We start from the raw sequence: 45,820 nt of genomic DNA, 5'->3' as shown, positions 1-45,820 counted from the left end.
AGCGGGTCTGCGATTCGGGTCAGATGCTTCCCGCGGCCCGCGCATCAGGCAAGGACGGCCTTCGTCAGACTATTACGTTGATTAACGGAGCAGCAGCAATGGATTTACGAGCTTGGTTCGATGCGCTGACGGACAGCAAGATACGCGCTATGAAGGGTGACCCCGAGTCTCAAGTCCTGGACTGCAAAGGCATCGGCTCGGAAGGAGACATGAAACGCAACCTTGCCACTGTTATTTCAGGTTTTGCCAATGGTCAAGGTGGTATTTGCATTTGGGGTGTTGATGCACGAAAAATTCAAGGAATCGATTGCATCGACTCGTTTCCGGGTGTCCTAAACGCGCGGCAGCAAGCAACTCGTTTTGACGAGCTGACGCCGACGGCAGTCTCGCCCGGTGTATCAGGGGTCGTGCACCGTGCGATCACACGGCGCGGGGAAGCTCATGGGTTCGTCGCCACTTTCGTACCTGCTAGCGATGCCGGGCCACACATGGCTAGATACGGAGAAGATCGCTTCTACCAGCGGATTGGACTCAGCTTTTCGCGAATGGAGCAATTCCAGATCGCGGACATGTTTGGTCGCAGAGCCCGCCCTGTGCTGGAAGTTGAGCCCTTAAAGATTGCCCCATACGAAATATTGGTGAAGATCACCAATAGCGGGAGAGGAGCAGCCCGCGGCCTATTTATCGAACTCGGAGTCGATGGCCCATTCCATCGCAACGTTATGGGAATTGACGGAAATCGGAATGAAGGACTCCCTTACGTCGGCCGCAATCTTGATGGATCTTGGCTGCATGCTGGCGATGCAAACATGCTGCTTCACCCAACTATGCATGCAACAGTAGGAGGGATCTGGCTGGGCTTTGAACCTGGCCGCGTGATCGGCCTAGGCGCTCCGCCGAATTTCGTGCAAATCCGCTATAAAGTGGGCGCGCTAGAACTCGCTCCGAGATCGGGATTTCTCGAAGTCACACTCTAAGCCGCTCAGCGTAGTATGACCGCCCGTCACAAGATGAGGAGAAGCAATGGCAGCGACGGCAGGTAGTCTGTTTGGGATCTGGGCGATCGTCCTCCTCCTAGTCGCGATCCTCGAAACGAAGCCATTGCTCCGGCAGTTGCTGGCCGAACAGAAGCGTACGATTGATCTTTTGCAGACCCGGACGGATCGGGTGAAGGAAATTCGCGAAGGGGCTTGGAGGTCACACCAATGACGACTGGCCACCTGTCATTGACCCTTCCACCGCTACGCTTCCAACAGGTGACGCGCCCGATGGCGCACCTTGTTGCCGCTCGTGAGTTCATCGATGGCATAAAGGCAATTGAGATCTCAGGGCGTTGCCCTCATCGGGCGCTCGCATTGCTGGCTGGACAAGCTGTTGAATCACTCCTGGAGGGGTATGTACTGGCGTGCCTGTCGCCTAACGAACCTCCACGCGACGGAGGCCACGATCTGGAAAAACTGTGGAGCGCGGCCGTATCACGCGGTCTTAGCCTGCCATCAGATCCGCCGCCTTGGCTCAAGATTCTGGCCCAAGGACATCGCTCCCCATTTGCCGTTCGATACCAGGCCGTTAAGGACAAATCCACCAAGGCCTTCGCGCATGCGTCAAGCTACGCGCCAGAAAGCGACCTATTCAATGAGCTTCCGAAGCTCGAAGCTCTCGTGGCTCCGAGTATCGAGGCGTACCAAAGAGATCACGGTTAGATGTGCCCACAGGCGCTGCAAGTCAACCAAGGTACTGAACCATTGCGTTGAGTCCTCCTCGATCGACCGTCACATTCCACTCACGCAAGCGTCCATCCGTATCTCTGACTGCAAGCCGCAGCGGCAGCGGCAGCGGCAGCGGCAGCGGCAGCGGCAGCGGCAGCGGCAGCGATTCTGCGCTCGGCGCTCGGCGCTCGGCGCTCGGCGCTCGGCGCTCGGCGCTCGGCGCTCGGCGCTCGGCGCTCGGCGCCAGTTTGCGACTCGACATGCACCATGGCCAGTGCTCGGCGACGACACGGCGGCTCCCGCTGCGCCGATGGAGTGAGGGTCATGGTGTCGGCTCGAAAATACCATGACTGACGCCATGTTTGGTAGCTGACTAGGGGTGGCCTGTCGCAGATCGCGCCAGACTCAAAAAGACGCATTCCCCAAAGAAAAAGTCCCGTCGCAGGGACTGCGCGGGACTCTCAAAAACGGCCAGAGATTGATTCTGGCGGAGAGTGTGAGATTCGAACTCACGGACGCTTTCACGTCGGCAGTTTTCAAGACTGCTGGTTTAAACCACTCACCCAACTCTCCGGAACCGTCGATTTTAAGCTGACGGCGCAGCCTTACTCGTCGTCGGGCAGGAACAGCGTCTGCAGGTCGCTCAGGAAGTCGAGCCCGCGCTCGGTGGGCCACACGCGGAACAGGTCGCGCGCGACGAGCCCCTTGCGCTCGGCCTCCTCCAGGCCGCGCTGGATCGACGTCATTGCCAGGCCCGTGCGTTCGCTGAACTGGGGCAGCGTGAAGCCCTGCTTCAACCGCAGCGCGTTGAGCATGAACTCGAACGGCAGGTCGGCCAGCGCCACTTCGTCGCTCTGCGACACAGCCATGCCGGCGCGCGCGTTCTCCATGTACAGGCGCGGTTCGCGATAACGCACCTGCCGCACGATGCGGTGCGCGAAGCTGAGCTTGCTGTGCGCGCCGGCGCCGATGCCGAGGTAGTCGCCGAACTGCCAGTAGTTGAGGTTGTGCGCGCATTGGTGCCCGTCGCGCGCATAGGCCGAGACTTCGTAGCGCGACATGCCGCTCGCGCCCGTGCGCTCGGTGATGCGGTCGAGCATGGCGTAGGCGATGTCGTCCTCGGGCAGCGTGGGCGGGAACTTGGCGAACCAGGTGTTGGGCTCGATGGTGAGGTGGTAGATCGAGATGTGCGGCGGCGCCAGAGCCAAGGCCTGGGTCAGGTCGGCGTCGAGGCCTTCCATGGTCTGGCCCGGCAGGGCGTACATCAGGTCCAGATTGAAGGTGTCGAAGGCGCTCGCGGCCTCTTCCACCGCGGCGATGGCCTGGGCACGGTCGTGCACGCGGCCCAGCGCCGTCAGGTGCTCGTCGTTGAAGCTCTGCACGCCCACCGACAGGCGCGTGACGCCGGCCGCACGGTAGGCGCGGAAGCGGTTGCGCTCGAAGGTGCCGGGGTTGGCCTCGAGCGTGATCTCGCATTCGGGCGCGAGCTTCAGGCGCGCGCGCACGTCGCCCAGCAGCCGGTCGATGGCCTGTGGCGAGAACAGGCTGGGCGTGCCGCCACCGATGAAGATGGTGTGGACGGTGCGGCCCCAGATCAACGGCAGCGCGGCGTCGAGGTCGGCGATCAACGCGTCGATGTAGGCGGCTTCGGGAAGGCCGTCGATGTCGGCCTCACTGGTGGCGCGCCACTCGTGCGAGTTGAAGTCGCAGTAAGGGCACTTGCGCAGGCACCACGGCAGGTGGATGTACAGCGACAGCGGCGGCAGCGCGGCGAGTTGCAGCGGACCGGGGCGCATCCAGTGCAGCACGTCATTGGCCTGGGGGGCGCCGCCGGCTTGGGCGGGCTGGATCGGGAAGACGGTGGCCATGGGTCAGAACCAGCGCTCGCGCATCAGGGCGAGCATCGCCTGCGCGGCGCGGCCTCGGTGGCTGTTGGCGTTCTTCACGTCGGGCGGTAGCTGGGCGAAGGTCTTGCCGAAAGTCGGCAGGTACATGACGGGGTCGAAGCCGAAGCCGTTGTCGCCGATGGGCGCGGGCGCGATCTCGCCGACCACGCGGCCGACGGCAATGAGCGGCTCGGGGTCGTCGTGGCGACGCAGCGCGACCAGCGTGCTGACGAGCGCGGCGCGGCGGTTGACCACGCCGTCGAGCTGTTCGAGCAGCGCCTTCACGTTGTTGGCGTCGCCCTTGGCGTAGCCGAACTGCGTGGCGTAGTAGGCGGTGTCGACCCCCGGCAGGCCGCCGAAGGCGTCGACGCACAGGCCGGCGTCGTCGGCAATGGCCGGCAGGCCGGTGGCGGCGCTGGCGTGGCGCGCTTTGGTGAGCGCGTTCTCGACGAAGGTGCGGAAGGGTTCTTCAGCCTCGCCCACGCCGAGTGCCGACTGCGGCACCAGGGTGACGGACAGCTCGGCAAACAGCTGCTGGAGTTCGGCGAGCTTGCCCGCGTTGTTGGAAGCCAGAACCAGTTTCATGGAAAGTCAAAGATGGCTGTGGCGCACGATGAATGAACGGGCGCCAGTAGCTAGTGGTTGTGGTCGTCGGTCGTTCAGTTCGAAAGCAGGGCCTGCTGCTGCAGGCTCACGAGCTCGCCGATGCCCTTCTCGGCCAGGCCGAGCAGCAGGTTCATCTCTTCGCGCGTGAAGGCCACGCCTTCGGCCGTGCCCTGCACTTCGACGAAGTGGCCGGCGCCGGTCATGACGACGTTCATGTCGGTGTCGCAGGCCGAGTCTTCGGTGTACTCGAGGTCGAGCAGCGGCGTGCCTTCGACGATGCCCACCGAGATGGCGGCCACGTGGCCCTTGATGGGCGAGGCCTTGAGCGCGCCGGAGGCCAGCAGCTTGTCGACGGCGTCCTGTGCGGCCACGAAGGCGCCGGTGATGGCCGCGGTGCGCGTGCCGCCGTCGGCCTGCAGCACGTCGCAATCGAGGTGGATGGTGCGTTCACCCAGGGCGGCGAGGTCGAACACGGCGCGCATCGAGCGGCCGATGAGGCGCTGGATTTCCTGCGTGCGGCCGGTCTGCTTGCCCTTGGCGGCTTCACGGCTGCTGCGGGTGTGGGTGGCGCGCGGCAGCATGCCGTATTCGGCCGTCACCCAACCTTCGCCACTGCCCTTCTTGTGCGGCGGGACTTTTTCTTCGACCGAGGCGGTGCACAGCACGCGGGTCTGGCCGAACTCGATGAGCACGGAGCCCTCGGCATGGATGGTGAAGCCGCGGGTGATGCGCACGGGGCGCAGCTGGTCGGCGGCGCGGCCGCCGCTTCGTGTGAAAGCAGTCATGTGTCTGGAGGAAACCGAAAAAGAAAAAGAAAAACCGCGAGACCCGATCAGGAGATCAGGTCTTGCGGGCGGCGGAGCGGCGGATGGCTTCGTTGATCTCGGCGATGGAGCGCTCGATGGCGTCTTCGTCGAGGTCGTCGATCTCGCTGTCGGACGGCATGCCGGCCTGGATGGTCGAGGCGAACACGCCGTCGTCGATGGTTTCGGTGGACACGCCGCGGTCGTCGCCGGGCGTCTCGGGCATTTCCCACTCAAGCGCAATGAGCGTCACGTTGTCGCTGTGGGCGCCGCCCTTGCGCAGCGCCATCTCGGCGAGGTCGGGCGCGGCGTCGGACACGGGCTTGCCGGACGAAAGGGTGTGCACGATGACGGCGTCGTCGAGCACGCCCCAGACGCCGTCGGAGCACAGCATGAGGCGGTCGCCGCGCTGCAGCGGCAGCGGCGCCGACACGTCGAACAGCGGCGTGGTGGGCGAGCCCAGGCAGGTCAGCAGCAGGTTGCGGTTGACCGGTGCGTCGGTGGCGCCGTGGGGCTTGGGGCGCTCGGCATGCGAGTGGTCGCGCGTACGGGTCAGCAGGCGGCCGTCACGCACGACGTACAGGCGCGAGTCGCCGCAATGCAGCCAGGTGGCGGTGGCGTTCTGCAGCACGGCCGCGACCACCGTGGTGCGGGGCGTGTCGAGCATCGCCTTGTGGCTCGCGTACCGCATGATCTGCTGGTGCGCCGACATGGCCGATTCGGCCAGGAAGGCCTTCACGTCCTTCACGGTGGGGCGGGCCTCGCGCTGGTACAGCGCGGCGATGGTCTGCAGCGCCAGCTGGGCCGCCACTTCGCCTTCAGGATGGCCGCCCATGCCGTCGGCGAGCACGAACAGACCCGACTCCCGCGTGTAGCAGTAGCCCATGCGGTCTTCGTTCTTGAGACGGCCACCCTTGCGGCTGACCTGGAACACGGAGAACTTCATGTCGCTCAGACCGGTCGGGTGGTGGGCGCGGCAGCGCGCGGCAGGCTCTTCTTGTCGAAGGAGCGGATGTTGTCGATCGACAAGCGCACCTTTTCGCCGACCGTGAGCTTGGTGTAGCGGCGCTCGCCTTCGCGGCTGAGTTCCTTTTGCAGCGCAAACACCGACTGCGGGCGCGAGAGCGGGTCGAGCGACATGCACCACTCGACCACCTCGATGAGGTTGTCGGAGTACACACCGCGCAGGCGCGAGAGCGACAGGCTCAGGCGGTCTTTCTCAATGCGCCGGGGTGCGTCGTTGGGCGGGTAGCCCTGCATGCAGGCGTAGATACAGGCACCGATGGCGTAGATGTCGGTCCAGGGGCCCATCGACGAATCGCGCCGGTACATCTCGGGCGCGGCGAAGCCGGGCGTGTACATGGGGCGGATGAAGATGCCCTCTTTGCTGAGCACTTCGCGGGCGGCGCCGAAGTCGATCAGCACGGCGCGGTCGTCGTCGGTGACGAAGATGTTGGCGGGCTTGATGTCCAGGTGCAGCATCTTGTACTGGTGGACGATGCGCAGGCCGCGCAGGATTTCGTCGAACAGCGAACGGATGGTCGATTCGCGGAACACCTTCTGCCGCTTCAAGTCGCGTGCCGTGACCACGAAATCCTGCAGGGTCGCGCCCTCCAGGTAGTTCATGACCATGTAGACGGTCTCGTTTTCGCGAAAGAAATTGAGCACGCTGACCACCGACGCATGCGAAATCTGCGCGAGCGAGCGGCCTTCTTCGAAAAAGCTCTTGAGCCCCAGGCGGTACAGCGACAGCTTCTCGGGCGGCACCTGCGGCGCCAGTTCGCCGGGGCCCCGCGTGGCGAGCGACGAAGGCAGGTATTCCTTGACGGCGACTTGCTGGCCGTTCGGGTCGATCGCGAGGTAGACCACGCCGAAACCGCCCGCGGAAAGCCGGCGAACAACGCGATATCCGCCAATGACCGTATCGGGCAACAGGGGCGTAGGCTTGACCTTTGACATAATCCGGGAGTTTCGCCCGAAGGCGATGGTGCGGCAAGCGAACGCTGTACCGACGCCTCGGTGCTTGCAAGCAAAACCACAGTGAGGCGCAATGCCAGTTTACAGCATGACCGGCTACGCCAGCGGCCAGAACGGCCCCGCAGGCAGCCACTCCGAAGCCGATGCACGGCCCTCCGCCGCGGGCCGGCTCGGGGTCGAAATCCGCTCGGTCAACAGCCGCTTTCTCGACCTCACCTTCAAGCTCCCCGAGGAGCTGCGCCAGCATGAGACCGCGCTGCGCGAGCTGCTCACGGGCAAGCTCAAGCGCGGCAAGGTCGAGGTGCGCGCGGCCATCGAGAACACGTCCCAGGCGGGCGTAGTCGAGCCCTCCGTCAAGCTGCTTCAGCGGCTGAACGGCGTGCAGGACGGCATCCGTGCCTGGCTGCCCGGCGCCCGCGAGCTGAGCGTGGCCGACGTGCTGCGCCTGGCCGGCAGCGACGGCGCCACGCGCGGCGACTGGGGCCCCGACCTGCTCGACGTGGCAGGCAAGGCCCTGGAAGCCCTGATCTCCGCCCGCCAGCGCGAAGGCGCCCGGCTGGCCAAGATGCTCGAAGCGCACCTGGCGCAGCTGCGCACTCTGGTGCAGCAGGCCGGTCCGCTGGTGCCGCAGCTGGTCGAACAGCAGCGCACCCGCTTCCTGGAGCGCTGGCAGGAGGCCATGGGCCTGACCGCCGGCACGGGCGGCACGCTGCCCGAAGCCGCCCAGGACCGCGCCCTGACCGAAGCGACCGCCTTCGCGATCCGCATCGACGTGGCGGAAGAGCTCACCCGGCTGAATTCACACCTCGACGAGATCGAGCGGCTGCTCAAGAAGGGCGGCGAGATCGGCAAGCGGCTGGATTTCCTGATCCAGGAACTGCACCGCGAAGCCAACACCCTGGGCTCCAAGTCGGCGGCCCTGGAACTCACGCGCATCGGCGTGGACATGAAGGTCCTCATCGAGCAGATGCGCGAGCAGGTGCAGAACATCGAATGACGACGAGCCTTCCCATGGACTACCCCGGCAATATCTTCGTGGTCGCTGCACCCAGCGGCGCTGGCAAATCGAGCCTGGTCAAGGCGCTCATGGAGCTCGACTCGGCCGTCCAGCCCTCGGTCTCCCACACCACGCGCCCCCCGCGCGGGCAGGAAAAGCACGGCCGGGAGTACTTTTTCGCTTCCCCGAGCGAGTTCGACGCCCTGATCGCGGCCGACGGCTTCGTCGAATGGGCCCACGTGCACGGCCACCGCTACGGCACGTCGAAGAAGGCGGTCGAGGAGCGGGTGGCCCTGGGCACCGACGTGATCCTCGAAATCGACTTCCAGGGCGCGCTGCAGATCCGCAAGACCTTTGCCAACGCGGTCATGATCTTCATCCTCCCGCCCAGCTGGGAAGAGCTGCGCTCCCGCCTGGAACGGCGCGGCGAAGACAGCGCGGCGGTGATCGAACTGCGCCTGAAGAACGCGGCCGAAGAGATGGCCCAGGCCGGAAAATTCGATTTCGTTATAATCAACGAGTTATTTGAGCGCGCACTTTTCGATCTCAAGGCGATCGTCCACGCGCAGCGGCTTCGGTATTCCGCACAGCGCAGAGCCCGTGCCGATACGTTCGCCGCATTGAACATCCCTTGAAATCCCCGCTCACCGACCGAAAGAATTCATCATGGCCCGCATCACCGTCGAAGATTGTCTCGTTCAGATCCCGAACCGTTTCCAGCTCGTTCTCGCCGCCACCTACCGCGCGCGCATGCTGAGCCAAGGCCACGCGCCCAAGATCGAGAGCAAGAACAAGCCCGCCGTCACGGCCCTGCGCGAAATCGCCGAAGGCAAGATCGGCATCGAGATGCTCAAGAAAGTGCCGGGCTGATCTGACGCAGCCCTGCAACGAAAAGGCACCGCATTGCGGTGCTTTTTTTACGTCTGGACGCGTCCACAGAGCGGTCACGCTAAAGTGGTAGCCATGAGCGCGGTCGCCAAACCTCCGTCCCCCACGCCGAAACCGAGTCCGGCGGCGCTGAACGCGGCCGCCGCGAGTTTTGCTGCGCTGACGGCCCGCCTCGACTACCTGAGCCCCGAAGACACCGAGCTGGTTCGCCGGGCCTACCGCTTTGCCGACGAAGCCCACCTCGGGCAGCTGCGCAACAGCGGCGAGCCGTACATCACCCACCCCATCGCCGTGGCGGCGCAGTGCGCCGAGTGGAAGCTCGACGCCCAGGCGCTCATGGCCGCGCTGCTGCACGACGCCATCGAGGACTGCGGGGTCACCAAGCCGGAACTCATCGAGCGCTTCGGCGCACCGGTTGCCGAGCTGGTCGACGGGCTCACCAAGCTCGACAAGCTGCAGTTCAACACGCGCGAAGAGAACCAGGCCGAGTCCTTCCGCAAGATGCTGCTGGCCATGGCGCGCGATGTGCGCGTCATCCTGGTCAAGCTGGCCGACCGCACGCACAACATGCGCACGCTGGCCGATGCGCCGCGCGAAAAGTGGGCCCGCATCTCGCGTGAAACGCTCGAGATCTACGCGCCCATCGCGCACCGGCTGGGCCTGAACCAGACCTACCGCGAGCTGCAGGACCTGTCGTTCCGGCACCTCAAGCCCTGGCGCTACGCCACGCTGGCCAAGGCCGTCGCCAAGGCGCGTGGACGACGACGCGACCTGATCCAGAAGGTGCAGAAAGAGGTCGAGACGGCCTTCTCCGCCGCCGGCATGACGCTGCGCATCGCGGGCCGCGAGAAAACGCTCTATTCCATCTACCGCAAGATGGAAGAAAAACACCTGAGCTTCGCGCAGGTCACCGACATCTACGGCTTCCGGCTCATCGTGCCGAACGTGATCGCCTGCTACACCGGCCTGGGCATCCTGCACCAGATGTACAAGCCGCTGCCGGGCAAGTTCAAGGACCACATCGCGATCGCCAAGCTCAACGGCTACCAGTCGCTGCACACCACGCTGGTGGGACCGGCCGGCGTGAGCGTGGAGTTCCAGCTGCGCACCGAGGCCATGCACGTCGTGGCCGAATCGGGCGTGGCGGCGCACTGGCTCTACAAGGCTGCCGAGCCCAATGCCGCGAGCAACGACCGGCTGGGCACCAAGTGGCTGCAGTCGCTGCTCGACATCCAGGACGAGACGCGCGACGCCGCCGAGTTCTGGGACCACGTCAAGGTCGACCTGTTCCCCGACGCCGTCTACGTCTTCACGCCCAAGAGCCAGATCATGGCGCTGCCACGTGGCGCCACCGTGGTCGACTTCGCGTACGCCATCCACAGCAACATCGGCGACCACACCTCGGCCGCGCGCATCAACGGCGACCAGGTCCCGCTGCGCACCGAGCTGAAGAATGGCGACGTGGTCGAAGTGATCACGGCGCCGGTGTCGACGCCCAACCCCGCGTGGCTGGGCTTCGTGCGCACCGGCCGGGCACGCTCCAAGATCCGCCACTACCTGAAGACGCTGGCGCATGCCGAGTCCGAAGGCCTGGGCGAGAAGCTGCTGGCGCAGGCGCTGCGCGCCGAAGGCCTGGGCAAGCTGCCCGAGGAAGACGACGAACACCAGGCGCTGTGGGAGAAGCTGCTGCGCTTCACCGGCAACCGCACCCGCGCCGAGCTGCTGACCGACATCGGCTTGGGCAAGCGCATCGCGAGCATCGTCGCCAAGCGGCTCATGGCGCTGCTGGCCGAGATCGGCGAGCGCCCCGACGCCCTGCTGCTCAGCCGCGAGCGCTTCACCTCGCACGAGGCCGTATCGCAAGGCGCCGTGACGCTCGACGGCAGCGAGAACTCCTCCGTGCGCTTCGCCCAGTGCTGCCGGCCCATCCCCGGCGACCAGATCGTCGGCTACCTCGGGCACGGCGAAGGGCTGGTGGTGCACACCGACGACTGCGGCGTCGGCCAGCGCCTGCGCAACAAGGACAGCGAGCGCTTCTTCGCGGTCGAATGGGCCGACGAGCCCACGCGGGCCTTCGAGACGGGCGTGGTCATCACCGTGCGCAACGACAAGGGCGTGCTGGCCCGCGTGGCGGCCACCCTGGCCGACGCCGAGGCCGACATCACGCACGTGGAGATGGCCGACGAGACCCCGCAGGATTCGACCGACCTGCGCTTCGTGATCGCGGTGCGCGACCGCACGCACCTCGATGCCGTGCTGCGCGCCGCGCGCCGGACCGCGTCGGTGCTGACCGCGGCGCGGACGATTCCGGCGCCCTGAGTTCGCTCGCGCGTCAGTTCGCCGGCGTGCGCGGCGCCGGATAGCTCACCGACAGGATCTCCACCTCGTGCGCCCCGCCGGGCGTCACGAGCTTCACCACGTCGCCTTCGCGCGCCTTGAGCAGCGCACGCGCGATCGGCGAGATCCAGCTGACCTCCGACTTGGCGCTCTCGGCCTCGTCGATGCCGAGGATCGTGACGCTGCGCTCCTCGCCGGTCTCGTCGACATAGCGGACGGTGGCGCCGAAGAAGACCTGGTCGCGCCCGTGGTGCACCGACGGGTCGGTGATCTCCGCGATCTCGAGCCGCTTGCCGAGGAAGCGGATGCGCCGGTCGATCTCGCGCAGGCGCTTCTTGCCGTAGAGGTAGTCGCCGTTCTCGGAGCGGTCGCCGTTCTTCGCGGCCCAGTGCACGGCCTCGACGACCTTGGGGCGCTCCTCGTCCATCAGCTGCAGCAGCTCGTCGCGCAGGCGCGCGTAGCCCTCGGGCGTGATGTAGTTCTTGCTGCCCGCCGGCAGCGCGGGTGCGGCGCCGCCTGCGCCGTCATCGTCGTCGTCCGCATCGGCGTCCGACTCCTTGGTGAATGCCTTGTTCAATGCAGAGCCCTTCAAATCGGAAATACTGAGCGCCCTTGCCGCGCCCTACAAGCCGGTGAGTTTGCCGCAACCGCCATGCCCAGGAGACAGGAGCCCCCGTGATCGCCACCGGACATTTCCCATGCCGTCGCCATGCCTCGGCGGGGCTTCATTTGTACGCTCTCGTGGTCCTTGCTGCCGTCCTGGGCTTTCTTCCCTTCGACACCCACGCCAGGACGCAGACCTGCTTCGTCGTGAGCATCCACAGCGGCGACACCCTCACCGCCCGCTGCGGCGACGCAGCCAGCGCCAGTGCGTGGCGCCGCGTGCGCCTGCAAGGCATCGAGGCGCCGAAGCCCGGGCAGCCCTTTGCCGAGCAGGCCCGGCAGAAGATGCACGACATGGTTCGCCTGAAGCCGGCAGACGTCGACTGCGACGATCCCACATCCCACGCTCGCGAACGCGTCTGCCGCGTGACGGTGACGCCGGATTCAGCCCCCAATGGCCCGAGGACGCTCGACGCAGGCCTGGCACTGCTGACCGTCGGATTGGCACACTGGCAGCCCGCGCAGGCGCAGCGCCTGTCGCCCCAGGAGCGCGGGCAGTACGAATTTGCGGAGGAAGAAGCGAAGGCCAAGCGGGCCGGCCTCTGGAAGGACGCACGACCGCCGCGTCCCTGATGCGGGCACGGTGCAATGACCGGCCAAAGAAAAAGGGTTAGCTCGAAAAACGAGCTAACCCTTGAAGAGTGGTGCGGCTGGCAGGAATTGAACCCACGACCCCTTGGTTCGTAGCCAAGTACTCTATCCAACTGAGCTACAGCCGCACAGCTTTCGATTATAGCGTGTTTTTTCGCCCGCCCCAACCTTTGTGATCGAAAGCTGAAAATACGGACGACGGCAGTCTGCAATGGGGCTTGTTGCAACGCATCCGGCCCGTGCCGTTCCAAAGAGGCCCTTCCGACCCGGTACACTCCGCCCCGCCCGGAATAAGCCTGGGCCGCCGTAGGCAACACGGCGCCATACCATCCAAGGAATACTGAATGAACCGCATCGAACTGGTCGAGAAGATCGCCACCACCCACAACCTGAGCAAGGCCGAGGCCGCACGCGTCCTCGAAACGATCACCAGCAGCGTCGTCGCTGCCGTGAAGAAGGGCGATTCGGTCCAGCTGGTCGGCTTCGGTACTTTCAAGCAAGTCGCACGCGCTGCACGCTCGGGCTTCAACCCCCAGGCCGGCACCAAGATCAAGATCGCCGCCACCAAGGTGCCGAAGTTCGTCGCCGGCGCTGCCTTCAAGGCCGCCATCGACCCCAAGGCCGCCAAGCGCAAGGCTGAAAAGGCCGCTGCTGCACCTGCTGCCAAGAAGGCCGCCGCTCCGAAGAAGGCAGCTGTCACCAAGGCTGCTGTCACGAAGGCCGTCGTCGCCAAGGCTCCCGCCAAGAAGGCCGTCGCCAAGAAGAAGTAAGACGCATGGTGCGACGCTGCACAGGCCCGACCTGGCAGTTGTTCGTATCGACGTCAAAAAGCCGCCCTCGGGCGGCTTTTTTGTGGGCGCCTGCCGCGCAGCGAATGCGGGCAGCGAAACCCTCTGTGCGAGGGGCCCCAAACGAAAATAGCCTGGAAGAGAAACTCTTCCAGGCTATTCGAGAGATGGTGCGGCTGGCAGGAATTGAACCCACGACCCCTTGGTTCGTAGCCAAGTACTCTATCCAACTGAGCTACAGCCGCGCAGCCTTGAATTCTACCCCGCCGAAAGCGCTGTTCCGGCGAGGCCTTCAAAAAAGCTTCACGGCATTGCGATGCGACGGCCTCAGGCCACCTGTTCGCTGCCCGCCTTGCGCCCCATCAGCCGTGCGGCCACGCGCTTCACCAGCAGGTAGAACAGCGGCACGAAGAAAATGCCCAGTGCCGTCGCCGCGAGCACGCCGCCGAACACACCGGTGCCGATCGCGACCTGGCTGCCCGAGCCCGCACCCGTGGCCACCGCCAGCGGGATCACGCCCGCCAGGAAGGCCAGCGAGGTCATCAGGATCGGCCGCAACCGCAGGCGCGCGCCTTCGGCCACCGCTTCGAGCAGCGGCACGCCACGGCGCAGCGCGGCCTCTGCGAACTCGATGATCAGGATCGCGTTCTTGGCCGACAGGCCGATGGTCGCGAGCAGGCCGACCTGGAAGTAGATGTCGTTCGACAGCCCGCGCAGCGCCGCAGCGATCACCGCGCCGAGCACGCCCAGCGGAATCACCAGCATCACCGACACCGGCACCGACCAGCTCTCGTACAGCGCCGCCAGGCACAGGAACACCACGAGGATCGACAGCGCGAACAGCAGCGGCGCCTGCCCACCCGACAGCCGCTCCTGGTACGACAGGCCGCTCCAGGCTTGGCCCGTGCCGCTCTGCTTCTTCGCGAGGGTCTCGATGGCCGCCATGGCCGTGCCCGAGCTGGTGCCCTGCGCGGCCGCGCCCTGGATCTGCACCGCGGGCAGGCCGTTGTAGCGCTCCAGCTGCGACGCGCCCTGCGACCAGCGCGTGGTGGCAAAAGCCGAGAACGGCGTCATCGCCCCCGTGCTGCCGCGCACGAACCACTGGCCGATGTCGTCCGGCGCCGAGCGGTACGGCGCATCGGCCTGCACGTACACGCGCTTCACGCGGCCGCGGTCGATGAAGTCGTTGACGTAGCTGCCGCCCCAGGCAATGCCCAGCGTGGTGTTCACGTCGTCCAGCGACAGCCGCAGCGCCGAGGCCTTCATCTGGTCGATGTCGACCTGCAGCTGCGGCGTGCCGGCCACGCTGTTGGCACGCACCGACTGCAGGCGCTTGTCCTTGTTGGCCTCGCGCACCAGCTTCTCGCGCGCCTGCAACAGCCGCTCAGCGCCCATGCCCGAGGTGTCCTGCAACCAGAACTCGAAGCCGTTCGATTCGCCCAGCCCTTCGATGGGCGGCGGCACCATGCCGAAGACCTCGGCGTCGCGCTGCTGCTTGGCCAGCGCCTTGCCAGCACGCTCGACGATGGCGTGGGCGCGCTTGTCGGCACTGGCGCGTTCGGACCAGTCCTTCAGCGAGACAAACGCCATGCCCATGTTCTGCCCGGAGCCGCTGTAGCTCCAGCCGGTGAGCGTGAAGATGGTGTCGGTCGTGTCCTTCTCGGTCTCGAGAAAGTGCTTTTCGATGGCGCGGTTCACTTCGTCGGTGCGGCCCGAGGTGGCGCCGGCCGGCAGCGTCGCGATCACCATCACGCTGCCCTGGTCCTCTTCCGGCAGGAAGCCGCCGGGCAGGCTCAGGTACAGCAGGCCCATGCCGGCCACGATGGCGACATACACCGCCGTGAAGCGCAGCGGCTTGCGCAGGATGCGGCCCAGCACGCCCACGTAGCGACCCTGCGCGGCGTCGAAGCGGCGGTTGAAGGCGCCCAGGAAGCCGCGCGTGCGCGGCGGCACGCCGGCCTTCAGGAACCGCGCGCACAGCGCCGGGATGAGCACGATGGCCACCACCACCGACAGCACCATCGACGCGATGATGGTCACCGAGAACTGCCGGTAGATCACGCCCACCGAGCCGCCGAAGAAGGCCATGGGCAGGAACACCGCCGACACCACCACCGCGATGCCGACCAGCGCGCCGGTGATTTCCTTCATCGATTTGATCGTGGCCGCCTTCGCATCGAGCCCCTCTTCGTGCATGACGCGCTCGACGTTCTCCACCACCACGATCGCGTCGTCCACCAGCAGGCCGATGGCCAGCACCATGCCGAACAACGTGAGCACGTTGATCGAATAGCCGAAGGCCGCCAGCACGCCGAAGGTGCCCAGCAGCACCACCGGCACGGTGATCGCGGGGATCACCGTGGCGCGCCAGTTCTGCAGGAAGAGGAACATCACGACCACCACCAGCGCGATGGCCTCCAGCAGCGTGCGGATGACCGACTGGATCGAGATCTTGACGAAGCGCGTGGTGTCTTCCGCGTAGGCCACGCGCAGGCCCGCAGGCAGCGAGCGCTCGAGCTCGGCGATGCGCGCCTTCACCGCGCGGGCGGTGGTCAGCGCGTTGGCGCCGGGCGCCAGCATCACGGCCGAGCCCGCGGCCGGGTGGCCGTTCAGGCGCGTGGTCTCGGCATACGACTCGCTGCCGATCTCCACGCGCGCCACATCGCCCAGCCGCACCACGGCGCCGTCGGCCTGCGTCTTGAGCACGATGGCCTTGAACTGGTCGGGCGTCTGCAGCCGCGACATCGCGGTGACGGTGGCGTTCAGGTGCTGCGTCGGCGCCGACGGCCGCGCGCCGATCTCGCCCACCGACACCTGCGTGTTCTGCGCGGTGATGGCGGCCGTGACGTCGGACGGCATCAGCTGGTAGCTGGCCAGCCGGTGCGGGTCGAGCCAGATGCGCATGGCGTACGCCGCGCCGAAGGCCTGCACCGAGCCCACGCCGTCCACGCGGCTGATCGGGTCGCGCAGGTTGCTGGCCATCCAGTCGGCGATGTCGGTGTCGGTGCGCTGGCCGGTCTCGTCGTAGAGCGCCACGATCAGCAGGAAGTTGTTCTGCGACTTGGCGACCGTCACGCCCTGCTGCTGCACCGCCTGCGGCAGCCGGCTGGCGGCCTGGCTGACCTTGTTCTGCACCTGCACTTGCGCGGTGTCGGGGTCGATGCCCTGGCGGAAGGTGACGTTGATCTCGGCCCAGCCGGCGGCGCTGCTGGTCGACTTGAAATACATCAGGCCGTCGATGCCCTTGAGCTGCTGCTCGAGCACCTGCGTGACGCTGTTTTCCACCGCCTGCGCCGAGGCGCCGGGGTAGTTGGCCGACACGACCACGGTCGGCGGCGCGATGTCCGGGTACTGCGACACCGGCAGCGTGCGAATGGCCACGCCGCCGGCCAGCATGATGAGGATGGCAATGACCCAGGCGAAGACGGGCCGCTGGATGAAGAAATGAGCGATCACGGGAGGTTGTCGCTTCTGATCAATCGGCCGGGGAAGGCGCCGCAGCGGACGATGCGCCCGCCGTGGAAACCGGCACCGGCTTCACTTTTTCACCCGGGCGTGCGCGCTGCAGGCCATCGACCACCAGGCGATCGCCCTCGCGCAGGCCCCGGGTCACGACCCAGTGCTCGCCCTCGGTGCTGCGCACTTCGAGCGCGCGCAGCTCGACCTTGTTGTCGGCCGCCACCACCAGCGCGGTCGGCTCGCCCTTCTCGTTGCGGGCCACGCCGCGCTGCGGCGCCAGGATGGCCTGGCGCTCCACGCCGGACTCGACCTGCGCGCGCACGTACATGCCCGGCAGCAGCAGACCTTGCGGGTTCGGGAACTCCGCGCGCAACGTGACCGAGCCGGTGGCCTCGTCGACAGCCACTTCGGAGAACTTCAGCGTGCCGGCATGCGGGTAAGGCAGGCCGTCCTCCATGCGCAGGCGGACCTGGGTGCTGGCCGGCGCCATGTCGCCCGAGATGAAACGGCGCTTGAGCTTCGTCAGTTCCAGGCTCGACTGCACCACGTCGACGTAGATCGGATCGAGCCGCTGGATCGTGGCCAGCGCCATCGCCTGGCCCGGCGCCACGAGCGCGCCCTCGGTCACGGCGGAGCGGCCGATGCGTCCCGCGATGGGCGCGGTGATGCGCGTGAAGTCGAGGTTGATGCGCGCCGCCTTCACAGCCGCCTGCGCGGCCTTCACGCCGGCTTGCGCCTGCACCAGCGCGGCCTGCGCCTCTTCGTGCTCCTGCCTGCTCACGGCATTGGCCTTGACCAGTTCGCCGAAGCGATCGGCCTTGCCGCGCAGGCTGGCGATGGTGGCCTGCGACGTGGCCAATGCGGCTTGCGCCTGCTCGTGCGCGGCCTCGAACGGGCCGGGCTCGATCTCGTACAGCACTTGGCCCGCGCGGACCATGCCGCCCTCTTCGAACAGCCGCTTGCGCACGATGCCGTTGACCTGGGGCCGCACCTCGGAGACGCGGTAGGCGGCCGTGCGGCCCGCGAGCTCGGTGTGCACAGCCACGTCACTGGCGTGCAGCGCCACCACGCCGACTTCGGGCGGCGCGTCATCGGTGGTGGAAGCCTGCTTGGCGCCGCATGCAGCGAGCGCGAGCAGGGACATCGGAAGCAGGAGCTTGAAAAGCGGGGTCATGGCCATCGGGAATCGCAGTGCGGCGTGCGCAGGGATCACCCGGCTCGTTACATTTGCACTCAAATGGTGCATTCTGCCTTCGATGTTGCATTGCAACCTGAAGGAATCCTGTGTTTGCCGTAGGTGAAATCGGCGGCGGCCGCAGGCCTCGCTCGCGCCTCTGGCACCAAAGAAAAAGGCCGCGCAATGCGGCCTTCATCGGAGTGTCTACAGAGGGGGAATGTGTGGTGGTAGGCCGTGAGTGGCTTGAACACTCGACCAACGGATTATGAGTCCGCTGCTCTAACCAACTGAGCTAACGGCCCACGCGGGCCCGATTCTATGCGCCGCGCGCAGCCGCTTACTTGCGGTGGCTCAGCGCGTTGCTCACCAGCCGCGACGTGATATCGACGATCTGGATCATGCGGTCGTACGGCATGCGGGTCGGGCCGATCACGCCCAGCGTACCGACCACCTGGCCGTCGACCTCGTAGTTGGCGCTGACGATGGACAGCTCCTCGAACGGCACGACCTGGCTTTCGCCGCCGATGAAGATGCGCACGCCCTCGGCCTTGCTCGACACGTCGAGCAGCCGCATCAGCTGCGCCTTCTCTTCAAAAAGATCGAAGGCACGCCGCAGCTGCCCCATGTCACTGGAAAAATCGGTCACCGACAGCAGGTTGCGCTCGCCGGAAATCACGACGTCGTCGGCCTGCGCATCGGTGAGCACTTCGGAGCTGACCTGCACCGCGGCCTGCATCAGCGCGGCGATTTCACCGCGCAGCTTCTCGACCTCGGACTGCAGGCGGTCGCGCACCTGCTCGATCGTCAGGCCCGCGAAGTGCGCGTTGATGTAGTTCGAGGCTTCCACCAGCTGCGACTGCGAGTAGTCGGATTCCGGGAAGATCACGCGGTTCTGCACGTCGCCGTCGGGCGAGACGATGATCACCAGCAGCCGCCGCTCGGACAACCGCAAGAATTCGATCTGCTTGAACACCGAGACGCGCCGCGGCGCCATCACGACGCCCACGAACTGCGACAGGTTCGACAGCAGGTGCGCGGCGTTGGCGATCACCTTCTGCGGCTGGTCGGCCGCCAGGCTCGGCGTGCTCATCTGCTCGCGCTGCGCGGTCAGCATGGTGTCGACGAAGAGCCGGTAGCCGCGCGTGGTCGGCACGCGTCCGGCCGAGGTGTGCGGGCTGGCGATGAGCCCCAGCGCCTCGAGGTCGGACATGACGTTGCGGATGGTCGCGGGCGAGAGATCCAGCCCCGCCGAACGCGAGAGCGTGCGTGATCCGACGGGTTGCCCATCGGCGATGTAACGCTCGACCAGCGTCTTCAACAGCAACTTGGCACGGTCGTCCAGCATTGCAAGATTTTAGTGTTGTAATTTGTGAGCTATGACCTCACGCTTTCGTCACGTCGCCCTGATCGGCAAATACCAGGCTTCCGGCGCCCGGGCGCAAGCCGATGCGCGCGACGGCGTGATGGAGGGCATCGGCGCCTTCCTCGAATCGCAGGGTTGCACGGTGTTCGTGGAGCGTTCGTCCTGCGAGGACACCGACGCACCGCCCCACCCGCGCTACCAGGCGCTGTCGGTCGAAGAAATCGGCCAGCGCTGCGACCTCGGCCTCGTGGTCGGCGGTGACGGCACCATGCTCGGCATCGGCCGGCAGCTCGCGTGCTACGGCATCCCGCTCATCGGCATCAACCGCGGGCGGCTCGGCTTCATCACCGACATCCCGCTGGACAACTACCAGGCCACGCTGATCCCGATGCTGGCCGGCGAATACGAAGAAGACCACCGCAGCCTGATGCACGCGCAGGTGATCCGCGATGAGGCCCTGGTGTTCGACGCGCTCGCGATGAACGACGTGGTGGTCAACCGCGGCGCCACCTCGGGCATGGTCGAGATGCGCGTGTCGGTGGGCCGTCATTTCGTGGCCAACCAGCGCGCCGACGGGCTGATCATCGCGTCGCCCACGGGCTCGACGGCCTACGCGCTGTCGGCCGGCGGGCCGCTGCTGCATCCGGCGGTGCCGGGCTGGGTGATGGTGCCGATCGCGCCGCACACGCTGTCGAACCGCCCCGTATTGCTGCCCGACGCCGACGAGATCGTGATCGAGTTGGTGAGCGGGCGCGACGCCAGCGCCAATTTCGACATGCAGTCGCTCGCCTCGCTCGCCATCGGCGACCGCGTGGTGGTGCGCCGCTCCGACTTCCGGGTGCGCTTCCTGCACCCGCGCGGCTGGAGCTATTTCGACACGCTGCGCAAGAAACTCCATTGGAACGAAGGGGGCTCCTGAATGAAGGACCACGCCTCCAGCTTGAGGACGAACTGAGATGGCTTTGCGACGCATCGCACTGCGCGACTTCGTGATCGTGCGGTCCCTTGAACTCGATCTGTCGGCCGGCTTCACGGTGCTGACCGGGGAAACCGGCGCCGGCAAGTCCATCCTGATCGACGCACTGCAGCTGGCGCTGGGCAACCGCGCCGACGCCGGCGCCGTGCGCGAAGGCGCCGAGCGGCTCGACGTGAGCGCCGAGTTCGACGCCGACCCGGCGCTGGCCGGCTGGCTCGACGAAGGCGGCTTCGAGGCTGGCGACGGCCTGCTGCTGCGCCGCACGGTCGACCTGCAGGGACGCAGCCGCGGCTGGATCAACGGCAGCCCCGCCACCGCCACGCAACTGCGCGAACTCGGCGACCGCCTGCTCGACATCCACGGCCAGCACGCCTGGCAGAGCCTGACCCGCCCCGAGGCCGTGCGCGGCCTGCTCGACGCCTACGCCGGCGCGCGCACCGACGCGCTCGACGCCGCCTGGCAGAGCTGGCGCCAGGCGCTCTCGGCGCTCGACCACGCACGCTCGGCGCAAGACTCGCTGCAGCGCGAGCGCGAGCGGCTGCAGTGGCAGATTTCCGAAGTCGCCAAGCTCGCGCCGGGCGCCGACGAGTGGGACGAGCTCTCGGCCCACCATTCGCGCATCTCGAACGCGCAGGCCCTCATCGACGCCGCCCAGGGCGCAAGCCAGGCACTCGAAGACGACGACAACGGCGCCCTCGCCGCCCTCACGCGTGCCGCGACGCTGCTGCAGAACTGCGAGCACATCGAGCCCGAATTCCGCACGCTGGGCGAGGTGCTGGCCTCCTGCGTGGCGCAGGCCTCGGACGCGGCCCACTCGCTGCACGGCTACCTGCGCGACACCGACACCGATCCCAAGACCCTCGCCGAACTCGACGAGCGCATGGGCCTGTGGATGTCGCTTGCGCGCCGCTACAAGCGCACGCCGGCCGAGCTGCCCGCGCTGCTGGCCGGCTGGCAGGCGGAGCTGCAGGCGCTCGACGCGCAAAGCGACCTCGAAGGCCTGGAACGCGCCGAACAGAACACCCAGCAGGCCTACATGAAGGAAGCCAAGGCCCTCGGCAAGATCCGCAAGCAGGCGGCGCCGCGCCTGGCCCAGGCCGTCACGCAGGCGATGCAGGGCCTGGGCATGCAGGGCGGGCGCTTCGACGTCGAACTGCAGCCGCTGGCACAGCCCGGCCGCGCCGGCCTCGAAGAAATCTCGTTCCTGGTGGCCGGCCATGCCGGCAGCACGCCGCGCGCCATCGGCAAGGTGGCCTCGGGCGGCGAGCTCTCGCGCATCGCGCTGGCCATTGCCGTGACGACCAGCGAACTGGGCGCCGCGCAGACGCTGATCTTCGACGAGGTCGATGCAGGCGTGGGCGGCGCCGTCGCCGAGACCGTGGGCCGCCTCATGAAACAGCTCGGCCGGGACCGCCAGGTGCTCGCCGTGACCCACCTGCCCCAAGTGGCGGCCTGCGCCGACCACCACCTCGTGGTCGCCAAGCGCCAGACGACGGCGGCCGGCACGGACGGCCCGCGCACCGAAAGCGGCGTGTCGCGCCTGGCAGCCGACGACCGCGCGCGCGAAATCGCCCGCATGCTGGGCGGCGAAAAGGTGTCGGCCACCTCGCTGGCCCACGCGCGCGAAATGCTCGGCCACAAAACGCCGGCGACCGCCCCATGAACATGAACCTCGACCTCGTCCTCATCACCGGCATGTCGGGCTCCGGCAAGTCGGTGGCGCTGCACGCGCTGGAAGACGCCGGCTACTACTGCGTCGACAACCTGCCGCCCGAGTTGCTCACGGCCTTCATCGCGCTGCAGCACGAACAGCAGGCCACGCGCGTGGCGATCGCGATGGACGTGCGCAGCGGCGTGTCGCTGCCGATCGTGCCGCAGCAGCTCGAAGCACTGCGCGCCGACGGCGTCTCGCTGCGCTCGCTGTTCCTCGACGCGACGACCGACGCGCTGCTGCGCCGCTATTCGGAAACACGCCGGCGCCATCCGCTCTCGCGCCAGGAAAGCCGCACCGACGTACCCGAACAGCATCGCGTGCTGGTGCAAGCCATCGAACTCGAACGCGAACTGCTGGCCGACCTGCGCGACGGCGCCGACGTGATCGACACCAGCCTCATCCGCCCCGCGCAGCTGCAGAGCTACATCAAGGGGCTGATCTCGGCGCCGCAGAACGCGCTGACGCTGGTGTTCGAGTCGTTCGCCTTCAAGCGCGGCGTGCCGCTCGATGCGGACTACGTGTTCGACGTGCGCATGCTGCCCAACCCGCACTACGTGCCGGCGCTGCGCGCGCTGACGGGCCGCGACGAGCCGGTGATCGAATGGCTGCGCGAGCACGATGACGTGGCGCGCATGTTCGACGACATCGAGCAGTTCCTGACGCACTGGCTCGACGCACTGGCGCGCGACCACCGCAGCTACGTGACGGTGGCCATCGGCTGCACGGGCGGGCAGCACCGGTCGGTGTTCCTGGTCGAGCAGCTGGCACGCGCCTTCGGTGCCCGCTGGGGCGCGCTCAAGCGCCACCGCGAACTCGACGCCTGAGGGCGGAGGCCGTTCAGGCCTCGGCGGTTTCCAGCAGCTTGCGCATCGGGGCGGGCAGCCCCAGCCGACTCCACTCCTGCGCCTCGACCCAGCGTGCGCCCTCGCATTGCGGCTGGACGCCCTGCAGCAGCACGGGGTGCAGGTGCAGGTCCTTGTGGGTCAGCACGTGCACGAAGGGCGGCAGTTCCTGCGTGTCGTGCGCCGCGCCCGACGGCAGGGCCGCGAGCAGGTCGTCGTGGCTGTCGAACACCGGCAGGCAATGCAGCCCCGCCCAGATGCCCTTGGCGGGCCGCTTCTCCAGCCACACGCGCCCTTGCGCGTCGCGCGCCAGCAGCACCCACAGCGACTGGGCGCTGCGCTTGAGCTTGCGCGTCTTCACCGGGTAGCGCTCGGGCGCGCCCTGGCGCAGGCCCACGCAGCTCGCGTTCACCGGGCAGATCATGCAGCTGGGCTTGCGCGGCAGGCAGACCGTGGCGCCCAGGTCCATCAGACCCTGCGTGTAGCTCGCCACCGCCTCGCGCTGGCCTTCTGGCGGCAGCAGTTGCGTGGCGAGGTCCCACAGCGCGCGCTCCTGCGCCGACGACGACATGTCGCCGTCGAAGCCGAGCACGCGCGTCAGCACGCGCTTCACGTTGCCGTCGAGGATCGCCACGCGCTCGCCGAAACAGAAGGCCGCAATCGCGGCCGCCGTCGAACGACCGATGCCGGGCAGGGTCACGAGTTCGGCGGCGGTGTGTGGAAAGGCGCCGCCGAAGCGCGCGACCACCTCCTGCGCGCAGCGGTGCATATTGCGCGCGCGGCTGTAGTAGCCCAACCCGCTCCACAGGCCGAACACCTCGTCCTCGGTGCCGGCGGCCAGCGCCGCCACGTCGGGAAAACGTTCGAGAAAGCGTGCGAAGTAGCCCAACACGGTCGTGACCTGGGTCTGCTGGAGCATCACTTCCGAGAGCCAGACGCGGTACGGATCGCGCGTGTTCTGCCACGGAAGCTCACTGCGCCCGTGGCTGCGCTGCCAGCGCACGATCTGTGCGGCGAATTCCGGAGGCAGCGGCGGAGGTGGGGAGACGGCCGCCCGCGCGGCGGTGCGCTCAGGCCGCACGCAGTTGCTCGCCCGCGATGGCGGGGGCCGCGACAGGCGGCTGGCTGCCGTGCTGCGCGATCAGCGAGGTGAACTCGTGCAGCCGCTCCTGCAGCGCGGCCAGGTGGCTTTCTTGCGCGGCGATCTCGGCCAACCGGTCGTCAAGGCTGCCTGCGGCATTCTGGATGCGTTCGATCGCCTCGATGCGCTTGCTGAAATTGCGGCGGCGCTCCTTGAGCTGCGCATCGATCTGCGCGCTGGCGCCCTTGCTCCAGCGCTCGACCTCGGTCATGGCGGCCTCGTTGACGAGCCGCAGCCGGCTGGCCAGCGCGCGCACCAGCTTGTCGCAGAAGTCGGCCTGCGCGAGCTTGATCAGGTTGCCCACGCCCAGGTAGTGGATGTGGCTGCGCTCGATCTGGCCCAGCTCCTGCTCGAAGCCGCTCAGGTCGGGCTCGGCCGGCGCCTGCAGCGTGAAGCCCTGCTCGGCGTTGAGCTGGCGGAAGGTGGCGTGCAGCATCGACTGGATCTCGGCCGTGGTCGCCTGCACTTCGCGCAAGTTGTTGCGCAGCGCATCGAAGGTTTCGCCGTACACCTTGCGCACGTTGAACTTGACGCCGGGGCGCTTGAGCGCCGCGGCCAGCTTGACCATGTCGGCCTTGAGCGCCGTGCGCCCGAGCACCGCGTACACCTCGCGCAGCAGCTTGCCCTGTACCGAGCGCAGCGCCAGGATGCGGGTGTTGCTGCCCTCGAATTCGGCATGTTCCTGGTCGATGCGCGCACGCATGTGGCGGATCACCGACACGTTCTTGCCGCGCAGGCCCTGCAGTTCGAGCGCCTGCTCCGACAGGTCGCGCTGGCGCACCTTCAGCAGGCGCTCGGCCTCGGTGCGCAGCGCGGTCATGCCGGCGTCGACCGCGAGCCGCAGCATGGTTTCGCGCTTGCCGAGCACGCCTTCGCCGAGCAGCGCCTCGAGCGCCGGCAGCCGGCTGGCGTCTAGCAGGGCCGCGTCGTGACCGATCTTGGCCTGCAGGCCCTTCTGCGCCGACACCGGCAGCACCTGCGCCAGCGGCACCTCGAGCAGCCGGGCCGCGCCTTCGCGCTGGCGCTCGATCTGCTGCGCGATCTGCGTCGGGGTGCTCAGCGTGTCCCACAGCGTGTCGATCTTGTTGAGCACCACGAAGCGCGTGTCGTGGCTGTCGTCGCCGGTGATCAGGTGCTCGCGCCAGATCGACAGGTCAGAGCGGGTCACGCCGGTTTCGGCGCCCAGGATGAAGACCACGGCATGCGCCTGCGGGATCAGGCTCACGGTGAGTTCGGGCTCGGCACCGATCGCATTCAGGCCGGGCGTGTCGAGGATCACGAGGCCCTGCTCGAGCAGCGGATGCGGCATGTTCAGCACCGCATGGCGCCAGCGGGGAATCTCGACGCGGCCTTCGGCGTCCTGCACCGGGTTGTCGTCGGGCGTCTCGGGGTTCCAGAAGCCGAGCGCGCGGGCTTCGTCCTTGCTCACCCAGCGGACTTCGGCCACCTTGCCCATGGCGCGGGCCAGTTGCTCGGCGTCGCCCACCTCGATGGGCAACTCGGTCCAGCGCGTGGGCCGCTCGCGCCAGTGGGCGAGCGAGTGCGGCTCCAGGCGGGTTTCGATGGGCAGCAGGCGCAGCTTGGGCGCCAGTGCGGCGTCGTAGCCCAGCTCGGTCGGGCACATCGTGGTGCGCCCGGCGCTGGCCGGCATGATCCGCCGGCCGTAGCCGGCAAAGAAGATCGCGTTGATCAGTTCCGACTTGCCGCGCGAGAACTCGGCCACGAAGGCCACCATGACCTTGCTGGTGCGGATCTGGTCTTCGAGGGCGCGCAGCCGTTCGGCCACGGCCTGGTCGAGCAGCTCGTTGTCGGTCAGCCAACGGGACAGCCACTGAAGGCGGCGGGCGAAGTTGCTCCGCCAGGCGCCGTGCTGATCGAGCTGTTGGTTGAAAGAGCGGCTCAAGGGAAAGATGTAAGTAAGAATTTACAAATATAACATCGCCGCATGGCGAACGGGGTACCGGCAGGAGTTTGCCCCGAAGCAGCCGCCACGGGGCCCGCCTTCCCTAGGATTTCTGGCAATGGGGGCAGTAATAAGTAGAGCGCTGCCCCTGTTTCAGTTGCCGGATCGGCGTGCCGCACACCCGGCACGGCTCGCCCGCGCGGCCGTAGACGGTCGCTTCGAGCTGGAAGTAGCCACTTTGCCCGTCCACGTTCGAGAAGTCGCGCAAGGTGCTGCCGCCCTTCTCCACCGCCCGCGCCAGGATGTCCCGCACCGCCGCATGCAGCTTCGCCGCGCGCGGCCGGCTGATGCGCGCGGCCGACAGGGTCGGGCGGATGCCGGCGATGAACAGCGCCTCCGACGCGTAGATGTTGCCCACGCCCACCACCACGTCGCCCGCGAGCAGCACCTGCTTGATGGCCGTGCGGCGTTTCTTCAGCCCGGCATGGAAGGCGTCGAGGTCGAAGGCATCGCCCAGCGGCTCCATGCCCAGTCCGCCGAGCAGCTTGAGGGCCCAGGGCGCCTCTTCATCGTCCACGTAGACCACGGCGCCGAAGCGGCGCGGGTCGTTCAGCCGCAGGGTCCCGAGTTCGGTGACCAGATCGAAGTGGTCGTGCACGCCGGGCTCCGGCAGGTGGATGTCGAAGCGCAGGCTGCCCGACATGCCCAGGTGCAGCAGCAGCAGCCCGCGGTCCAGGTCGATGAGCAGGTACTTGCCGCGACGGCGCACCTCGCGCACGCGGCGCCCGACCAGCGCCTGCGGCACCACCATCAGCGCCCAGCGCAGCGGCTTGCCGATGCGCACGGACTCGATGCGCGCGCCGGCGATGCGATCGGCAAAGCCGCGCCGGGTGACCTCGACTTCGGGTAGTTCAGGCATGAAAAGTAAAACTCCGGCAGCGACGAAGCCCCATGCGGCGCTCGTTCAAATGGCTGGATTATTATGGTCAGATGAACCCATCGCCCCGCCGTCACCGCCTTGCGGCGGCCGCGTCTCTCGTGCTGCTTGCCTACACAACGCACGCACAGTCTCTTGAACCCACCGCCGCCGGCAACCCGCCTCCCGTCATCGAGCGCACGGCACCGCCGAAGCCGCCGGTGCGCCCCCGGACGACCCCTGCGGCAGCCAAGCCGGCCGCCGAAGCCGCGCAGCCGTCGGCGCTGACGGCCGACCTGTTCTATGAAATTCTCATGGGCGAGATCACCGCCCGCTCCGGCGACCCCGGCTCCGGCTATTCGCTCGTGCTCGACGCGGCCCGACGCCTGCGCGACGGCAAGCTGTTCCAGCGCGCGGTCGAAATCGCGCTGCAGTCGCGCTCCGGCGACGCCGCCATTTCCGCGGCGCGCGCCTGGCAGGAAGCACTGCCCAATTCGCGCGATGCCCGGCGCATCGAGTTGCAGATCCTGATCGCACTGAACCGCATCAGCGAAACCGTCGAACCGCTGCGCGCCGAAGTGGCCGCCACCTCGCAGATCGAACGCCCCCTGCTGATGGCGGTGATCGCGCGCACCTACGGCCGCGCCGCCGACAAGAAGCTGGCCGCCTCGGTGGTCGAGCAGGCGCTGGTCGATGAACTCAAGAGCCCGACCACCGGCGGACTGGCCTGGGCCACCGTGGGCCGGCTGCGCCTGAACGCCGGCGACCCCTCGGGGGCGCTGGATGCCGCGCGCAAGGGGCAGGCCATCGATCCGTCGTCCGAGGCGCCCTCGGCGCTGGCGCTCGAGCTCATCGACCCGGGCCAGCCGCTGGCCGAGCCGATCGTCACGCGCTACCTCGCCAACAACCCCAAGGCCTCGCCCGACCTGCGCATCGCGTACGCACGCACGCTGGTCGAGAACCGCCGCTTCAGCGACGCCACCACGCAGTTGCAGACCCTGACCGCCGCGCGCCCCGAGCTCGCGGAGCCCTGGCTGCTGCTCGGCAGCCTGCAGATGCAGGCCCGCCAGGAAGCGGCGGCCGAAACCTCGCTCAAGCGCTACGTCGACCTGATGACAGCGCCGGGCCAGAGCCAGGACGCCGGTGACGTCGCGGACCGCAAGCGCGGGCTGACGCAGGCGTATCTCGTGCTCTCGCAGCTGGCCGAGCGGCGCAAGGATTTCCAGGCGGCCGACCGCTGGATCACGCGCATCGACAGCACTGACAACCAGAGCGCCATCCAGGGTCGCCGCGCCAGCCTGCTCGCGAAGCAGGGCAAGCTGCCCCAAGCCCGCGAGCTGCTGCGCGCGCTGCCCGAGCGTACGGCGGAGGAACGCAAGCAGAAACTGCTGGCCGAAACCCAGCTGCTGCGCGAAGCCAAGCAATACCAGGCCGCCTACGACCTGCTGGCCCAGGCCTCGGCCGCCGCGCCGGACGACGGCGACCTCGTCTACGACCAGGCCATGATGGCCGAGAAGCTCAATCGCCTGGACGACATGGAGCGGCTGCTGCGCCGCCTGATGACGCTCAAGCCCGAGAGCCAGAATGCCTACAACGCGCTGGGCTACTCCTTTGCCGATCGCAAGATCCGGCTCGACGAGGCCCGCACGCTCATCCAGAAGGCCGTGCAGCTCGCGCCCGAAGACCCGTTCATTGCCGACAGCCTGGGCTGGGTCGAGTTCCGGCTCGGCAACACGGCGGAGGCGATCCGCATCCTCGAGGCGGCCTACAAGACGCGGCCCGACCCCGAGATCGGCGCGCACTTCGGCGAAGTCCTGTGGTCGGTCGGCCAGAAGGACCGCGCCGTCGCGATCTGGAAAGAATCGCTGCTGACCGACGCCGAGAACGAGACGCTGCAGGAAACCCTCAAGCGCCTGCGCGTCAAACCCTGAATGGCATCGATCACGCACACGGCTCCCGCGCGGGGCGATGGGTCCTTCACCCGCCGCGCGGCGCTGGGCACGGGCGGCGGTGCACTGCTGCTGTGGCTCGCGGGCTGCGCCCAGCTCTCGGGCGGCCCGACAGCCGCGCCCGGGCGATCGGCCAGCTGGAGCGGGCGCATGTCGCTGCGCATCGACAGCGAACCGGTCCAGACCTTTGCCGCCCTGTTCGAGCTGCGCGGCTCGGCCGAAACCGGCGACCTGACGCTGACCACGCCCATCGGCAGCACGCTCGCGCAACTGCACTGGGCGCCGGGTGAAGCCCTGCTGAAGAACGGCAGCGAGACCCGCCGCTACGACTCCGTCGACGCGCTGATCGAAGCCGCCACCGGCGCCGCCATTCCGGTGGGCGCCCTGTTCGGCTGGCTCGACGGCCGCGCCGACCCCGTGCCCGGCTGGCGCGCCGACCTGGGCCAGCTGTCGAACGGCCGCCTGCAGGCCACGCGCGAATCTCCGGCGCCCCGGGCAGACCTGCGCATCGTGTTCGAACGCTCATGAAGGCGATCTACGACCTTCCCGCGCCGGCCAAGCTGAACCTGTTCCTGCACATCACCGGGCGGCGCGACGACGGCTATCACCTGCTGCAGTCGGTCTTCATGCTGATCGACTGGTGCGACACGCTGCACGTCGAGCTGCGCAACGATGGCCAACTGAGCCGCGAAGACCTCACCACGCCGCTGCCGGCCGACGACCTCGTGCTGCGCGCCGCCCGTGCGCTGCAGGCGCATGCCGCGCCCGGCCAGGGCGCGCACATCGGCATCGCCAAGCACGTGCCGGCGCAGGCGGGCATGGGCGGAGGGTCGTCGGACGCGGCCACCTGCCTGCTCGCGCTCAACCGCCTCTGGAACCTGAACCTGCCGCTGTCGCGCCTGGCGCAGATCGGGCTGAAGCTGGGTGCGGATGTGCCTTTCTTCCTCGGCGGACGCAACGCCTGGGTCGAGGGCATCGGCGAGGAAATCACCCCCGTGAACCTGCCGCCGGCACGCTTCGTGGTGGCCAAGCCACCCGAGGGACTCGATACCCGATTAATTTTTTCTGCGGATGATTTGGAACGGGCAACTCCTGTTGCTATAATCTCAGGCTTTGCTGCAGATAGCGAACAGCTAGAAGCCACAAACCTCGGTAACGGGGTTTACGACTTCGGTCACAACGACCTGCAGCCGGTTGCCCAACGGCTTTGCCCCGCAGTCACCGACGCCATCGAATGGCTCGGACTGCAAGGATTGAAGGCCCGGATGACCGGCTCCGGAAGTTCGGTGTTCGCGAAGATGCCGCAATTGCCGCAGGAAGCGGAACTGCTCGAAGCCCCCCGGGGATGGCAGGTTCGACAATGCGACAATCTGGCAGTTCATCCACTCTGGGGATGGGCAGCCTGAAGAGATAATCGGAACGCTCTGCGGTTCGATGCGACATATATCGGTGGATGGTGCAAACCATCAACCTGTGTAGGGGAGTCGCCAAGCTGGTTAAGGCACTGGATTTTGATTCCAGCATGCAAAGGTTCGAATCCTTTCTCCCCTGCCAAATCTCTCAAACTGCGGCCTGATGGCCGCAGTGCTTCTTTTGCAGTCCACCGGCTGCAATAATCGGCGGCCCACACAGGCCGCCACGACTCGAAACCTTTGGCGGCTTTCCCGCAAGCCCATTTGCACTGCCCGGACGCGCTCATGCAGGCCAATCACCCTGACTTTTTGGTTTTCACCGGCAACGCCAATCCCGGCCTTGCTGCAGAAATCGCGCACAACCTCGGCACCTCGCTGGGCGCCGCACGCGTCGGTCGCTTCTCCGACGGCGAAGTCACCGTCGAGATCAATCAGAACGTCCGTGCCCGTGACGTGTTCGTGGTGCAGTCGACCTGCGCGCCGACCAACGAAAACCTGATGGAACTGCTGATCATGGTCGACGCGCTCAAGCGCGCCTCGGCCGAACGGATCAGCGCCGTGATTCCCTACTTCGGCTACGCCCGCCAGGACCGCCGCCCGCGCTCGAGCCGCGTGCCGATCTCGGCCAAGGTGGTCGCCAACCTGCTGGAAACCGTGGGCGTCGAGCGCGTGCTCACCATGGACCTGCACGCCGACCAGATCCAGGGCTTCTTCGACATTCCGGTCGACAACATCTACGCCTCGCCCGTGCTGCTGGGCGACCTGCGCCAGAAGAACTACGAAGACCTGATCGTGGTTTCGCCCGACGTCGGCGGCGTGGTGCGCGCCCGTGCGCTGGCCAAGCAACTGAACTGCGACCTCGCCATCATCGACAAGCGCCGCCCGAAGGCCAACGTCAGCGAAGTCATGAACGTGATCGGCGAGATCGACGGCCGCAACTGCGTGATCATGGACGACATGATCGACACGGCCGGCACGCTGGTCAAAGCGGCCGAAGTGCTGAAAGAGCGCGGCGCCAAGAGCGTGTACGCCTACTGCACGCACCCGATCTTCTCGGGCCCGGCCATCGAGCGCCTCTCCAAGGGCACGGCCCTGGACGAAGTGGTCGTCACCAACACCATCCCTCTTTCCGATGCGGCCGTCGCGTGCGGAAAGATCCGCCAGCTCTCCGTGGCACCGCTGATCGCCGAAACGATCCAGCGTATTGCCAAGGGCGAGTCGGTGATGAGTTTGTTCTCGGACCAGGACAACCTGTTCTGAGCTGAGAGCGAAAAAGCAGGCCTCCTTCGGAGGCCTTTTTGAACCGGAGTCGCACTGGTCGCGGTGGACTCTCACAGGAGCTAGTTATGAAATTCGTCGCTTATGAGCGCGCAAAGCAGGGCACGGGTGCGAGCCGCCGTCTCCGCATCACGGGCAAGACCCCGGGCATCGTCTACGGTGGTGACACCCAGCCGCAACTGATCGAAATCGATCACAACGCGCTGTGGCACGCCCTGAAGAAGGAAGCCTTCCACTCGTCGATCCTCGAAATGGACCTCGCCGGCGCCGTCACCAAGGTGCTGCTGCGCGACGTGCAATACCACCCGTTCCGCCAGCTGGTGCAACACATCGACTTCCAACGCGTCGATGCCAAGACCCGCATGAACATGAAGGTGCCGCTTCACTTCAAGGGTGAAGAAGAGTCCGACGCCGTCAAGCTGGATCACAACCTCGTGAACCACGTGATGACCGAGCTGGAAATCAACTGCCTGCCCAGCGATCTGCCTGAATTCATCGAGATCGACCTCTCGGGCCTGAAGAAGAACGCCACGCTGCACGTCAACGACATCAAGCTGCCCAAGGGCGTGAAGTTCGTGAGCCACGGCAAGACCAACCCCGTCATCGTGTCGGCCGTGCCGCCGCTGGTCTCGGAAGAGCCCGCACCCGCTGCCGAAGGCGCTGCTGCCGAAGGCGCTGCTGCTGCCGCTGGCAAGCCCGCCGCCAAGACGGCCAAGAAGAAGTAATCCTCTTTCTTTCCGTCCGCGAACAGAAGGCCCGCCTCGTGCGGGCCTTTTGCTTTGGGGGGCGGCGAGATAATTCCCGCCATGATCAAGCTGTTTGTCGGCCTCGGAAACCCGGGCCCTGAGTACGAAGCCACGCGCCACAACGCCGGCTTCTGGTGGATCGACGCCCTTGCGCGCGACTGGAAGCTCAACCTCGTGCCCGAGCGCGGCTACCACGGCCTTGCGGCACGCGCGAACATCGGCGGCCAGAGCATCTGGTTGCTGGAGCCGCAGACCTTCATGAACCTGTCGGGCAAGTCGGTGGCCGCGCTGGCGCGCTTCTTCAAGATCGCCCCCGACGAAATCCTCGTGGTGCACGACGAACTCGACGTGGTGCCCGGCCAGGCCAAGCTCAAGTTCGGCGGCAGCCATGCGGGCCACAACGGCCTGCGCGACATCCACGCCCAGCTCGGCACCGGCGACTACTGGCGCCTGCGCCTGGGCATCGGCCATCCCGGCGTGAAGTCGGAGGTGGTCAACTGGGTGCTCAAGAAGCCGCTCAAGGAACAACGTGAAGCGATCGAAGACGCCATCGTGCGCACCCTGCATGCCGCCCCCGCGCTGGTGGCCGGCGAGATGGAAAAAGCCACGCTGATGATTCACACGAGCAAACCGCCGCGGCCCAAGCCGCCGAGGCGGGAGCCCGGCGACGGAGGCACGACGCCTGCCGCCACCTAGCCGGCCACGGGAGTGCAGGGAGGGAGAGCAAACAAAAAATGAGAAAAAGAAGAACGACGACGAAGAACAAGAAGACCGCCGGCACGGCGGCAATCGCTATGTTTTCAATAGCACTGGCTACCGTATCCATGGGCGCTTCAGCCCAGACCTGGCGATGCGGCAACACCTACTCCGACCAGCCGTGCGAAGGCGGGCGGACCGTGAAGGTGGACGACCGGCGCAGCGATGCGGACCGCAGGGCGTCGGAAGACGCCACGCGCCGCAACGAACACAGCGCAGGTCGGCTGGCACGCCACCGGGAGTCGCAGGCGCGGGAGGCGCTCGGCCGGCGCAATCCAACGACCTTCGATGCGGGGCGCTTCGCCTCAGGCGCGCAACCGCTCACGCCCGCCGAACAAGCCGCCCAGGCCCGCCAGCGCAAGCACACGGCCGAGCCCCGCCCGACGAGCGCGCGCTTCAACAGTCCTTCGACCGGCGACGAGGCGCCGAAGGACACAGGCAAGAAGAAAAAGAAGAAGAAACCCGGCTCAGAGGGCGCCGGCTGACGACGACGGCGAGGCGGCATCCGAAGCTGGCGCTGCCGCCTTGTCCGCCGTGAGGCGCACGTACTTCTGCATCAGCGTCTCGCGGGACTCCACATGCGCCGGGTTCACCGGGATGCAGGCCACCGGGCAGATCTGCACGCACTGCGGCTCATCGAAGTGGCCGACGCATTCGGTGCACTTGTGCGGATCGATCTCGTAGAACTCGGCGCCCATGTAGATCGCATCGTTCGGGCACTCGGGCTCGCAGACATCGCAGTTGATGCATTCGTCGGTGATCATGAGGGCCATCCCCCGATTATCGGCGGACCGAGCGAAGGCCTCCCAGCAGACCCTGCGGAGCCCCCGCCAGCGTCAGGGCGGTCCGGCGAGGAGCGACAAAGTTCACAGTCGAGGCACGGTTGTTGCACCAGTCAGTTATGCTGCGGCCCGCCCCATGAGTCTGTTTCTATTCAAGCGCATCGCCACGCTGATCGGCACCCTGATCGGCGCCTCGGTCATCGTTTTCCTCGTCCTCGAGATCCTGCCCGGCAACGCCGCGCAGATGCTCATGGGCCCCGACGCCTCGCCCGACGCCGTCGCCGCCCTGGCCACCAAGCTCGGCCTCGACCAGCCCGCCTGGGCCCGCTACTGGCACTGGATCGGCGGCCTGCTCACCGGCAACCTCGGTGACAGCTACGCCTACAGCTCGCCCGTCGTCGACCTGATCCTGGAACGCCTGGCCCTCACCGTGCCACTGGCCGTGATGGCGATGGCCCTGACCGTCGTCATCGCCCTGCTCGTGGGCGTGACGGCCGCGGCACGCCACAACAAGCTGGGCGACGTCGGCCTCATGGGCATGGCGCAGGTCGGTATCGCCATCCCCAACTTCTGGTTCGCGATCCTGCTGATCCTTGTGTTCTCGGTGCAGCTGCAGTGGTTCTCTGCGGGCGGCTTCGAGGGCTGGGGTGAAGGCATCTTCGCGGGATTGAAATCGCTGCTGCTGCCGGCGCTCTCGCTGGCCGTGGTGCAAGCGGCCATCCTCGCGCGCATCACGCGCTCCGCCGTGCTCGAGGTCATGCGCGAAGACTTCGTGCGCACCGCGCGCGCCAAGGGCGTGTCGCAGCGCATGGTGCTGTGGACCCATGTGCTGCGCAACGCGATGATCCCCGTCATCACCGTCATGGGCATGCAGTTCTCCGAGCTGCTGGCCGGCACCATCGTGGTGGAGAACGTGTTCTACCTGCCCGGGCTGGGCCGCCTGATCTTCCAGGCCATCAGCAACCGCGACCTGATCGTGGTGCGCAACTGCGTGATGCTGCTCGCGGCCATGGTGGTCATCGTGAACTTCGTGGTCGATGTGCTCTATGCCGTGATCGACCCGCGCATCAAGGCGAGCGACGTATGAGCACGACCACCGTTCCCAGCGCCGTCGCGCTCAAGGTGCCGGGCTTCTGGCGCCGCGCCCTGCACCACCGTAGCTTTGCGATCGGCGGCGTGCTGAGCCTGCTGCTGCTGATCGCTGCCGTGCTCTCCCTGGTCTGGACGCCCTGGTCGCCCTACGCGATGGACATGGCGAACAAGATGCAGGGGCCCTCGGCCACGCACTGGCTCGGCACCGACGCCTTCGGGCGCGATGTGGCCTCGCTGCTGCTCGTGGGCGCACGCGCGTCCATCCTCGTCGGCGTGATCGCCGTAGGCATCGGCCTCGTGGTCGGCACGGCGCTGGGACTGCTCGCTGCCGCGAGACGCGGCTGGGTCGAAGAAGCGGTGATGCGCCTGTCGGACTTCACGCTGGCCTTCCCCGCCATCCTCTCGGCCATCATGATGACGGCCGTGTTCGGCGCTGGCATCGTCAACGCCATCATCGCGATCGGCATCTACAACATCCCGACGTTTGCGCGCATCACGCGCGCCTCGGCCAACGCGATCTGGTCACGCGAATACGTCGCCGCCGCACGCGCCTGCGGCAAGGGCAGCTTCGCGATCACGATGCAGCATGTGCTGCCCAACATCTCGGCCGTGCTCATCGTGCAGATCACGATCCGCTTCGCCATCGCCATCCTGGCCGAGGCGGCGCTGTCGTACCTCGGCCTCGGCACGCAACCGCCGCAGCCCTCGTGGGGCCGCATGCTCAGTGAAGCCCAGACCCTCATGTTCCAGCAGCCGCTGCTCGCGGTGTTCCCCGGCATGGCCATCGCCCTCGCGGTGCTCGGCCTGAACCTGATGGGCGACGGCCTGCGCGACCTGCTCGATCCGCGCCTGGCGCGCGCGAGGTAAACAAGCACGCCATGGCGCTTCTCGAAGTCAACGACCTCCACATCGGCCTGCAGACGCAACGCGGGCCGGCCGAAGCCGTGCGCGGCGTTTCCTTCTCGCTGGAGCGCGGCGAAACGCTGGGCATCGTCGGCGAGTCGGGCTGCGGCAAGTCGATCACCGTCATGTCGCTCATGGGCCTGCTGCCGTCCACCGCGAAGGTCACGGGCAGCATCCGCTTCGATGGCACCGAGCTGGTCGGGCGCGACGAGAAAGACATGTGCCAGATCCGCGGCAACCGCATCGGCATGATCTTCCAGGAGCCGATGACGGCGCTGAACCCGGTGCACACCATCGTGCGCCAGGTCGGTGAACCGCTGCGGCTGCACCGCGGCCTCTCGAAAGCCGAGGCGCGCAAGGAAGTGCTCGCGCTGCTCGACCGCGTCGGCATTCCCGACGCCGCCTCGCGCCTCGATGCCTACCCGCACCAGTTCTCGGGCGGGCAACGCCAGCGCATCGGCATCGCGATGGCGCTGGCCTGCGGCCCCGACCTGCTGATCGCCGACGAGCCCACCACTGCGCTCGACGTGACGATCCAGAAGCAGATCCTGGAGCTCATCCAGGGCCTCGTGGCCGAGCGCGGCATGGCGCTCATCCTGATCTCGCACGACCTCGGCGTGATCTCGCAGACGGTCTCGAAGATGCTCGTGATGTACGGCGGCAGCGTGGTCGAGAGCGGCCCCACCGACGCCGTGTTCGCCAAGCGCGCCCACCCCTACACGCAAGGCCTGTTCGCCGCGCGCCCCGCCATCGGTGCACCGCGCGGCCTGCGCCTGGCCACCATCCGCGGCAGCGTGCCCGAGCTGGTCGACCTGCCACCGGGCTGCCCGTTCGCAGGCCGCTGCGCCTACACAGTCGACGCCTGCCACACCAAGCGGCCGTCCGCCACGGTGCTGCCGCCGGACCACGCGGTGCGCTGCATGCGTCTCGAAGAAATTGCAGCCGCGCAGGCTGTTGCGCCATGAATCCATCGACCCCGTTGTTGCAGGTGACCGACCTCGTGCGGCATTACGCCTTGCCGCGCGAAAAGCTCTTCGGCCCGCCGCCCACCGTGAAGGCGCTCAATGGCGTGAGCTTCGAGATGCAAGCCGGCAAGAGCGTGGGTATCGTCGGCGAATCGGGTTCGGGCAAGTCGACCATCGCGCGCCTCGTGATGGCGCTGGACACGCCCACCTCGGGCAGCGTCGCGCTCGAAGGCCGCAACCTGCACGCGCTCTCGAAGGCCGAGCTGCGCACCGCGCGGCGCGACTTCCAGATGGTCTTCCAGGACCCGTACGGCTCGCTCGATCCGCGCCAGACCGTGGCGCGCATCGTCGCCGAGCCGCTCGAAGCACTCGCCGAAACGCGCCGCGCCGAGCAGCGCGAACGCGCCGCCGAAGCGCTCGCGGCCGTCGGCCTGCGCACCACCGACCTCGACAAGTACCCGCACGAGTTCTCCGGCGGCCAACGCCAGCGCATCGCCATCGCACGTGCGCTCATCACGCGCCCCAAGCTCATCGTCGCCGACGAACCCGTGAGCGCACTTGACGTGTCCGTGCAGGCCCAGGTGCTCAACCTCATGCAGGACCTGCAGCAGCAGTTCGGCATCAGCTATTTGCTCATCAGCCACGATCTCGCGGTGGTCAACCACCTGTGCGACGACGTGTGCGTGGTGTTCAAGGGCCAGATCGTGGAGCAGGGGCCGCCGGCTGAGCTGTTCCATCACGCGCAGCATCCGTACACCCGCACCCTGCTGTCGGCGGTGCTGCACACGCCGCCAGGCGGCACGCTGCGCGCGGCCTGAAAACCAGGGTCCGGCCCTCGGACAAATCGGTCATGAGCATCTGGTGGCGCGAGGCCCTGGCTTCGCGCAAGATCGCTCGCCCATCCGGGAACGTCCCGAGGAAAAACCGCCCGCGCCGGCGCGCACCGGAGGGCCTGCTGCGAGAGAATGATTCGCTGCACGTGGCATCTTTCGTGCTGTGTGTCTTTCTTTCGTGGCGCTGCGCTTCCCCCTGGGGCACGGTGCGCGCCGAAGCAGTCATTCGACACTGACCGTTTTCCGGAGATCACCCCGTATGTTGAACCGTCGCACGCTCCTTACCACCGCCGGCGCCACCGTCGCCCTGGCCACCCCGCTGGCCGGCATGGCGCAGGGCCGCAAGGACGCCATCGTGATCGGCATGGCCCTGGAGCCGCCGGGCCTGGACCCGACCACCGGCGCCGCCGCCGCCATCGCCGAGGTCGTGCAGTACAACATCCTGGAAACGCTGACCAAGATCAACGTCGACGGCAGCGTCACGCCGCTGCTGGCCGAGAGCTGGGAAATCTCGCCCGACCTGAAGACCTACACCTTCAAGCTGCGCAAGGGCGTGAAGTTCCAGAACGGCGAGCCCTTCAACGCGTCCACCGTCAAGTTCGCGTTCGACCGCGCCGGCGGCGAAAAGAGCACCAACAAGGACAAGCGCACCTTCGCCAACCTCGCCACCCAGGTGGTCGACGAGCACACGGTCGTGGTCATCAACAAGGAGATCGACCCTGACCTGCCCTTCGTGCTGGGCCAGGCCACGGCCGCCATCGTCGAGCCCAAGAGCGCCGAGGGCAACGCCACCAAGCCGATCGGCACCGGCCCCTACAAGCTGGACAACTGGGCCAAGGGCTCGTCGATCACGCTGAGCAAGTGGGAGGGCTTCCGCGCCCCCGCCGTCGCCAAGATCAACAAGGTCACCTTCCGCTTCATCTCGGACACCGCCGCGCAGGCCGCCGCCGTGCTCTCGGGCGACGTGGACGTGTTCACGCGCATCGGCACGCGCGCCGTGCCGCAGTTCCGCAACAACCCGCAGTTCCAGACCATCCTGGCCGGTTCGCGCGCCAAGACCATCCTCTCGATCAACAACAAGAAGAAGCCGCTCGACGACGTGCGCGTGCGCCGCGCGATCCTCGCGGCCATCGATCGCAAGGCGTTCATCGAGGGCGCGGCCGACGGCCTGGGCGTGCCGATCGGCAGCCATTACGTGCCGGGCGCCGCGGGCTACATCGACACCACGGGCATCAACCCCTTCGACATCGAGAAGGCCAAGAAGCTGCTCGCCGAAGCCGGCGTGAAGACCCCGCTCGAACTGCGCATGACCCTGCCCCCGCCGCCGTACGCGCGCCAGGGCGGCGAAGTCATCGTGGCCCAGCTCGCCAAGATCGGCATCAACGTGAAGATCCAGAACGTCGAGTGGGCGCAGTGGCTCAGCGGCACCTACGGCAACAAGGACTACGACCTGTCGATCATTTCGCACGTCGAGCCTTTCGACCTGGGCAACTACGCCAAGCCCGACTACTACTGGGGCTACCAGTCGAAGGCCTTCGACACGCTGTTCGACAAGATCAAGTCCACCGGCAACGCGGCCGAGCGCAACAAGCTGCTGGGCGAGGCGCAGAAGCTGCTGGCCACCGACGCGGCCAACGGCTTCCTCTACCAGCCGCAGTTCCCGACCGTGGCCAAGAAGAACGTCAAGGGCCTCTGGAAAGAGAACCCGATCTTCGTGAACGACCTGTCGGCCCTGTCGTGGGGATGAGCCCCGCAGTGCCTGACCCTTCCCTGCCTTTGTTGAGCGACCTGTCGGCGCAGGAGCTGTCTGCGGCCTACCGCGAGAAGCGCCTGTCGCCGGTCGAGGTGACGCGCGCCGTCATCGCGCGCATCGAGCACTGCGAGCCCCGGCTGCAGGCCACGTGGCTGTTCCGGCCCGAGGCCGCGCTGGAGCAGGCGCGTGCCTCGGAGCAGCGCTGGCAGCGCGGCGACGCGCGCGGCCCGCTCGACGGCGTGCCGACCACGATCAAGGAAAACATCGCCACGCGCGGCGACCCGCTGCCCGCGGGCACCGCCGCCGTCGACCTCATGCCCGCGGCGGCCGACGCCCCGCCGGCCGCGCGCCTGAAGGAGGCCGGCGCGGTCATCGTCAGCAAGACCACCATGCCCGACTACGGCATGCTGTCGTCGGGGCTGTCGAGCTTTCACACGCTGGCGCGCAACCCCTGGGACCTGCGCCGCACGCCGGGCGGTTCCAGTGCCGGCGCCGGCGCGGCTGCCGCCGCAGGCTACGGCCCGCTGCACTTGGGCACCGACATCGGCGGCTCGCTGCGGCTGCCCGCCAGCTGGTGCGGCATCTTCACGCTCAAGCCCAGCCTGGGACGCATCCCGATCGACCCGCCCTACATGGGCCGCGCCGCCGGCCCCATGACGCGCACCGTCGGCGATGCCGCGCTCATGATGCAGGCGCTGGCCCGGCCTGACGCGCGCGACAGCATGAGCCTGCCCGCGCAGGACATCGACTGGGCCGCGTTCGACGTCGCGCCCGACCACCTGCGCGGCCTGCGCATCGGCCTGCTGCTGGACGCCGGCTGCGGCCTCGCAGTGGAACCCGAGATCCAGGCCGCGGTCGAGCAGGCGGCGCGCCTGTTCGAAAAGGCCGGCGCCACGGTCGAGCCCATGCAGCCCTTCATGTCGCAGGCCCTGCTCGACGGCATGGACCATCTGTGGCGCATGCGCTCGCTGGTGGACCTGAAGGCCCTGCGCCCCGACCAGCGCGCCAAGGTGCTGCCCTACATCCGCGAATGGGCCGAGAGCGCCGCCGAGTTCAGCGGCGAGCATGTGTTCCGCAGTTTCAGCCAGTTCCACGCCACGCGCGTCACCACGGTGAACGCCTGCGCGCGCTTCGACTACGTGATCTCGCCGGTGTCGCCCAACATGCCGGCAGCGGCCGAGGCGCCCTCGCCCACCAACGACCCGCTGCGGCCGCTGGAGCACATCGGCTTCACCGTGCCGTTCAACATGTCGGAGCAGCCGGCGGCGTCGGTGAACTGCGGCTACTCGGCCGGCGGTTTGCCGATCGGGTTGCAGATCGCGGGACAACGCTTCGACGACCTCGGCGTGCTGCGCGTGGCGCGCGCGTTCGAGCAGATCCGGGAAGTGCAGCGGCCCTGGCCGCAGCTCTGAGCACGGCCTTCAGGCCAGCTGCAACGACAGCATCTCCCGCGCCCGCGTCACGAACGCGGTCTCGCCCCGCCGCGCAGGCAACCACTGGAACGCCACGCGCGGCAGCGCCGGCAGCCCGTGGGGCGGCGCGAGCCGCGCGAGGCCTTCCCCGATCGCCGATTCGTTGAGGCAGGCCACGCCCAGGCCCGCGGCCAGGGCCGACTGCAGGCCCGCCACGCCTGATGCCACGTGCGCCAGCACGTAGGGCACGCGGCGGCGGCGCAGCAGGGACACGGTGAACTGGTGCAGCGAGCAGGTGTCGGGCAGCGCCAGCAGCCGCACCGGCTCGCCGCGCACGAGACGCAGGCCGGTCGCGCCGAGCCAGGCCAGCGATTCGCGCCGCAGTACGGCACCGCTGCCGGCCGCGGCTGCATTGGCCCCCGCGATGTTCATGGCCAGCCCCACGTCGAAATCGCCGTGCGCGTAGGCGGTGCGCAGCGCGTCGCTCTTCAGGATGGTCACGTGCAGCCGCACCTGCGGATAGCGCTCGCCGAGCCGGCCCAGCAGGCGGGTGAGGTCGCCGGGGCGGAAGTAGTCGGTCACGGCCAGCCGCAGCTCGCCCTGCAGCGTTTCGCCGCGCAGGTCGCGAAAGGCCTCGTCGCTCAGCGCGAGGATGCGCCGCGCATGCCCCAGCAACCGCAGGCCCGCCTCGGTGGGCGCCACGCCGGCCTTGCTGCGCGTCAGCAGCGACTGGCCGGCGCGCTCCTCGAGCTTGCGGATCTGCTCGCTCACCGAGGACTGCGACAGGTACACGCGCGGCGCCGCGGCCGTGAGGCTGCCGGCGTCGGCCACCGCCACCAGGGTGCGCAACTGTTCGAGGTCGAAGCCTTGCATGGTGCCTGCCTATCCATTCGCTGATCCGATGGATTCCATCATATCTTCCCGCTTTTCCGATGACGAGAGGAATCCCACAATCACCCCATCGACCACCCGTTCTTCAACGCAAAAGGAGTCCACCATGCCCCACATCGTCGTCCACCTCTCCGGCCAGCCTGACGCCGCCCTCACCCGCAAGACCGTCGACACGGTCGCCGAGCTCACGCAGAGCGTGCTGGGCAAGGCGCTGCCGGTCATCGCCGTCACGGTGCAGTACATCGCCGCCGACAGCTGGTTCATCGGCGGCAAGTCGCTGGCCGAACTCGGCAAGTCGGCCTTCCACCTGGACATCAGCGTGACCGACGAGACCAACACCAAGGCCGAGAAGGCGCGCTACCTGCGCGAGGTGCACGCGGCCATGGCGCGGCTGCGGCCCGACCTGCACGAGGTCTCGTACATCCATGTGATCGATGCGCGCGCCGCGGCCTACGGCTACGGCGGCCAGACGCAGGAGTACCGCCACCAGCAGGCGGGTGTCTAGGGCGTCTCACAGGGACTTGAAAGACGCCGGGGGCGTGGCACCATGCCGCCATGCCCTCCCACGGAACCCCGCACGCCGCCGACAGCCTCGGCAATCCGCTCACGCTCGACGACGCCGACAGCCTCGCCTTGGTCGACGACTTCGTCATGGGCTTTCTCTCGACCGAGGCGCGCGCCGTGAACCTTCTGGCGCTGGCCGAACGCGATGCCAGCCCGATCGTGCAGGCCTACTGCGCGACGCTGCACCTGTTCGCCGAATCGCGCGAGGCCGCGGCCAACGCGCAGCCCTTCCTCGACAAGGCCCGCGCCGGTGCGGCCCGCGCCACGCCGCGCGAGCAGCGCTACATCGCCGCCGTCCAGGCCTGGGCCGACGGCGACGTCGGGCGCGCCATCGCGCTGCACGCCGAGCAGGCGCGCGAGCATCCGCGCGACCTGGTGTCGGTGAAGCTGGGCCAGTACCACTGCTTCAACACCGGCGACTGCCCCGGCATGCTGCGGCTGGCGCTCGCGGCGCTGCCGGCCGCGGCCGAGGTGCCCTACGTGCACGGCATGGCGGCCTTCGGCTACGAGCAGTGCCACCTGCTGCGCGAGGCCGAGGCCAGCGCGCGCCACGCGATCGGCCTGTGCCGCAAGGAGCCCTGGGCACACCATGCGCTGGCGCACGTGATGCTCACCGAAGGCCGGCTGGCCGAAGGGCTGGCGTTCATGCAGGGCGTGAGCGACACCTGGACCGGGCTCAACTCCTTCATGGTCACGCACAACTGGTGGCATGTGGCGCTGTTCCTCATCGACCTGGGCCGCGACGCCGAAGCGCTCGCGGTGTACGACGAGCACGCCTGGGGCGTGGTGAAGGACTACTCGCAGGACCAGATCGGCGCCGTGTCGCTGCTCGCGCGGCTCGAGCTGGCGGGCATCGACGTCGGTGCGCGCTGGGACGACGTGGCCGATCACCTGCGGCAGCGCCAGGCCGACCATGTGCTGCCCTTCCTCGACCTGCAGTACCTCTACGGCCTCGCGCGCGCCGGCCGGCCCGAGGCGCAGGTGCTGCTGCACAACATCGAGGCCTTCGCGCCCGCGGCGCCGGCGTCCACGCGCGCCGCGTGGCAGCGCGTGTGCGTGCCGGCCGCGCGCGGCCTCGTGGCCCATGCGCACGGCGACGTGGCGGGTGCGGTCGAGGGCCTGGGCATCGCGCTGCCGCGCATGATCGAGATCGGCGGCAGCCATGCGCAGCGCGACCTGTTCGAGCAGCTGTACCTCGACGCGCTGGTGCGCACCGGCACCGAGTCCGCGCTCGCAGGCGCGCAGGGCCTGCTGCAGCAGCAGCTCAACGGCCAGCCCGAATCGCTGCGGCTGCGGCGGCAGGCGGACGCGGTCTACGCGCGACTGGGGCTCGGGCAGATCACGGCGCGCTGAGCGGCGCGCGGCACCACCCATGCCTTCCGGTCATGGGGCGTGCCGCAAAAGGAATTAACGGCTGCGCGGGAGCGGCTCCTAAACTGGCCGCTCCTCCCGCTCTCCTCCCGTTCGCCCATGCAGCGCTCCCTCGTCACGCTGGCCGTTCTCGCGGCCCTTGCCTCGCCCTTCCACACCACCGCCGCTGAAGCCCCCGTCGAGCTCGACCTGCTGCTGCGCGGCGGCACCGTCTACACGGGCGACAGCGACACGCCCGTGGTCGGCGACGTCGGCATCGCGGGCGACCGCATCGTGTTCGCGGGCCGCGCCATGCCGGCGCAGTTCAGCGCGCGCCGCACCATCGACGCCACCGGCCTCGTGGTGGCGCCCGGCTTCATCGACGCCCACACGCACGCCGACGCCGACCTGCTCTCGAGCGACGCGCGCAAGCGCCTGAACATTCCCTTTCTCACGCAGGGCGTGACCACGGCCGTGATCGGCAACGACGGCTTCGGCGGCTACGACATCGCGGCGCAGACGCAGAAGCTGCGCGCCGTGCCGGTCGGCACCAACGTCGCGATGTATGCGGGCTTCGGGCCGCTGCGCATCAGCCAGCTCGGCGAGGCCAACCGCGCCCCCACGCCCGCGCAGATGGACACCATGAAGCAGCACCTGGCCCGCGCGATGTGCGACGGCGCGCTCGGGCTGTCGACGGGCCTGTTCTACCCGCCGCAGAATTTCTCGAAGACCGAGGAGGTCATCGACCTCGCGAAGGTGGCGGCTGCGCACGGCGGCCTGTACGACAGCCACATCCGCGACGAGTCGATGTACAACGTCGGCCTCAAGGGCTCGATCGACGAGGTGATCCGCATCGGCCACGAGGCGAAGCTGCCGGTGCATGTGGCGCACATCAAGGCGCTGGGCGTGGCGGTGCAGGGCCAGAGCGGCGACATCATCCGGCGCATCGAGAAGGAGCGCGCCGCGGGCCTGGCCATCACGGCCGACCACTACCCCTGGACCGCGTCGAGCACGCGCTTCTCGGCCGCGCTGCTGCCGCCCTGGGCCAACGAAGGCGGCCGCGCGGCCACGCTGCAGCGCTTCGACGACGCGGCGCAGCAGGAGCGCCTGCGCAAGGACATGCGCGAGAACCTGCGCCTGCGCGGCGGGCCCGAGGCCATCCTGTTCTCGGCCGGCAGCACGAAGTACGTGGGCAAGACGCTGGCCGACGTGGCCAAGGCCTCGAACGCCGACCCGGTCGACGCCGCCATCGCGGTGCTGCGCGACGGTGACCTGATGATCGCCTCGTTCAACATGAGCGACGACGATGTGCGCGCCTTCATGAAGCGGCCGTGGGTCATGACCTCGTCCGACTCGTCGCTGGGCCATCCACGCGCCTACGGCACCTTCGCGCGCAAGTACGACCAGTACGTGGTGAAGGAGCGCGCGATCTCGCTGGCGCAGTTCATCCGCAGCAGCAGCGCGTACACGGCCGACACGCTGGGCCTCGTGCAGCGCGGCCACCTGCGCCCCGGCTACCACGCCGACGTGGTGGTGTTCGATCCGAAGCGCTTTGCGGCCAAGGCCACCTACACGCAGCCGACGCTGCTGTCCGAGGGCGTGGTCACGGTGCTGGTGAACGGCCGCCTCGCGGTGGACGGCGGCCAGCCCACGGGCGTGGGCGCCGGCGTGCCGCTGCTGCGCACGCCGAAGCCGGGCAGCTGCCCGGCCTGAATCAGTCCTTCTTCAGGTGCCGCCGCTGGTCGTAGGTCGGCTGCGGCGGCAGGTCGGCGAGGTGGCGCGTGTCGGCCCACTCGACGATCTCGATGGCGTCCGGCGCGGCCGGGTCGGCGATGCGGATGCGGTTGAAGCCCGCGTTCGGAATTTCGCTCTGGCGCGGGCCGCTGAGGCTCAGGCCGCGCGCGGTGCGCCACACCATGTCGAGCACGCCGCCGTGCGTGACGACGATCAGGCGCTGGCCGCGATGTGCAGCGGCGACCGTGCCGAGCGCGCCGATCACGCGCGCATGGAACTCGCGCGCGCTCTCGCCCTGCGGCATGGCATGGTCTTCGCGGAACTCCAGCCACTCTTCCCAGGCACGCGGATGCTGGCTCTGGATCTCGTCGGCCCGCATGCCCTCGACCACGCCGAAGTGCTGCTCGCGCAGCGCCACCGAGGTGACGACCGGCAGCGCCAGCTGCTGCGCCGCGGGCGCCGCGGTCTGCTGGGCGCGCATGAGGTCGCTGCTGATGAGGTGCCGTGCCGTCTCGCCCGCCAGACGCAGGCCGAGGCGGCGCGCCTGCTCGTGGCCGATGTCGTTGAGCGGGACGTCCGCGTGGCCCTGGAAACGCAACTCGCGGTTCCAGGCGGTTTCGCCGTGGCGGATCAGGATGAGGTCGGTGGGGGCGGAGTCGGGGGT

The 45,820-nt window shown here is 67.9% G+C and carries 42 protein-coding genes and 5 tRNA genes; 28 read left to right on the top strand and 19 right to left on the bottom strand.

Features of this window, described 5'->3' with window-relative positions; genetic code table 11:
* Both AC07XP_RS24845 and AC07XP_RS24840 read left to right on the top strand, forming a co-directional pair.
* A partial coding sequence (locus tag AC07XP_RS24845) for an AlbA family DNA-binding domain-containing protein (protein ID WP_495266178.1) occupies positions 1-977 on the top strand: 977 nt, incomplete at its 5' end.
* Positions 978-1,268: 291 nt separating this feature from the next.
* A complete protein-coding gene (locus tag AC07XP_RS24840; protein WP_495266177.1) occupies positions 1,269-1,703 on the top strand; it encodes a hypothetical protein in 435 nt (144 codons plus the stop codon).
* Positions 1,704-2,194: 491 nt separating this feature from the next.
* Here AC07XP_RS24840 and AC07XP_RS24835 read toward each other — a convergent pair.
* The 6 genes from AC07XP_RS24835 to AC07XP_RS24810 form a co-directional block, all read right to left on the bottom strand.
* A tRNA-Ser gene (locus AC07XP_RS24835) sits at positions 2,195-2,282 on the bottom strand.
* A 32-nt stretch (positions 2,283-2,314) separates the two neighbouring features.
* The gene (hemW, locus tag AC07XP_RS24830; protein WP_062476321.1) at positions 2,315-3,577 is read right to left on the bottom strand and encodes a radical SAM family heme chaperone HemW; all 1,263 of its coding nucleotides are present in this window, start codon (positions 3,575-3,577) and stop codon (positions 2,315-2,317) included.
* A gap of 3 nt (positions 3,578-3,580) precedes the next feature.
* Positions 3,581-4,180 (bottom strand): non-canonical purine NTP pyrophosphatase, encoded by a 600-nt coding sequence (locus tag AC07XP_RS24825; RefSeq protein ID WP_070062009.1) that lies wholly within the window; start codon positions 4,178-4,180, stop codon positions 3,581-3,583.
* 74 nt (positions 4,181-4,254) lie between these two features.
* Complete coding sequence (gene rph, locus AC07XP_RS24820; protein ID WP_495266176.1) at positions 4,255-4,986, bottom strand: ribonuclease PH; 732 nt, start codon at positions 4,984-4,986, stop codon at positions 4,255-4,257.
* A 55-nt stretch (positions 4,987-5,041) separates the two neighbouring features.
* Entirely contained in the window at positions 5,042-5,950 is a 909-nt protein-coding gene (locus AC07XP_RS24815) for a PP2C family protein-serine/threonine phosphatase (protein ID WP_062476311.1), read from the bottom strand.
* Between the two features lie 5 nt (positions 5,951-5,955).
* Positions 5,956-6,963, bottom strand: a complete 1,008-nt coding sequence (locus AC07XP_RS24810) for a serine/threonine protein kinase (RefSeq protein ID WP_495266175.1) — start codon at positions 6,961-6,963, stop codon at positions 5,956-5,958.
* 91 nt (positions 6,964-7,054) lie between these two features.
* On the opposite strand from AC07XP_RS24810, the gene AC07XP_RS24805 reads away from it, so the two are divergent.
* From AC07XP_RS24805 to AC07XP_RS24790, 4 genes are all read left to right on the top strand, one after another.
* Positions 7,055-7,978: a YicC/YloC family endoribonuclease gene (locus tag AC07XP_RS24805; RefSeq protein ID WP_062476308.1), complete on the top strand. Its 924-nt coding sequence runs from the start codon at positions 7,055-7,057 to the stop codon at positions 7,976-7,978.
* A gap of 14 nt (positions 7,979-7,992) precedes the next feature.
* Positions 7,993-8,613 (top strand): guanylate kinase, encoded by a 621-nt coding sequence (gmk, locus tag AC07XP_RS24800; RefSeq protein ID WP_062476362.1) that lies wholly within the window; start codon positions 7,993-7,995, stop codon positions 8,611-8,613.
* Between the two features lie 31 nt (positions 8,614-8,644).
* Positions 8,645-8,848 (top strand): DNA-directed RNA polymerase subunit omega, encoded by a 204-nt coding sequence (rpoZ, locus tag AC07XP_RS24795; RefSeq protein ID WP_013543330.1) that lies wholly within the window; start codon positions 8,645-8,647, stop codon positions 8,846-8,848.
* A 93-nt stretch (positions 8,849-8,941) separates the two neighbouring features.
* Positions 8,942-11,185 (top strand): RelA/SpoT family protein, encoded by a 2,244-nt coding sequence (locus AC07XP_RS24790; protein WP_095746649.1) that lies wholly within the window; start codon positions 8,942-8,944, stop codon positions 11,183-11,185.
* Positions 11,186-11,198: 13 nt separating this feature from the next.
* Here AC07XP_RS24790 and greB read toward each other — a convergent pair whose 3' ends face one another.
* Entirely contained in the window at positions 11,199-11,780 is a 582-nt protein-coding gene (greB, locus tag AC07XP_RS24785; RefSeq protein WP_307587260.1) for a transcription elongation factor GreB, read from the bottom strand.
* Positions 11,781-11,878: 98 nt separating this feature from the next.
* Here greB and AC07XP_RS24780 point away from each other — a divergent pair, with 98 nt between their 5' ends.
* A complete protein-coding gene (locus AC07XP_RS24780; protein ID WP_495266174.1) occupies positions 11,879-12,439 on the top strand; it encodes a thermonuclease family protein in 561 nt (186 codons plus the stop codon).
* A 69-nt stretch (positions 12,440-12,508) separates the two neighbouring features.
* Here AC07XP_RS24780 and AC07XP_RS24775 read toward each other — a convergent pair.
* Positions 12,509-12,585 (bottom strand) — tRNA-Arg (locus AC07XP_RS24775).
* 216 nt (positions 12,586-12,801) lie between these two features.
* On the opposite strand from AC07XP_RS24775, the gene AC07XP_RS24770 reads away from it, so the two are divergent.
* Positions 12,802-13,227 carry an HU family DNA-binding protein gene (locus AC07XP_RS24770; protein WP_062476298.1) on the top strand — a complete coding sequence of 142 codons (426 nt, stop codon included), beginning with the start codon at positions 12,802-12,804 and terminating at the stop codon, positions 13,225-13,227.
* Positions 13,228-13,413: 186 nt separating this feature from the next.
* Here AC07XP_RS24770 and AC07XP_RS24765 read toward each other — a convergent pair.
* The 5 genes from AC07XP_RS24765 to hrcA all read right to left on the bottom strand — a co-directional run bounded on the left by AC07XP_RS24765 (position 13,414) and on the right by hrcA (position 19,226).
* Positions 13,414-13,490: transfer RNA gene (locus AC07XP_RS24765), tRNA-Arg, on the bottom strand.
* 82 nt (positions 13,491-13,572) lie between these two features.
* Positions 13,573-16,701 carry an efflux RND transporter permease subunit gene (locus tag AC07XP_RS24760; protein WP_495266173.1) on the bottom strand — a complete coding sequence of 1,043 codons (3,129 nt, stop codon included), beginning with the start codon at positions 16,699-16,701 and terminating at the stop codon, positions 13,573-13,575.
* 19 nt (positions 16,702-16,720) lie between these two features.
* A complete protein-coding gene (locus AC07XP_RS24755; protein WP_495266172.1) occupies positions 16,721-17,848 on the bottom strand; it encodes an efflux RND transporter periplasmic adaptor subunit in 1,128 nt (375 codons plus the stop codon).
* Positions 17,849-18,106: 258 nt separating this feature from the next.
* Positions 18,107-18,183: transfer RNA gene (locus AC07XP_RS24750), tRNA-Ile, on the bottom strand.
* Positions 18,184-18,218: 35 nt separating this feature from the next.
* Positions 18,219-19,226 (bottom strand): heat-inducible transcriptional repressor HrcA, encoded by a 1,008-nt coding sequence (gene hrcA / locus AC07XP_RS24745; RefSeq protein WP_062476292.1) that lies wholly within the window; start codon positions 19,224-19,226, stop codon positions 18,219-18,221.
* 31 nt (positions 19,227-19,257) lie between these two features.
* Here hrcA and AC07XP_RS24740 point away from each other — a divergent pair, with 31 nt between their 5' ends.
* The 3 genes from AC07XP_RS24740 to rapZ are packed head-to-tail and all read left to right on the top strand — an operon-like array spanning position 19,258 to position 22,758.
* Positions 19,258-20,163: an NAD kinase gene (locus AC07XP_RS24740; protein ID WP_070062001.1), complete on the top strand. Its 906-nt coding sequence runs from the start codon at positions 19,258-19,260 to the stop codon at positions 20,161-20,163.
* 37 nt (positions 20,164-20,200) lie between these two features.
* Positions 20,201-21,883 (top strand): DNA repair protein RecN, encoded by a 1,683-nt coding sequence (recN, locus tag AC07XP_RS24735; RefSeq protein WP_495266171.1) that lies wholly within the window; start codon positions 20,201-20,203, stop codon positions 21,881-21,883.
* Between the two features lie 2 nt (positions 21,884-21,885).
* The gene (gene rapZ / locus AC07XP_RS24730; RefSeq protein ID WP_062476353.1) at positions 21,886-22,758 is read left to right on the top strand and encodes an RNase adapter RapZ; all 873 of its coding nucleotides are present in this window, start codon (positions 21,886-21,888) and stop codon (positions 22,756-22,758) included.
* Between the two features lie 13 nt (positions 22,759-22,771).
* Here the strand turns inward: rapZ and mutY are convergent, their stop codons facing one another.
* The 3 genes from mutY to mutM all read right to left on the bottom strand — a co-directional run bounded on the left by mutY (position 22,772) and on the right by mutM (position 26,739).
* Positions 22,772-23,806: an A/G-specific adenine glycosylase gene (gene mutY / locus AC07XP_RS24725; RefSeq protein ID WP_495266180.1), complete on the bottom strand. Its 1,035-nt coding sequence runs from the start codon at positions 23,804-23,806 to the stop codon at positions 22,772-22,774.
* A gap of 40 nt (positions 23,807-23,846) precedes the next feature.
* A complete protein-coding gene (locus AC07XP_RS24720) occupies positions 23,847-25,820 on the bottom strand; it encodes a dynamin family protein (RefSeq protein WP_495266170.1) in 1,974 nt (657 codons plus the stop codon).
* 103 nt (positions 25,821-25,923) lie between these two features.
* On the bottom strand, positions 25,924-26,739 hold the full coding sequence (mutM, locus tag AC07XP_RS24715; RefSeq protein ID WP_070061998.1) for a bifunctional DNA-formamidopyrimidine glycosylase/DNA-(apurinic or apyrimidinic site) lyase: 816 nt from the start codon (positions 26,737-26,739) through the stop codon (positions 25,924-25,926).
* Positions 26,740-26,810: 71 nt separating this feature from the next.
* Here mutM and AC07XP_RS24710 point away from each other — a divergent pair, with 71 nt between their 5' ends.
* The 8 genes from AC07XP_RS24710 (at position 26,811) to AC07XP_RS24675 (ending at position 33,362) form a co-directional block, all read left to right on the top strand.
* The gene (locus AC07XP_RS24710; RefSeq protein ID WP_159273013.1) at positions 26,811-28,667 is read left to right on the top strand and encodes a tetratricopeptide repeat protein; all 1,857 of its coding nucleotides are present in this window, start codon (positions 26,811-26,813) and stop codon (positions 28,665-28,667) included.
* Positions 28,668-29,213 carry a lipoprotein insertase outer membrane protein LolB gene (locus AC07XP_RS24705; protein WP_369630043.1) on the top strand — a complete coding sequence of 182 codons (546 nt, stop codon included), beginning with the start codon at positions 28,668-28,670 and terminating at the stop codon, positions 29,211-29,213.
* Positions 29,210-30,091 carry a 4-(cytidine 5'-diphospho)-2-C-methyl-D-erythritol kinase gene (gene ispE / locus AC07XP_RS24700; protein ID WP_070061996.1) on the top strand — a complete coding sequence of 294 codons (882 nt, stop codon included), beginning with the start codon at positions 29,210-29,212 and terminating at the stop codon, positions 30,089-30,091. Before AC07XP_RS24705 ends, ispE begins: the two co-directional genes overlap by 4 nt.
* A 71-nt stretch (positions 30,092-30,162) precedes the next feature.
* Positions 30,163-30,239 (top strand) — tRNA-Gln (locus AC07XP_RS24695).
* A gap of 143 nt (positions 30,240-30,382) precedes the next feature.
* Entirely contained in the window at positions 30,383-31,357 is a 975-nt protein-coding gene (locus AC07XP_RS24690) for a ribose-phosphate pyrophosphokinase (protein WP_062476346.1), read from the top strand.
* A gap of 86 nt (positions 31,358-31,443) precedes the next feature.
* Positions 31,444-32,100, top strand: a complete 657-nt coding sequence (locus tag AC07XP_RS24685; protein ID WP_062476274.1) for a 50S ribosomal protein L25/general stress protein Ctc — start codon at positions 31,444-31,446, stop codon at positions 32,098-32,100.
* Between the two features lie 81 nt (positions 32,101-32,181).
* The gene (gene pth, locus AC07XP_RS24680) at positions 32,182-32,817 is read left to right on the top strand and encodes an aminoacyl-tRNA hydrolase (RefSeq protein ID WP_095949172.1); all 636 of its coding nucleotides are present in this window, start codon (positions 32,182-32,184) and stop codon (positions 32,815-32,817) included.
* 38 nt (positions 32,818-32,855) lie between these two features.
* Entirely contained in the window at positions 32,856-33,362 is a 507-nt protein-coding gene (locus AC07XP_RS24675) for a hypothetical protein (protein ID WP_495266169.1), read from the top strand.
* Here AC07XP_RS24675 and AC07XP_RS24670 read toward each other — a convergent pair.
* The gene (locus AC07XP_RS24670) at positions 33,345-33,650 is read right to left on the bottom strand and encodes a YfhL family 4Fe-4S dicluster ferredoxin (RefSeq protein ID WP_495266168.1); all 306 of its coding nucleotides are present in this window, start codon (positions 33,648-33,650) and stop codon (positions 33,345-33,347) included. The two genes, AC07XP_RS24675 and AC07XP_RS24670, sit on opposite strands and share 18 nt — an antisense overlap.
* Before the next feature lie 145 nt (positions 33,651-33,795).
* On the opposite strand from AC07XP_RS24670, the gene AC07XP_RS24665 reads away from it, so the two are divergent.
* The 6 genes from AC07XP_RS24665 to AC07XP_RS24640 all read left to right on the top strand — a co-directional run bounded on the left by AC07XP_RS24665 (position 33,796) and on the right by AC07XP_RS24640 (position 40,617).
* Positions 33,796-34,746, top strand: coding sequence for an ABC transporter permease (locus tag AC07XP_RS24665; RefSeq protein WP_495266167.1), 951 nt, complete (start codon positions 33,796-33,798; stop codon positions 34,744-34,746).
* The gene (locus AC07XP_RS24660) at positions 34,743-35,618 is read left to right on the top strand and encodes an ABC transporter permease (RefSeq protein WP_062481348.1); all 876 of its coding nucleotides are present in this window, start codon (positions 34,743-34,745) and stop codon (positions 35,616-35,618) included. The genes AC07XP_RS24665 and AC07XP_RS24660 overlap by 4 nt, the downstream gene beginning before the upstream one ends.
* A gap of 11 nt (positions 35,619-35,629) precedes the next feature.
* On the top strand, positions 35,630-36,619 hold the full coding sequence (locus AC07XP_RS24655) for an ABC transporter ATP-binding protein (RefSeq protein WP_495266166.1): 990 nt from the start codon (positions 35,630-35,632) through the stop codon (positions 36,617-36,619).
* Positions 36,616-37,437: an ATP-binding cassette domain-containing protein gene (locus tag AC07XP_RS24650; protein ID WP_495266165.1), complete on the top strand. Its 822-nt coding sequence runs from the start codon at positions 36,616-36,618 to the stop codon at positions 37,435-37,437. The genes AC07XP_RS24655 and AC07XP_RS24650 overlap by 4 nt, the downstream gene beginning before the upstream one ends.
* Before the next feature lie 274 nt (positions 37,438-37,711).
* A complete protein-coding gene (locus tag AC07XP_RS24645; RefSeq protein WP_159275445.1) occupies positions 37,712-39,199 on the top strand; it encodes an ABC transporter substrate-binding protein in 1,488 nt (495 codons plus the stop codon).
* Between the two features lie 23 nt (positions 39,200-39,222).
* Complete coding sequence (locus tag AC07XP_RS24640; protein ID WP_495266179.1) at positions 39,223-40,617, top strand: amidase; 1,395 nt, start codon at positions 39,223-39,225, stop codon at positions 40,615-40,617.
* 9 nt (positions 40,618-40,626) lie between these two features.
* Here the strand turns inward: AC07XP_RS24640 and AC07XP_RS24635 are convergent, their stop codons facing one another.
* Entirely contained in the window at positions 40,627-41,490 is an 864-nt protein-coding gene (locus AC07XP_RS24635) for a LysR family transcriptional regulator (RefSeq protein WP_495266164.1), read from the bottom strand.
* Positions 41,491-41,614: 124 nt separating this feature from the next.
* Here AC07XP_RS24635 and AC07XP_RS24630 point away from each other — a divergent pair, with 124 nt between their 5' ends.
* The 3 genes from AC07XP_RS24630 (at position 41,615) to AC07XP_RS24620 (ending at position 45,135) form a co-directional block, all read left to right on the top strand.
* Positions 41,615-42,013, top strand: a complete 399-nt coding sequence (locus AC07XP_RS24630) for a tautomerase family protein (protein WP_062481337.1) — start codon at positions 41,615-41,617, stop codon at positions 42,011-42,013.
* A gap of 50 nt (positions 42,014-42,063) precedes the next feature.
* Positions 42,064-43,425 (top strand): tetratricopeptide repeat protein, encoded by a 1,362-nt coding sequence (locus tag AC07XP_RS24625; RefSeq protein WP_495266163.1) that lies wholly within the window; start codon positions 42,064-42,066, stop codon positions 43,423-43,425.
* A gap of 117 nt (positions 43,426-43,542) precedes the next feature.
* The gene (locus AC07XP_RS24620; protein ID WP_495266162.1) at positions 43,543-45,135 is read left to right on the top strand and encodes an N-acyl-D-amino-acid deacylase family protein; all 1,593 of its coding nucleotides are present in this window, start codon (positions 43,543-43,545) and stop codon (positions 45,133-45,135) included.
* Between the two features lies 1 nt (position 45,136).
* Here the strand turns inward: AC07XP_RS24620 and AC07XP_RS24615 are convergent.
* The coding region (locus AC07XP_RS24615) for a histidine phosphatase family protein (protein ID WP_492742733.1) at positions 45,137-45,820 on the bottom strand (684 nt) is incomplete at its 5' end.

The sequence above is a fragment of the Variovorax sp. GW531-E2 genome (genome assembly GCF_059423125.1).
This window is presented reverse-complemented; position numbering and strand designations above follow the sequence as displayed.

Excerpts from the sequence above, each read along its gene's own strand:
- AC07XP_RS24840 (WP_495266177.1), top strand. The coding sequence starts at position 1,269 with ATGGCGCACCTTGTTGCCGCTCGTGAGTTCATCGATGGCATAAAGGCA.
- hemW (WP_062476321.1), bottom strand. The coding sequence starts at position 3,577 with ATGGCCACCGTCTTCCCGATCCAGCCCGCCCAAGCCGGCGGCGCCCCC.
- AC07XP_RS24825 (WP_070062009.1), bottom strand. The coding sequence starts at position 4,180 with ATGAAACTGGTTCTGGCTTCCAACAACGCGGGCAAGCTCGCCGAACTC.
- rph (WP_495266176.1), bottom strand. The coding sequence starts at position 4,986 with ATGACTGCTTTCACACGAAGCGGCGGCCGCGCCGCCGACCAGCTGCGC.
- AC07XP_RS24815 (WP_062476311.1), bottom strand. The coding sequence starts at position 5,950 with ATGAAGTTCTCCGTGTTCCAGGTCAGCCGCAAGGGTGGCCGTCTCAAG.
- AC07XP_RS24810 (WP_495266175.1), bottom strand. The coding sequence starts at position 6,963 with ATGTCAAAGGTCAAGCCTACGCCCCTGTTGCCCGATACGGTCATTGGC.
- AC07XP_RS24805 (WP_062476308.1), top strand. The coding sequence starts at position 7,055 with ATGCCAGTTTACAGCATGACCGGCTACGCCAGCGGCCAGAACGGCCCC.
- gmk (WP_062476362.1), top strand. The coding sequence starts at position 7,993 with ATGGACTACCCCGGCAATATCTTCGTGGTCGCTGCACCCAGCGGCGCT.
- rpoZ (WP_013543330.1), top strand. The coding sequence starts at position 8,645 with ATGGCCCGCATCACCGTCGAAGATTGTCTCGTTCAGATCCCGAACCGT.
- AC07XP_RS24790 (WP_095746649.1), top strand. The coding sequence starts at position 8,942 with ATGAGCGCGGTCGCCAAACCTCCGTCCCCCACGCCGAAACCGAGTCCG.
- AC07XP_RS24770 (WP_062476298.1), top strand. The coding sequence starts at position 12,802 with ATGAACCGCATCGAACTGGTCGAGAAGATCGCCACCACCCACAACCTG.
- AC07XP_RS24755 (WP_495266172.1), bottom strand. The coding sequence starts at position 17,848 with ATGTCCCTGCTCGCGCTCGCTGCATGCGGCGCCAAGCAGGCTTCCACC.
- hrcA (WP_062476292.1), bottom strand. The coding sequence starts at position 19,226 with ATGCTGGACGACCGTGCCAAGTTGCTGTTGAAGACGCTGGTCGAGCGT.
- AC07XP_RS24740 (WP_070062001.1), top strand. The coding sequence starts at position 19,258 with ATGACCTCACGCTTTCGTCACGTCGCCCTGATCGGCAAATACCAGGCT.
- recN (WP_495266171.1), top strand. The coding sequence starts at position 20,201 with ATGGCTTTGCGACGCATCGCACTGCGCGACTTCGTGATCGTGCGGTCC.
- rapZ (WP_062476353.1), top strand. The coding sequence starts at position 21,886 with ATGAACCTCGACCTCGTCCTCATCACCGGCATGTCGGGCTCCGGCAAG.
- mutM (WP_070061998.1), bottom strand. The coding sequence starts at position 26,739 with ATGCCTGAACTACCCGAAGTCGAGGTCACCCGGCGCGGCTTTGCCGAT.
- AC07XP_RS24710 (WP_159273013.1), top strand. The coding sequence starts at position 26,811 with ATGAACCCATCGCCCCGCCGTCACCGCCTTGCGGCGGCCGCGTCTCTC.
- AC07XP_RS24705 (WP_369630043.1), top strand. The coding sequence starts at position 28,668 with ATGGCATCGATCACGCACACGGCTCCCGCGCGGGGCGATGGGTCCTTC.
- ispE (WP_070061996.1), top strand. The coding sequence starts at position 29,210 with ATGAAGGCGATCTACGACCTTCCCGCGCCGGCCAAGCTGAACCTGTTC.
- AC07XP_RS24690 (WP_062476346.1), top strand. The coding sequence starts at position 30,383 with ATGCAGGCCAATCACCCTGACTTTTTGGTTTTCACCGGCAACGCCAAT.
- AC07XP_RS24685 (WP_062476274.1), top strand. The coding sequence starts at position 31,444 with ATGAAATTCGTCGCTTATGAGCGCGCAAAGCAGGGCACGGGTGCGAGC.
- pth (WP_095949172.1), top strand. The coding sequence starts at position 32,182 with ATGATCAAGCTGTTTGTCGGCCTCGGAAACCCGGGCCCTGAGTACGAA.
- AC07XP_RS24675 (WP_495266169.1), top strand. The coding sequence starts at position 32,856 with ATGAGAAAAAGAAGAACGACGACGAAGAACAAGAAGACCGCCGGCACG.
- AC07XP_RS24670 (WP_495266168.1), bottom strand. The coding sequence starts at position 33,650 with ATGGCCCTCATGATCACCGACGAATGCATCAACTGCGATGTCTGCGAG.
- AC07XP_RS24665 (WP_495266167.1), top strand. The coding sequence starts at position 33,796 with ATGAGTCTGTTTCTATTCAAGCGCATCGCCACGCTGATCGGCACCCTG.
- AC07XP_RS24660 (WP_062481348.1), top strand. The coding sequence starts at position 34,743 with ATGAGCACGACCACCGTTCCCAGCGCCGTCGCGCTCAAGGTGCCGGGC.
- AC07XP_RS24655 (WP_495266166.1), top strand. The coding sequence starts at position 35,630 with ATGGCGCTTCTCGAAGTCAACGACCTCCACATCGGCCTGCAGACGCAA.
- AC07XP_RS24650 (WP_495266165.1), top strand. The coding sequence starts at position 36,616 with ATGAATCCATCGACCCCGTTGTTGCAGGTGACCGACCTCGTGCGGCAT.
- AC07XP_RS24645 (WP_159275445.1), top strand. The coding sequence starts at position 37,712 with ATGTTGAACCGTCGCACGCTCCTTACCACCGCCGGCGCCACCGTCGCC.
- AC07XP_RS24635 (WP_495266164.1), bottom strand. The coding sequence starts at position 41,490 with ATGCAAGGCTTCGACCTCGAACAGTTGCGCACCCTGGTGGCGGTGGCC.
- AC07XP_RS24630 (WP_062481337.1), top strand. The coding sequence starts at position 41,615 with ATGCCCCACATCGTCGTCCACCTCTCCGGCCAGCCTGACGCCGCCCTC.
- AC07XP_RS24625 (WP_495266163.1), top strand. The coding sequence starts at position 42,064 with ATGCCCTCCCACGGAACCCCGCACGCCGCCGACAGCCTCGGCAATCCG.
- AC07XP_RS24620 (WP_495266162.1), top strand. The coding sequence starts at position 43,543 with ATGCAGCGCTCCCTCGTCACGCTGGCCGTTCTCGCGGCCCTTGCCTCG.